At 63.3% G+C, this 57,671-nt stretch carries 47 protein-coding genes and 2 tRNA genes; 25 read left to right on the forward strand and 24 right to left on the reverse strand.

Annotated elements, in window-relative coordinates; all coding sequences use genetic code 11:
- Nucleotides 1–307 precede the first annotated feature (307 nt).
- The 3 genes from ACFE8X_RS13630 to ACFE8X_RS13640 all read right to left on the reverse strand — a co-directional run bounded on the left by ACFE8X_RS13630 (nt 308) and on the right by ACFE8X_RS13640 (nt 3,416).
- The gene (locus ACFE8X_RS13630; RefSeq protein ID WP_375452032.1) at nt 308–1,351 is read right to left on the reverse strand and encodes a cysteine synthase A; all 1,044 of its coding nucleotides are present in this window, start codon (nt 1,349–1,351) and stop codon (nt 308–310) included.
- Nucleotides 1,352–1,504: 153 nt separating this feature from the next.
- The gene (locus ACFE8X_RS13635; protein WP_375452033.1) at nt 1,505–2,914 is read right to left on the reverse strand and encodes a cryptochrome/photolyase family protein; all 1,410 of its coding nucleotides are present in this window, start codon (nt 2,912–2,914) and stop codon (nt 1,505–1,507) included.
- 49 nt (nt 2,915–2,963) lie between these two features.
- Nucleotides 2,964–3,416 (reverse strand): SRPBCC domain-containing protein, encoded by a 453-nt coding sequence (locus ACFE8X_RS13640; protein WP_375452034.1) that lies wholly within the window; start codon nt 3,414–3,416, stop codon nt 2,964–2,966.
- 186 nt (nt 3,417–3,602) lie between these two features.
- Here ACFE8X_RS13640 and ACFE8X_RS13645 point away from each other — a divergent pair, with 186 nt between their 5' ends.
- Nucleotides 3,603–5,933 carry a glucose/quinate/shikimate family membrane-bound PQQ-dependent dehydrogenase gene (locus ACFE8X_RS13645; protein WP_375452035.1) on the forward strand — a complete coding sequence of 777 codons (2,331 nt, stop codon included), beginning with the start codon at nt 3,603–3,605 and terminating at the stop codon, nt 5,931–5,933.
- A 285-nt stretch (nt 5,934–6,218) separates the two neighbouring features.
- On the opposite strand, the gene ACFE8X_RS13650 is transcribed toward ACFE8X_RS13645, so the two are convergent.
- From ACFE8X_RS13650 to ACFE8X_RS13665, 4 genes are all read right to left on the reverse strand, one after another.
- Nucleotides 6,219–6,293: transfer RNA gene (locus ACFE8X_RS13650), tRNA-Asn, on the reverse strand.
- A 67-nt stretch (nt 6,294–6,360) separates the two neighbouring features.
- Nucleotides 6,361–6,987 carry a molybdenum cofactor guanylyltransferase gene (locus ACFE8X_RS13655; RefSeq protein WP_375452036.1) on the reverse strand — a complete coding sequence of 209 codons (627 nt, stop codon included), beginning with the start codon at nt 6,985–6,987 and terminating at the stop codon, nt 6,361–6,363.
- Entirely contained in the window at nt 6,984–8,171 is a 1,188-nt protein-coding gene (locus tag ACFE8X_RS13660; RefSeq protein WP_375452037.1) for a benzoate/H(+) symporter BenE family transporter, read from the reverse strand. Before ACFE8X_RS13660 ends, ACFE8X_RS13655 begins: the two co-directional genes overlap by 4 nt.
- Nucleotides 8,172–8,311: 140 nt before the next feature.
- Entirely contained in the window at nt 8,312–10,285 is a 1,974-nt protein-coding gene (locus ACFE8X_RS13665; protein WP_375452038.1) for a PhoX family phosphatase, read from the reverse strand.
- Between the two features lie 201 nt (nt 10,286–10,486).
- Here ACFE8X_RS13665 and ACFE8X_RS13670 point away from each other — a divergent pair, with 201 nt between their 5' ends.
- Nucleotides 10,487–11,722: an NAD(P)/FAD-dependent oxidoreductase gene (locus ACFE8X_RS13670; protein ID WP_375452039.1), complete on the forward strand. Its 1,236-nt coding sequence runs from the start codon at nt 10,487–10,489 to the stop codon at nt 11,720–11,722.
- Here the strand turns inward: ACFE8X_RS13670 and ACFE8X_RS13675 are convergent.
- A complete protein-coding gene (locus ACFE8X_RS13675) occupies nt 11,719–12,660 on the reverse strand; it encodes an N-acetylglucosamine kinase (protein WP_375452040.1) in 942 nt (313 codons plus the stop codon). The genes ACFE8X_RS13670 and ACFE8X_RS13675 overlap by 4 nt on opposite strands.
- Before the next feature lie 320 nt (nt 12,661–12,980).
- On the opposite strand from ACFE8X_RS13675, the gene ACFE8X_RS13680 reads away from it, so the two are divergent.
- Entirely contained in the window at nt 12,981–13,802 is an 822-nt protein-coding gene (locus tag ACFE8X_RS13680; RefSeq protein WP_375452041.1) for a C40 family peptidase, read from the forward strand.
- A 6-nt stretch (nt 13,803–13,808) separates the two neighbouring features.
- Here the strand turns inward: ACFE8X_RS13680 and ACFE8X_RS13685 are convergent, their stop codons facing one another.
- The 7 genes from ACFE8X_RS13685 to ACFE8X_RS13715 all read right to left on the reverse strand — a co-directional run bounded on the left by ACFE8X_RS13685 (nt 13,809) and on the right by ACFE8X_RS13715 (nt 20,756).
- Nucleotides 13,809–14,708, reverse strand: coding sequence for an ABC transporter ATP-binding protein (locus tag ACFE8X_RS13685; protein WP_375452042.1), 900 nt, complete (start codon nt 14,706–14,708; stop codon nt 13,809–13,811).
- Nucleotides 14,705–15,514 (reverse strand): ABC transporter ATP-binding protein, encoded by an 810-nt coding sequence (locus tag ACFE8X_RS13690; protein WP_375452043.1) that lies wholly within the window; start codon nt 15,512–15,514, stop codon nt 14,705–14,707. Before ACFE8X_RS13690 ends, ACFE8X_RS13685 begins: the two co-directional genes overlap by 4 nt.
- On the reverse strand, nt 15,511–16,398 hold the full coding sequence (locus ACFE8X_RS13695) for an ABC transporter permease (protein ID WP_375452044.1): 888 nt from the start codon (nt 16,396–16,398) through the stop codon (nt 15,511–15,513). The genes ACFE8X_RS13690 and ACFE8X_RS13695 overlap by 4 nt, the downstream gene beginning before the upstream one ends.
- Nucleotides 16,399–16,401: 3 nt before the next feature.
- Nucleotides 16,402–17,379 (reverse strand): ABC transporter permease, encoded by a 978-nt coding sequence (locus tag ACFE8X_RS13700; protein ID WP_375452045.1) that lies wholly within the window; start codon nt 17,377–17,379, stop codon nt 16,402–16,404.
- Nucleotides 17,380–17,547: 168 nt separating this feature from the next.
- Nucleotides 17,548–19,206: an ABC transporter substrate-binding protein gene (locus ACFE8X_RS13705; RefSeq protein WP_375452140.1), complete on the reverse strand. Its 1,659-nt coding sequence runs from the start codon at nt 19,204–19,206 to the stop codon at nt 17,548–17,550.
- A 31-nt stretch (nt 19,207–19,237) separates the two neighbouring features.
- On the reverse strand, nt 19,238–20,263 hold the full coding sequence (nagZ, locus tag ACFE8X_RS13710) for a beta-N-acetylhexosaminidase (RefSeq protein WP_375452046.1): 1,026 nt from the start codon (nt 20,261–20,263) through the stop codon (nt 19,238–19,240).
- Nucleotide 20,264: 1 nt separating this feature from the next.
- A complete protein-coding gene (locus ACFE8X_RS13715) occupies nt 20,265–20,756 on the reverse strand; it encodes a GNAT family N-acetyltransferase (protein ID WP_375452047.1) in 492 nt (163 codons plus the stop codon).
- A 350-nt stretch (nt 20,757–21,106) separates the two neighbouring features.
- Between ACFE8X_RS13715 and ACFE8X_RS13720 the strand changes: the two genes are divergently transcribed.
- The 6 genes from ACFE8X_RS13720 (at nt 21,107) to ACFE8X_RS13745 (ending at nt 28,437) form a co-directional block, all read left to right on the forward strand.
- Nucleotides 21,107–21,180: transfer RNA gene (locus ACFE8X_RS13720), tRNA-Cys, on the forward strand.
- A 173-nt stretch (nt 21,181–21,353) separates the two neighbouring features.
- The gene (locus tag ACFE8X_RS13725; RefSeq protein ID WP_375452048.1) at nt 21,354–22,007 is read left to right on the forward strand and encodes a protein-L-isoaspartate O-methyltransferase; all 654 of its coding nucleotides are present in this window, start codon (nt 21,354–21,356) and stop codon (nt 22,005–22,007) included.
- Nucleotides 22,008–22,143: 136 nt separating this feature from the next.
- On the forward strand, nt 22,144–23,502 hold the full coding sequence (locus ACFE8X_RS13730; protein WP_375452049.1) for a TolC family outer membrane protein: 1,359 nt from the start codon (nt 22,144–22,146) through the stop codon (nt 23,500–23,502).
- Nucleotides 23,503–23,699: 197 nt separating this feature from the next.
- The gene (locus ACFE8X_RS13735) at nt 23,700–24,413 is read left to right on the forward strand and encodes a PopZ family protein (RefSeq protein WP_375452050.1); all 714 of its coding nucleotides are present in this window, start codon (nt 23,700–23,702) and stop codon (nt 24,411–24,413) included.
- A 133-nt stretch (nt 24,414–24,546) separates the two neighbouring features.
- The gene (locus ACFE8X_RS13740; protein WP_375452051.1) at nt 24,547–27,423 is read left to right on the forward strand and encodes a valine--tRNA ligase; all 2,877 of its coding nucleotides are present in this window, start codon (nt 24,547–24,549) and stop codon (nt 27,421–27,423) included.
- 6 nt (nt 27,424–27,429) lie between these two features.
- Nucleotides 27,430–28,437, forward strand: a complete 1,008-nt coding sequence (locus ACFE8X_RS13745; RefSeq protein ID WP_375452052.1) for a CorA family divalent cation transporter — start codon at nt 27,430–27,432, stop codon at nt 28,435–28,437.
- A gap of 22 nt (nt 28,438–28,459) precedes the next feature.
- On the opposite strand, the gene ACFE8X_RS13750 is transcribed toward ACFE8X_RS13745, so the two are convergent.
- Nucleotides 28,460–30,187 (reverse strand): ABC transporter ATP-binding protein, encoded by a 1,728-nt coding sequence (locus ACFE8X_RS13750; protein WP_375452141.1) that lies wholly within the window; start codon nt 30,185–30,187, stop codon nt 28,460–28,462.
- 761 nt (nt 30,188–30,948) lie between these two features.
- On the opposite strand from ACFE8X_RS13750, the gene ACFE8X_RS13755 reads away from it, so the two are divergent.
- On the forward strand, nt 30,949–31,737 hold the full coding sequence (locus ACFE8X_RS13755) for a tetratricopeptide repeat protein (RefSeq protein ID WP_375452053.1): 789 nt from the start codon (nt 30,949–30,951) through the stop codon (nt 31,735–31,737).
- Here the strand turns inward: ACFE8X_RS13755 and xth are convergent, their stop codons facing one another.
- Genes xth through ACFE8X_RS13770 form a run of 3 tightly spaced genes read right to left on the reverse strand, consistent with a single transcriptional unit; the run spans nt 31,738 to nt 34,080 of the window.
- Nucleotides 31,738–32,517: an exodeoxyribonuclease III gene (gene xth / locus ACFE8X_RS13760; protein WP_375452054.1), complete on the reverse strand. Its 780-nt coding sequence runs from the start codon at nt 32,515–32,517 to the stop codon at nt 31,738–31,740.
- Between the two features lies 1 nt (nt 32,518).
- The gene (locus ACFE8X_RS13765; protein ID WP_375452055.1) at nt 32,519–33,655 is read right to left on the reverse strand and encodes a serine hydrolase domain-containing protein; all 1,137 of its coding nucleotides are present in this window, start codon (nt 33,653–33,655) and stop codon (nt 32,519–32,521) included.
- A 59-nt stretch (nt 33,656–33,714) separates the two neighbouring features.
- Complete coding sequence (locus tag ACFE8X_RS13770) at nt 33,715–34,080, reverse strand: HesB/IscA family protein (RefSeq protein WP_375452056.1); 366 nt, start codon at nt 34,078–34,080, stop codon at nt 33,715–33,717.
- 86 nt (nt 34,081–34,166) lie between these two features.
- Here ACFE8X_RS13770 and ACFE8X_RS13775 point away from each other — a divergent pair, with 86 nt between their 5' ends.
- The 11 genes from ACFE8X_RS13775 to ACFE8X_RS13825 all read left to right on the forward strand — a co-directional run bounded on the left by ACFE8X_RS13775 (nt 34,167) and on the right by ACFE8X_RS13825 (nt 46,590).
- Nucleotides 34,167–35,360, forward strand: a complete 1,194-nt coding sequence (locus ACFE8X_RS13775) for a deoxyguanosinetriphosphate triphosphohydrolase (protein ID WP_375452057.1) — start codon at nt 34,167–34,169, stop codon at nt 35,358–35,360.
- Nucleotides 35,361–35,392: 32 nt separating this feature from the next.
- A complete protein-coding gene (gene argS, locus ACFE8X_RS13780) occupies nt 35,393–37,141 on the forward strand; it encodes an arginine--tRNA ligase (RefSeq protein WP_375452058.1) in 1,749 nt (582 codons plus the stop codon).
- 79 nt (nt 37,142–37,220) lie between these two features.
- Entirely contained in the window at nt 37,221–39,413 is a 2,193-nt protein-coding gene (locus tag ACFE8X_RS13785) for an SPOR domain-containing protein (RefSeq protein WP_375452059.1), read from the forward strand.
- A gap of 103 nt (nt 39,414–39,516) precedes the next feature.
- Nucleotides 39,517–40,308 carry a segregation and condensation protein A gene (locus ACFE8X_RS13790; protein ID WP_375452060.1) on the forward strand — a complete coding sequence of 264 codons (792 nt, stop codon included), beginning with the start codon at nt 39,517–39,519 and terminating at the stop codon, nt 40,306–40,308.
- Nucleotides 40,305–40,988, forward strand: a complete 684-nt coding sequence (gene scpB, locus ACFE8X_RS13795; RefSeq protein ID WP_375452061.1) for an SMC-Scp complex subunit ScpB — start codon at nt 40,305–40,307, stop codon at nt 40,986–40,988. The genes ACFE8X_RS13790 and scpB overlap by 4 nt, the downstream gene beginning before the upstream one ends.
- A gap of 101 nt (nt 40,989–41,089) precedes the next feature.
- On the forward strand, nt 41,090–41,302 hold the full coding sequence (gene tatA / locus ACFE8X_RS13800) for a twin-arginine translocase TatA/TatE family subunit (RefSeq protein WP_375452062.1): 213 nt from the start codon (nt 41,090–41,092) through the stop codon (nt 41,300–41,302).
- 35 nt (nt 41,303–41,337) lie between these two features.
- Complete coding sequence (gene tatB, locus ACFE8X_RS13805) at nt 41,338–42,006, forward strand: Sec-independent protein translocase protein TatB (protein ID WP_375452063.1); 669 nt, start codon at nt 41,338–41,340, stop codon at nt 42,004–42,006.
- Between the two features lie 3 nt (nt 42,007–42,009).
- Nucleotides 42,010–42,825, forward strand: a complete 816-nt coding sequence (tatC, locus tag ACFE8X_RS13810) for a twin-arginine translocase subunit TatC (protein ID WP_375452064.1) — start codon at nt 42,010–42,012, stop codon at nt 42,823–42,825.
- 248 nt (nt 42,826–43,073) lie between these two features.
- Nucleotides 43,074–44,408 (forward strand): serine--tRNA ligase, encoded by a 1,335-nt coding sequence (gene serS, locus ACFE8X_RS13815; RefSeq protein WP_375452065.1) that lies wholly within the window; start codon nt 43,074–43,076, stop codon nt 44,406–44,408.
- A complete protein-coding gene (surE, locus tag ACFE8X_RS13820; protein ID WP_375452066.1) occupies nt 44,405–45,172 on the forward strand; it encodes a 5'/3'-nucleotidase SurE in 768 nt (255 codons plus the stop codon). The genes serS and surE overlap by 4 nt, the downstream gene beginning before the upstream one ends.
- A gap of 146 nt (nt 45,173–45,318) precedes the next feature.
- Nucleotides 45,319–46,590: a peptidoglycan DD-metalloendopeptidase family protein gene (locus ACFE8X_RS13825; RefSeq protein ID WP_375452067.1), complete on the forward strand. Its 1,272-nt coding sequence runs from the start codon at nt 45,319–45,321 to the stop codon at nt 46,588–46,590.
- 290 nt (nt 46,591–46,880) lie between these two features.
- Here ACFE8X_RS13825 and ACFE8X_RS13830 read toward each other — a convergent pair whose 3' ends face one another.
- A complete protein-coding gene (locus ACFE8X_RS13830) occupies nt 46,881–47,753 on the reverse strand; it encodes an ATP-binding protein (RefSeq protein WP_375452068.1) in 873 nt (290 codons plus the stop codon).
- A 200-nt stretch (nt 47,754–47,953) separates the two neighbouring features.
- Here ACFE8X_RS13830 and yajC point away from each other — a divergent pair, with 200 nt between their 5' ends.
- The 4 genes from yajC (at nt 47,954) to ACFE8X_RS13850 (ending at nt 52,342) form a co-directional block, all read left to right on the forward strand.
- Nucleotides 47,954–48,310 (forward strand): preprotein translocase subunit YajC, encoded by a 357-nt coding sequence (gene yajC, locus ACFE8X_RS13835; protein WP_375452069.1) that lies wholly within the window; start codon nt 47,954–47,956, stop codon nt 48,308–48,310.
- 60 nt (nt 48,311–48,370) lie between these two features.
- Entirely contained in the window at nt 48,371–50,929 is a 2,559-nt protein-coding gene (gene secD, locus ACFE8X_RS13840; RefSeq protein WP_375452070.1) for a protein translocase subunit SecD, read from the forward strand.
- Between the two features lie 184 nt (nt 50,930–51,113).
- Nucleotides 51,114–51,497: an Mth938-like domain-containing protein gene (locus tag ACFE8X_RS13845; RefSeq protein ID WP_375452071.1), complete on the forward strand. Its 384-nt coding sequence runs from the start codon at nt 51,114–51,116 to the stop codon at nt 51,495–51,497.
- Nucleotides 51,497–52,342 carry a phytoene/squalene synthase family protein gene (locus ACFE8X_RS13850; RefSeq protein WP_375452072.1) on the forward strand — a complete coding sequence of 282 codons (846 nt, stop codon included), beginning with the start codon at nt 51,497–51,499 and terminating at the stop codon, nt 52,340–52,342. The genes ACFE8X_RS13845 and ACFE8X_RS13850 overlap by 1 nt, the downstream gene beginning before the upstream one ends.
- A 10-nt stretch (nt 52,343–52,352) precedes the next feature.
- On the opposite strand, the gene trmFO is transcribed toward ACFE8X_RS13850, so the two are convergent.
- From trmFO to uvrA, 4 genes are all read right to left on the reverse strand, one after another.
- Nucleotides 52,353–53,735, reverse strand: a complete 1,383-nt coding sequence (gene trmFO / locus ACFE8X_RS13855; RefSeq protein ID WP_375452073.1) for a methylenetetrahydrofolate--tRNA-(uracil(54)-C(5))-methyltransferase (FADH(2)-oxidizing) TrmFO — start codon at nt 53,733–53,735, stop codon at nt 52,353–52,355.
- A gap of 179 nt (nt 53,736–53,914) precedes the next feature.
- Entirely contained in the window at nt 53,915–54,064 is a 150-nt protein-coding gene (locus ACFE8X_RS13860) for a DUF1127 domain-containing protein (protein WP_375452074.1), read from the reverse strand.
- Nucleotides 54,065–54,239: 175 nt separating this feature from the next.
- Entirely contained in the window at nt 54,240–54,392 is a 153-nt protein-coding gene (locus ACFE8X_RS13865) for a hypothetical protein (RefSeq protein ID WP_375452075.1), read from the reverse strand.
- 209 nt (nt 54,393–54,601) lie between these two features.
- Nucleotides 54,602–57,508: an excinuclease ABC subunit UvrA gene (uvrA, locus tag ACFE8X_RS13870; RefSeq protein ID WP_375452076.1), complete on the reverse strand. Its 2,907-nt coding sequence runs from the start codon at nt 57,506–57,508 to the stop codon at nt 54,602–54,604.
- Nucleotides 57,509–57,671 lie beyond the last annotated feature (163 nt).

The raw sequence follows: 57,671 nt of genomic DNA on the forward strand, positions 1-57,671 counted from the left end.
TTTCAGACCGGTCCGGCGCAACCTAGCGCCGCCACAATCAGGACAATTCATCCGTTCCTCCCAAATCACCACTCCAGCGAGCCGAGAAGAATCCTTTCCAAGTCTAATGTAAACACTCCCCCTTGATGGGGGAGGTTGGGAGGGGGTGGGGAGCCACGATGTTGCGGTGTTACTACCACCTTGCGGCCGGGGTGCATCTCGGGATGGGTACCGGCCTGCGCCGGTGTGACACCGTGGGTGGGGTGGTGTTGTGCCCAAGGCGGGCAAGAGGCGAGGGATCGGGGATAAACGACGACCCCAACCAATCCTAAACCGGCTCCATCACCGACGCGATGTCGATCGGCGTGCGGCCTTCGAGCCAGGTGGGGACGGGCAGGCCCTTGTCGCGCAGGAAGGTGGGGTTGAAGAGTTTGGATTGGTAGCGATTGCCGTAGTCGCAGAGGATCGTGACGATGGTCTTGCCGGGGCCCAGGTCGTTGGCCAGGCGCACGGCGCCGGCGATGTTGATGCCGCTGGAGCCGCCCAGGCACAGTCCCTCGTGTTCGAGCAGGTCGAACACATAGGGCAGGGCCTCGCCATCGGGGATCTGGTAGGCGCGGTCAATCTTGAGGCCCTCCAAATTCGCCGTGATCCGGCCCTGGCCGATGCCTTCGGTGATGGAATTGCCCGCCGATTTCAGCTCGCCGGTCGTGTAATAGCTGTAGAGCGCGGCGCCTTCGGGATCGGCAAGGCCGATCTGCACGTCGCTATTGCGCTCGCGCAGCGCTTCGGCGACGCCGGCCAGCGTACCGCCCGAGCCGACGGCGCAGATGAAACCATCGATCCGCCCGCCGGTCTGGCGCCAGATTTCGGGGCCGGTGGTTTCCACATGGGCGCGCTTGTTGGAGACATTATCGAACTGGTTGGCCCAGATCGCACCATCGGGCAATTCGCGCGCCAGCTTTTCCGCCAGGCGCTGCGACACCTTGATGTAGTTGTTGGGGTCCTTGTAGGGCCTGGCCGGCACTTCGATCAGCTCGGCGCCATAGAGCCGCAGAGCGTCTTTTTTTTCCTGGCTCTGGGTATCGGGAATGACGATCACCGATTTGAAGCCGAGCGAATTGGCCACCAGCGTCAGCCCGATGCCGGTATTGCCCGCCGTGCCCTCCACGATGGTGCCGCCGGGCCGCAAGGCGCCGCTCTTGACCGCATCGTGGATGATGAACAGCGCCGCGCGGTCCTTGACCGACTGACCCGGATTGAGAAATTCCGCCTTGCCCCAGATTTCGCATCCCGTCAGCGTCGAGACGCGGTTGAGGCGGATCAGCGGCGTATTGCCGATGGCGGAAATCAGGTCTTGGTGCTTGGACATGGCATGTTTCGTGCTGGAGGAAGGGTAATGTTAGGCGCGCCCCTGCCCGTCCACAAGCGCCAAGTGCCCGAGCGGCATGGCTTTTCCCAACCGCGCTGGTTTCGCGCATACCCTGCCGCCATTGCCCGCCAACCCGCAACGCCATTCCCACGATCAGAGCTCGCGCGCCACCTCAAGGGCGCGGACGCGCGAAGTTTTCAGATCGACGATGGGCTGGGGATAGGTCTGGCCGAGCACGATGCCGGCCTGCCGCAACACGTCGGCTGGCGCGGCAAACGGCTGCTGCACCCATTGGTCGGGCAGCTTGGCCAATTCGGGCACCCATTGGCGCACATAGGCGCCCTCGACGTCGAACCGCTCGCCCTGCGTCACCGGGTTGAAAATGCGGAAATAGGGCGAGGCATCCAGCCCGGACCCGGCCACCCATTGCCAATTGCCGGGATTGTTGGCGTCGTCGGCATCGACGAGGCAATCCCAGAACCATTGCTCGCCCCGCCGCCAGTCGATCAGCAAATTCTTGGCCAGCAAGGACGCCGTCAGCATGCGCACGCGGTTCTGCATGAACCCGGTTGCCCACATCTCGCGCATGCCGGCATCGACAATGGGAAAGCCCGTGCGGCCCTGCTGCCAGGCCGCCAACTCGCCTGGCGCATCCCGCCAGGTCATCGTGGCGTATTTGCCCTGCATCGGCACGGTGGCGATATCCTCGCGGTGATAGAGCTGGTGGTAGTTGAAATCGCGCCAGGCCAGCTCGGACAGGAATTTGTCGACCGTCTCCGCCCGGTGCGGCTCGCGTGCGGCCAGGCCATGTCCGGCATGCCATATCTGGCGCGGACTGATCTCGCCGAACCGCAGATGCGGTGACAGTCTCGACGTGACGGCGCGAGCAGGAAAATCGCGCCCCTGGGGATAATCAGGCAGGCCGCCGTCGATAAAAACCGCCAGCGCTTCGTGGGCGCCGGCTTCCCCGATGTGCCAATACGGGGTGAGCTTGCCGGCCCATCTGGGCTGTCGGTAATCGGTATCCACCGGAATGGGCTTGATCGGCGATCGGCCCTTGGGCGCCGGCAGCGGCGTGGGGATATGCTGGCCCTTCAGCGCCTTCCAGAACGGGGTGTAGACCGAAAATGGATTGCCAGCACCGGTCTTCACCGTCCACGGCTCCGCCAGGACATTGGCGGCAAAGGTGCCGATATCGACGCCCTCGGCGCGCAGCATGTTTTCCACCACGAGGTCGGTCCTGGCCTCTGCCGGGCCGTAGCGACGGTTCCAGAAGACGCTGGTCGCGCCACTGTCCTTGAGGGCGGCGCGCACCGTATCGAGGGCGCTGCCGGTATGCACCGACAGGCGCACCCCGAGCTTGGCCAGCTCCTCGTTCAAATCCGCCAGACTGTGATGCAGCCACCATCTGGCCGCGCCGCCGGGCGCCCGCACGTCCGGATCGCTCTGGTGGACATAGAGCGCCGCGACCCTGTCAGCCGCGTCGAAGGCGGCATGCAGCGCCGGATTATCCGCCAGCCGCAGATCGTTGCGCAGCCAGACCAGCGCGGTGCGTTCGCCCATGTCGATTTCCCCTTTTGGGGAACCCATACGCGCCGGAACAGCGGCTGGATCACTCCATCAGTTCGGCCAGTTGCTCCAGCGCGCCATTCCAGGCCTCGATGGAAAAAATCCGCGATTGCGGATCGGCATGCGCCACGCCGCGCTCCACGATGGTGATGCTGGTACGACCGTCTCCCACGGCCTTGAAGGCGATATCGAGCACGAAGATCAGCTCATCCCCGCTGTCGTCGTCCTTGTGCACCCAGCTCATCACCAGCCGTTCGTTCTCAACGAACTGCAGGAACTCACCCGAAACGATGTGCTCGCCGGGATCATCGTCATCCCCTTCGGTGACGAACTTGTAGTCGCCGCCCTCGAACGGATCGACTTCGGCATAATCGGCCTGCCATTGCTCGATCAGCGCGGGGTCGGTCCAGGCGGCGAAAACGTCCTCGAGGTCGGCCTCGATGATGCGGGTGAGGGTGATCTGGCTTTCGCCGTCCGTGTCGATTCCATTGCTCATGGCAGCGATACCTTCATGGGCGCGCACCGATGCCGTGCCGCACCGGGCTTACGTTTGCGGCTGTCCTACTCCGCTCTCCCGGTACTGGCAATGCGCCTGCCGCATAACCCGTCCGCGCGCAGGAACCAATCGGGGCGCGGACGCTTGAAGGATTGCAGATGCCCGCTGCGCCACTAGGAGCGTCCTATGCTTGTGATCCTGACCGCCATCGTCCTTGCGCTCATCGGCTTGGCGCTTGCCGGAGGAGGCGCATGGCTGACCGCGCTGGGTGGCAGCTGGTATTACCTGATCGCGGGGCTGGCGTTTCTCCTCTCCGCTTATTTCCTGTTTCGCCGGCGCAGCGCAGCGCTTTGGGTTTATGCGGCGCTCGTGGTCGGCTCGATCGCGTGGGCCGTCTGGGAAGTCGGCTTCGACTGGTGGCAGCTTGGCGCGCGGGGTGGGGTCATCGTCGTCTTGGGTCTTTGGCTGTGGATGCCTTGGATCAGGGGCCGTCTGGCCGGCGGGCGCGGCTGGAGCGCCAGCACGATCGGGCTGACCCTGGCAAATCTCGTGGCCATCGTCGTTGCCGTCTATGCCATGTTCCAGGACCCCCAGGACATCGCCGGCTCGCTGAACACCGCCTCGGTGATCGCAAACCCGAACCTGGGGGCCGATTTCGATGACGGCGACTGGCAGCAATATGGCCGCACGCCCTATGGCCAGCGCTATTCCCCGCTGGCGCAGATCACCACGCAGAATGTCGCCAGCTTGCAGCCGGCCTGGACCTACCAGACCGGCGACGTGAAGCGGCCCGACGACGTCGGCGAAACCACCTATCAGGTGACCCCGATCAAGGTGCGCGACACGTTATACATCTGCACGCCGCACAACCTGGCGATCGCGCTCGACGCGGCCACGGGTGCCGAGAAATGGCGGTTCGACGCCAATTCGGGCATGAACCCGGATCGCCAGCACCAGACCTGCCGGGGCGTGACCTATTGGGCCGATCCGACCGCTGCGCCGGGAACAGCCTGTGCCGAACGCGTTTACCTGCCGACGGCCGATGCACGGCTGATCGCGCTCGATGCGGCCAATGGCGCGGTTTGTCCCGGTTTTGCCGACCAGGGCACGCTGCACTTGGAAGCGGGCATGCCCTTCGTTCCGGCTGGCTATTATTATTCCACCTCGCCGCCCGTGGCGGTCGATGGCAAGCTGGTCATCGGCGGTGCGGTCAACGACAATTATTCCACCACGGAGCAATCGGGCGTCATCCGGGCCTTCGATGCCCTGACCGGGGCACTGGTATGGAATTGGGACTCGGGCAATCCCGGCCAGACCACGCCGATCGATATTGCCGGCGGCGCCACCTACACGGCCAATTCGCCCAATAGCTGGTCGGTATTTTCCGTCGATGCGGCTTTGGGGCAAATCTATGTGCCGCTGGGCAACCAGGTGCCCGACCAGATCGGCATTGGCCGCACGGCGAGCGTCGAGAAATATTCCTCGTCCATGGTCGCGCTCGACATCGCCACGGGCCGTGACATCTGGGTCAACCAGTTCGTTCATCACGACCTATGGGACATGGATGTTCCGGCCCAACCGGCGCTGCTTGATATCACAAATGCCGATGGCACGCCGGTTCCAGCGCTGGTGGTGCCCACCAAGCAGGGCGATATTTACGTACTGGACCGGCGCACCGGCGCACCCATCCTGCCCATTACCGAAGAGCCGGCCCCGCAAGGCGCCGTTCAAGGCGACTTTTCGGCGCCAACGCAACCCACATCGGCCCTCAGCTTCAAGCCGGCGCCGCTGCGCGAGCAGGACATGTGGGGCATCACCATGTTCGACCAGATGATGTGCCGGATCGAACTGCACCAGAACCGCTATGAAGGCCGCTACACGCCGCCATCGTTGCAGGGATCGATTGTCTATCCCGGCAACTTCGGCACCTTCAACTGGGGCTCGATCGCCATCGATCCCGAACGGCAGATCATGTTTGGCATGCCCACCTATCTCGCGTTCACCTCGCGCCTGGTGCCGGCAGCGGACATTCCCAAGCGCGGGCAGGGCGAAAAGGGTAGCGAGCAGGGATTGAACCGTAACGACGGCGCGCCCTATGGCGTGGTCATGGGCCCGTTCCTCGGGCCGCTGGGCATTCCCTGCCAGGCCCCCGGCTGGGGTTTTGTGGCTGGCGCCGACCTGCGTACCGGCGAAATCGCCTACAAGCATCGCAACGGCACCGTGCGCGACATGACGCCCTTGCCGCTGCCGTTCAAGGTGGGCGTGCCCGGAATCGGCGGGCCGATCATCACCAAGGGCGGCGTTGCCTTCCTCGGGGCATCGGTGGATGATTTCCTGCGCGCCTACGATGTCACCACCGGCAATCAGCTGTGGGAAGCGCGGCTGCCGGCGGGCGGCCAATCCACGCCGATGACCTATACGGTCGGCGACAAGCAATATGTGCTGATCGTGGCCGGTGGACATGGCTCGGTCGGCACCAAGCCGGGCGACTACGTGATGGCCTATACGCTGCCGTGACGCGGCTTTGATCGCAAGCCCTAGCGGCGCTTGTGGCGTTGCAGGTCGATGCTCAGAACGAAGATGAGGCCGATGGCGAACAGGCAGGAAATGGCAAACATGATGGTCCACTGGGGTTGCCAGACCCTTAGACCACAGGCGGGTTAAGCGGCGTTAAACGCGCACATCAAAGGCAAGCTGCGATACGTCAAAGCGAGGGCGAGCGACGCCTCTGATATTCAAGCTCAAGATGTGGGGGACCGGATGGTCGGAGGTCACAACAAATCGCAATATTATGGGGACGAATGGCTCCGCGGGTAGGATTCGAACCTACGACCAATCGGTTAACAGCCGATTGCTCTACCACTGAGCTACCGCGGAATACATTCGTGCGCCGTCTTGCGAAGGCGAGGTCCATGTAGCGAACTTGGTTTGCTTTGCCAAGCCCTCATTGCGCGCTGTCCGATGCCAATTGCGCGGCTCGACGTCCCAGCCGGATCAGATCGCCAAGCGTATTGAGGTTGTCGAAGGGATTGAGCGGGCTTTGTGCCTGCCAGTCATGCGGGTTGGCACCTAACTCGACCAGCGAGGCCCGCAGACTTTTCGGTGCCGTGCCGGCGCGAATCCGCTCTGGAAGCGCTGCAATACACTCAAGCCGCCAAAGAGCGTTGGGGGGGTAAAAATCGTTGCCCCAACTCGCGTACACCGCAGCGTTCGAGCCGAGCGCGGCGATCATGACCGCGACGAAATCCGGCGGCAGGAAGGGAGTGTCGACGGCCACGGAGACCAACAAGCCGTCGGTGGCGCCATTCTCGGCCAGCCAGTCGACCGCCGCCGCCAACCCTGCCAATGGTCCGCTCGGGGTTGCGGACAAATCCGGCACGCCCGGGTAATCGCCTTGCGGGACGCGATGCCCCGGACCGCTCGCCACCAGCAGCGGAGAGACCACAGGGCCCAGCGCGGTGCTGACGCGATCGATCAGCCGTTGTCCGCCCAGCCGAAGTTCGGCCTTGCGCACGCCGCCCAGGCGGTCGCCTTGCCCGCCGGCAATGATGACCGCGTGAGGTATGCTCATGATGCGATGGGTGGCGGCGATTTGTTGGCGCCAAGCCGCAGGACCACCAGCAAGGCTATGCCGCCGATCAGGCCCCAGAACGGCGCGCCGACCCCCAGGATCAAGACTCCCGAGGCGGTGGTGACGAAGGTGACGATTGCCGGCAGGCGCGCTTCTTCGTCCGCCAGGGCCCCGCCCAGCGCCGCCGCGAGACTGGACAGCAGCGCCAGCCCGGCAACGGCCTGGATCAGGATCGGCGGCGCGGCGGCAATGAAGGCGGCCGCCAAATTCGCGCCGGGTGCGAGCAACAAATAGACCACCCCCGCAGCCACCGGGGCGGGCCAGCGCTTGGCCGGATCGGGATGCGCCTCGGGGCCGGCGCAGATTGCCGCGGTGATCGCCGCCAGGTTGATGCTGTGCCCGCCGAACAGCGCCGTCAACGCGCTGCCGATGCCGGTCATGACGAACAGCGGCGCCGGCTTCGGCGAAAAGCCATTGGCCTGCATCACCGCCAGGCCCGGCAGGTTCTGCGAGGCCATGGTGACGATGAACATCGGCAAGCCGATGCGCAAGATGGCGTCCAGCGTGAACACCGGCATGATCGGCGCGATACTGGGCCAGCTTCCATCAAGCGCGCCCGGCGCCAGCCTGGTGGACAAAGCCAGCGCGATACCTGTCGCCACCACCGCGATCGGCACGGCATAGCGCCGCGCAAAGCGAAGCCCGATGGCCCAGGCGAGCAGGATCGGCAGCGCCAGTGCCGGCATTTCCGCGACGGCGGTGATCGGCGCCAGGCACAGCGTCAGCAGCATGCCCGCCAGCATGGCATTGGCGATCGGCGCCGGAATGGCGGCTACCAGCCTGGCAAAGGGTTTGATCAGCCCTGCCAGCACGATCAGCCCAGCCGCGACGAGGAACGCGCCAGCTACCGCCGGATAACCGCCCACCGGTTCGCCCACGGTCAACAAAAAAGCCACGCCGGGCGTGCTCCAGGCAAAGCTGACGGGAATGCGGCTGCGAGAGCTGACCGCGATATTGAGGATGCCGATAGCGACGCAGACCGAAAACAGCCCGGAGCCCGCCTGCTGCGGCGATGCGCCGGCGCCGCTTAGCGCCGCCAGCACCAAGGTGAAGGTGCTGGCATAGCCAACCACCGCCGCCAATGCGCCCGCCATCAGCGGTTGCGCAAAATCGCTGCGGGCCATGTGCTGGCCTCTTGCTGTGTCGGTCACGGTCATGCCCTCGCTTTTGCGGGCAAACCTATGCAAGTGCCACTGATTGGTGAAGCGCCAATCGGTGTCCGAGCGCCCGTGCATGTCGCAAAGGCGCTCGGCCCGGATTTTGATCAGCTTCCGACGACACCGCCGTCGCGCTTGGTCAGGACCACGAGGGACGGACGCGCCGGCATGGCGTCGGCGAAGTCCGGCCAGGACGTGCCGGCGTCGGCCATGGACGAAGCGTCTTCCATGTCGTCCATCCGCAGCTCGCCCGGATGCTGTACCGACAGGAACAGGCTGGTCGCGTCCGGCGTGAAGGTCGGCGAGCAGGCTTCCGAGCCGGTCGGCGGAATGTAGAACAGCCGGGGCAGGGCGCGGCCATCGCCTTCAGTATCCATGGCATAAACCGCATCGGCCATGCCCTCGGGCGGCGGACCGTCGGTCGTGACCCAGATGCGCCCGGCCGGATCGACCCCGATATTGTCGGGATCGGTGAACCAGCCATTGGCCGTGGTGTCGGGGTGATAAAGGCACTCGTCCTCCGGCTTGCCCGGATCGCCGCACAGCGCAAAGACGTCCCAGGTGAAGCTGTCGGCGGCATGGTCGGGCGCATCGGGCGCGCCTGGCGGCACCAGTTCAAGCAGATGACCATGCGGATTTGGCCCGCGCGGATTGGCGGCGTTGACGCTTTCGCGGTCATCCTCGCCCGCCGGCAACCGGTCCTCGTTTTCGGTCATGGCCACATAGAGCTTGCCGGTGCCGGTGTGGGGAATGAAACCCTCGGGCGCATCCATCGGGGTGGCACCGACCAGGTCGGCGGCGGCACGCGTGTTGAGCACCACGTCGGCCTGGCTGGCAAAGCCGGCTTCTGCCGTCAGTGGGCCCTCGCCGGCAACCAGCGCGATCCACGTCATCTTGCCGTCGCTGGCGAACTGGGCGACCGACAGCGTGCCATTGTCGAGCAGATCCTTATTGGCCGCGCGGTTGTCCGGATCATATTTGTCGCGCGTAACGAAGCGGTAGAGATATTCGAAATCGTCGTCGTCGCCCATGAACACCACGACCCGCCCATCCGGCGCCAGGCTGACCTGAGCGCCTTCATGGGTCATGCGGCCCAGCGCCGTGCGCTTGATCGGCTTGGCTGTGGGGTCCAATGGGTCGATCTCGACCACCCAGTCGAACTTCATCCATTCATTGGGTTCGTTCTCGAACTTGAAGCGCGGCTCGACGCGCGATACCGCATAGATGTCGTTTTCGTCTTCGTCCCAGCCTTGGCGCTCCACCAGTTCCTGGTTGGCCAGCGTCGTGTAGTCGCCGGCGAACACGTCCATCGCGCCTTCTTCGCCCGACAGCATCGTGCCCCAGGGCGTCAGGCCGCCGTTGCAGTTGGAAATGGTGCCGAACACCACGGTGCCGGTCGGATCGGCCTTGGTTTTCAGGCGATCATCGCCCGCAGCGGGGCCGGAAATCGCCATTTCGGTGCCCATATGAATGCGGCGATTATACTCGCCGTCCTTGACCACCGCCCACTGCGCGCCGTTGCGCTTGATCTCGACGACGGAGACGCCGGTTGAGGCCATGACCGCGCGGATCTGGTCCTCGGTCATCTTCTCCTTATAGTCCTCGATGGTCAGGCCGGGGAACATCAGGAACGGGCTGGCATATTCGTGGCTGACCAGCAGCAGGCCGCGATCGTTGCTCTTGGAGCCAAGCGGCAGCGGCAGGAACACCGTGAAATCGTTATTGTAGCCGAACTGACGCTCGGCGGCGGCGCCATTGAGCGTCGCGAGATCGAAGTCCGGGCTATCGGGAAAAATCGCATCGCCCCAGCGCAGCAGCACTTGGCGATCATAGCCTTCCGGCCAGTGATCCTGGGCATCGCGCACCCGGGACAGTTCCGTGAAAGTCAGCGTCGAGGCACCCTCGGCAGCGGCCGCGCGGCCAACCCCAAAGCTGCCACCCATGGCTGCAACGGCGGAACTGGCCAGGAAGCCCTTGAGCAGGGTTCGGCGATTGAACCCCTCATTGAGCAACGAGCCATAGCTCTGGGCAAAGGCACGGCGCGGGTTGGGACGCTCGCGCGTCTTCTGGCGATCAGTCATCGTCGGCTCCTGGGGCTTGCTGGTCGCCACCAAGCATGCCGAGACGACGCTTCAATGACAGTGTTTGTCGCCCGTCCAGCATGGCCGTCCGAGATGCGCCAAACCCACTTTCCGGCACCAAATTCCAGCTGAGCCCGATTGCCAGCCGCCTAAAATTGGCGATGCATGAGCGGCATTGATTCGACCGCATGGAGTTTGCTGATGAAGACGGATGTCCTTGTGCTTGGCGCCGGGATCGTCGGCGTCAGCGTGGCCATCCATCTGGTCAAGCGCGGTCGCTCGGTCGTGCTGGTCGATCGGCAAGGCGCGGGCGAGGGAACGTCGTTCGGCAATGCCGGGCTGATCCAGCGCGAGGGCGTGGCGCCGCATCTGTTTCCGCAAAACCTGCCGGCGCTGCTCAACTATGCCCGCAACCAGAGCACGACCATGCGGTTCCAGTGGCGCGCGCTGCCGCAGATTTCACGGTTCCTGGCGCAGTATTGGTGGGCTTCGCGCGCTTCGTCCTACCGCGCCATCGTCGAGGATTATTCCAAGTTCATCGCCCATGCCGTGAGCGAACATGCCCCGCTAATCGAAGAGGCCGGCGCCGCCGATCTGATCGGCAAGGCCGGCTGGATGCAGGCCTATCGCAGTGACGAAAGCTATCGGGCCGCGCGCGAACAGGCGGAGTCCTTTGAGCGGTTCGGCCTCGATCACGAGGCGCTCGACGCCGATGCCCTGCGGTTGCGGGAGCCGGGCGTCACCGCAGAACTTGCCGGCGCTATCCACTGGACCCAGCCCTGGACCGTGCGCGATCCCCTCGCCCTGACGCAGGCCTATCTGCGCCTGTTCCAGAGCTTGGGCGGCCAGTTGGTGACCGGCGATGCGATGACATTGCGCAGCGTGGCCGGCCGCTGGGAGGTTGATGGTGCGCATGGAGCAATGAGCGCCAGGGAGGCCGTCATTGCCTTGGGGCCGTGGTCGGACCAGATGCTGCGCAAGCTCGGCCGCCGGCTGCCGCTGGGCGTCAAGCGCGGTTACCACATGCATTATGCCCCCCGTGGCAATGTTGGCATCACCATGCCGATCTACGACGAGGCCGGGTTTTTGCTCGCACCGATGAACCGCGGCATTCGCCTGAGCACGGGGGCAGAGTTCGCCCTGCTCGACGCGCCGCCCAATCTCGCCCAACTCGATGCCGCCGAGAGAATCGCCGCCGTGTCCTATCCATTGGGTGAGCGGCTCGACCCAAGCCCCTGGATGGGCGCGCGTCCCTGCACGCCGGACATGAAGCCGATCATTGGTCCCGAAGGCCGCGAGGGACTGTGGCTGGCGCTGGGCCATGCGCATCATGGACTAACCCTGGGACCCGCCACGGGGCGGCTGCTGGCCGACATGATGACCAACCAGGCGCCGTTCATCGATCCGACGCCCTATAGCGTCACCCGGTTCGACTAGGCTTTCGGGTCCGGCAGGGATGCGTGCACGATCCCCGTCACCGCGTCCCCATGGATGTCCCGCGCCCATTGGGCCGCATGGGCTGCGGCGTCGATCTGGGGAAAGCTCATTACGGCCTGGGGCAGGGCCGCTTTCAGGGCCGGCTTGATGCCCGGATGCAGCGTGATGATGCCGCCGATGAAAGCAACGGGCAAGGGACCGGCCCTGGCAATCAGCGCACTGGCCAGACGCGCCAATTCGATCGCCGCGCGCGCCAGGATGTCGTTTGCGACCGGATCCCCCTGGCTTGCCGCGCGCGCCACTGCCTGCGCCAGGGCGCCGATGCGGCCACGATCGCCGCCATAAACGAAGCTGCGGGTCTGCTCCCAGCCTTCGCCGCCAATGTCGGCATAGAGTTCGGCAGCGAGTAACGCCGCGTCGGCTGGACCGCCGGTTTCATCGATCCGTCGATAGAGCTGGTCGAGGGCGTTGAGTGCGATCCAGGTGCCGGAGCCGGCATCGTCGATCAACAACCCGCGGCCGCCGACGCGGATCAGTTGCCCGTCGGTGGTCAGGTGCAGCCCGATCGATCCGGTGCCCGCCGAGATCAGGTGCCCCGTGCCCGGCGCGAACGTGGCGCGAAATGCCAGCTCCATATCGTTGCCAAGCTGAATGGCCGAAGGTGCTATGCCCAAGAGGGCAGCCACCATGTCACGCACCACATCATGCACGCTGTCGCCCAATCCGGTAATACCCAGGCAGGCGGCGGTGGGTGAGAAATTGCGCGCGGCTTCGGCAATGGTGGAGAGCGTCGCCAACAGGCGCTCGCGTTCGGCCGGATTGAACACATGGCCTGTCGCGCCGGCAGCGGAACCACGGGCGATGACGGCCCCATCAGCATCTAGCAGAACCCAGCGCGATGCCGTCCCGCCGATATCAACGCCGAGGTACGCGGTCATGCTTCGGTCTTGAACTCTTCTTGACCTCACGCAAACTGAGTAAGGCCATGCTCGTTCCTCAAAACCATACCAGTTCAATACCACAAGATCGGCCACCATTGCGCTGATGTAAAGGCGTGGTCATCCCGGTTGGTTCGAAGCTGCCATTGGCAGTGTCCGACCCGCACCGGCCGCGCGGGCAAGACGACGCTGTTGCGGGGTTTCTGCGCGTGACAGGTCGCGCTCGTTGCGTTAGCCTTCCGCCATGGGCGATTTCCACTTCATGACCGGCAAGCGGCACGCGACGGCGCATTTTGTCCGCGCCATGATGAAGGCCGACCTTGCCTGATCCCCGCCTGACCCTGGCGCGCGAGGGCATCGCTGCCCGCTCGCTGAACGGCATCGTCCCGGCTTCCCGCTACATCGACACGACCGTGCGCCAAACCGTGATCCCCTCCGCCGCCCTGCGCCGCGCACCGTCGCCTGGCGCCGAACAGCTCGACCAGGTGCTGTTCGGCGAGCTATTCGAGGTACTGGACGAGGTGGACGGCTGGGCTTTTGGCCAGGCGGCGCGCGATGGTTATGTCGGTTATGTCGAGGCTATGGCACTGGGCGGGCCGCCGACGGCGCCGACCCATACCGTGCGGGCGCTGCGTACCTACGCGTTCAGTGCGCCCAGCATCAAGGCCTCACCCACCGGGATCTATTCGATGAACGCCCTCATTGCCGCCGAGGGGCAGGAGGGTCGCTTCGTCAAGACGACGGGCGGTTGGTTCGTGCAGGAGCATCTGGTTCCCATCGGCCAGGCCGAGCCAGACTACGTCGCGGTCGCCGAGCGGTTCGTCGGTACGCCATATTATTGGGGCGGGCGCGAGAGCCTGGGGCTCGACTGTTCCGGTCTGGTGCAGCAGGCGCTTTACGCCTGCGGCCGAGCGTGCCGTCGCGACAGCGACCAACAAGCGGCGATGGGCGAGCCGGTTGCGGCGCTGCGGCGCGGCGACCTGGTCTTCTGGCGCGGCCATGTGGCGATCATGACCAGCGAGACCGACATCATTCACGCCAACGGCTGGCACATGGCTGTAGCTATCGAGCCGCTGGCCGAGGCACAGGCGCGCATCAGCCGTCTTGGCGGCGGGGAGCCTACGGCATTTCGGCGCATTTGACGCCGCCTATGCCGGCATTGGGCGAATGAAGTGGTTGGCGCCGACCTCACGCACTTCGGGTTGCGCGATGGCTGATTGCCGGCGGATCACTTCGATCTGGCTGAGCTCGTCACCGAGCCTTGCGTCGGTGAAGCGGCGGTCGGGATCGGGAACGGCGGAGAGCAGCAGCCTGGTATAGGGGTGCTGGGGATTGCCCAGCACGCTTTCGGTCGCGCCCCATTCCACGATCTGGCCGGCATACATGACCATGATGTCCTCCGCGACGTAACGGGCCGTGGCAATGTCGTGGGTGATGTAAAGCACCGCCAATCCCAGCTGGCGCTTCATGTCGTTGAGCAGGTTGAGGATGCCCAGGCGCACCGAGACGTCGAGCATGGAGGTCGGCTCATCGGCGATGATCACCTCGGGATCGACCGCCAGGGCGCGCGCGATGCTGATGCGCTGCCGCTGGCCACCGGACAGCTCATGGGGGTATTTGGCCGCGATCAGTGCTGGATCGAGCTTGACCCTTGCCAGCAGCTCGGCGATGGCCGCCTGGCGTGCTGCGCCGCTCAGCGTCGGCTGATGCAGCCGTAGTGGACGCTCCAGGTGATAGCGGATGGTATGGACGGGGTTGAGCGAGGAAAACGGGTCCTGGAACACCATCTGCACCGCCCCCCGATACGCCTTGAGGCTGCCATCGACGGGTGAGCCGCGAAACAACAGGCGTCCTTCGTCCGGCCGGTATTCGCGCATGATCAAGCGGGCCGCCGTGGTCTTGCCCGATCCGGACTCGCCGACGAGCGCCACGGTGCGGCCTGGATGGAGGGCAAACGAGATCGAGCGCGCCGCATAGACGCGGGCCTCGGCGCGACCGAAGACTTTGGAGACATTGTCGAGGGCGATAATGGGCGCGGTATCGCTCATTTGTCATCCTGCGCGATCTGTTGGCCGTGCAGGCGCGGCATCGAGGCCCAGAGTTTTCGCGTGTAATCGTGGCGCGGCGCGGAATAGATCGCCTGCGCCGCATCGACCTCGATCAGCTCGCCTTCCAGCATGATGCCGATCCGATCGCTCACCTGCACCATCAGCGCCAGGTCATGGGTGATGAACAGCACCGAAAAACCCAATTGCCGACGCAGCGCATCGATGCGCTGCAGGATTTCGCGCTGCACGACCACGTCGAGCGCGGTGGTCGGCTCGTCCATGATCAGCAGTTTTGGATTGAGCGCCAGGCAGATGGCGATGACGATGCGCTGGCGCATGCCGCCCGAAAGCTGGTGCGGGTAGGCAGCCAGGCGGTCGATTGGGATGTCGACTAGGGCGAGCAGCTCAGCGGCGCGCTGACGGGCCGCCGCGCGCGACATGCCGCTATGGGTCTTGAGCACATCATAAAATTGGGCCTCGACAGTCAAGACCGGGTTGAGCGAGTTCATCGCGCTCTGGAACACCATGGCGACCTCGCGCCAGCGGAACCTGCGCAACTCGGCATCGTCGAGCGCGAGCACGTCGCGACCATCGACCAGGATTTTGCTGCCCGAGCGGATCAGCGCCGGTGGGCGATGGAGGCGACTGATGGCGAAGGCGATGGTGGACTTGCCGCAACCCGACTCCCCGGCGAGGCCGAAGAATTCGCCGGGCGCAATATCGAAGCTCACGTCCTTGACGGCGTGGAAGACGCTCTGCGTGCCGACATAGTCGATGGAGAGGTTGGCGATCGAGAGAACGTTCATAGCTTGCCCTCCCCCGCGCGGACCATTCTGGTCCAGCGCCCCAGCATTCCCCCGGTGCGCAGGCGCGGATTGGCGACTTCGTCGATGGCGAAGTTGATCAGCGCGAGGCCAAGGCCCAGCAAAGCCAGCGCGAAGCAGGGCGACAGCAGGTCCCACCACGCGCCGACCGAGAGGGCCGAGGCGTTCTGGGCGTTGTAGAGCATGATGCCCCAGGAGACGGTATTGGGATTGCCCAGGCCAAGGAATTCCAGCGTCGCCTCGGTGATGACGGCGAAGATGACGCTGCCGATGAAGTTGATGCCGACGATGGAGATCAGGTTGGGGAAGATCTCGAAAGCCATGATGCGCCAGCTCGGCTCACCCAGCATCTCGGCGGACTTGACATAGTCGCGCTGGCGGATGGACAGCGTTTCCGAGCGGGTGACGCGCACGCCCCAGGCCCAGGAGGTCAGGCCCAGGATGACCGCGATGACCGGCGGGCTCGCCTGGCCGACAAAGGCGGCGATCACCAGCAGCAAGGGCAGGTTGGGTATAACCAGCACCAGATTGGTGAAGAAGTTGATGATCTCGTCGACCACACCACCCTTGTAGCCGGCGATGATGCCCAGCACGGTGCCGATGACGGTGATCATCAGTCCGGCCCCGAAGCCGACGGCCAGCGAGACGCGCGCGCCGTAGATCAGGCGAGTGAAGACGTCATGACCCAGGCGCGTGGTGCCAAGCCAGTGCTCGAGCGATGGCGCCTGGTGCGGGCGGCCGACGCGCTGGGTGGGGCTGTATTCGGAGAGGAACGGCGCGAAAATGGCCACCAGCAGGATGACGGCCAGGATAACCACGCCCACCAAGGCCTTCTTGTTCTGCAGGAGTTGAGAAAACAGCTGCATGGGTCAGGCCTTTTTCAGGCGCGGATCGAGCAGCACATAACTCAGATCGACGACGAAGTTGGCGACCAGCATGGCTGCGGTCATGATCAGCAACTGCCCCTGGATCACCGGGTAATCGCGGGCGAGAATGGCCTGGTAAAGCGTATTGCCCAGTCCCGGATAGTTGAACACCACCTCGGTCACCAGCGAGCCACCCAGTATCGTGCCGATGGATATCGCCAGGGCCGACACCGTGGGCAGCAAGGCGTTCCGGGCGGCGTACCAGAGCATGACCCGGTTGTCGCTGAGCCCTTTGGCACGCCCCATGACGATATAGTCCTCACCCAGAAGGTTGATCATGTTGTTGCGCATGGTCACCGCGAACCCGCCGGTCAGCACGATCACCATGGTGAACATGGGCAGCGCACCGTGATGCAGCACGCTCGAGATGTAGCCCCAGCCAAAGGCCGGATCGAGCATCGGATCGGCGGCATAGCCGTTGGGAAACCAGCCCAGGCTATAGCCAAACACGAACAGCATGGTCAGCGAGATGACCACCGCCGGAACCGAGCTGGAAAAGATCGCCAGCAGCGAGACGACCGCATCGAATAGCGTGCCGCGGCGCCAGGCCGCCATCACGCCAAGCAGGGTGCCAATGGTGAAACTGACGATGGTGGCGCTGCCGACCAGGCCCAGGGTCCACACCAGCGCCCGTGCCAGAAGCTCGGTGACCGGCAGCGGGAAATACTTGATTGAACGGCCCAGATCGCCGGTGAAGACGCTTTGCAGATAGGCGAGATATTGCTGGCCGATCGGGGCGTCGATGAAGCCGAAGGTCAGCTTGAGGGCGTTGAGGTTTTCCAGCGACAGGTTGGAGCCGGCGCCGGCGAACATGATCTGCACCGGATCGCCCGGCATCAGGCGCGGCAGGAAAAAATTGATCGTTGCGGCGGCGAGGAACGCGGCCAGATAGAATGCCAGGCGCCGGAGCAGAAAGGCCATGTACGATTTTTCCTTCATCCACCGGAGGCTCCTGCCCCTGGAGGGGGAGGGCTATTGAATATGGGTAAGGGCACTCACTCGTCAGTGCCACTGATCGGCTCCTCCCCCTGGTAGGGGGAGGCGTCGACTGATGGTTCGTGGAAAGTCGTTCCGAAAATCGACCGGACGCTATGGCGCCACCGGCCTCAGCGCCAGGAGCTGGATCAGGCGGCCTGGATTGGCATTTGAGATCACCGGCGAGGTGATGGGATTGTCCGCGCTGGCCCAACCGGTAAAGCGTTTGGTGCTGTATTGGTAAAACGACGGGCTGTTGTAGACCGGGATTACCGGCATGGCTGCCGCCACCTTGAGCTGGATGGCATCCATGATCGACTTCTGCTCGGCCGGGTCCTTCACCTGGGTATATTTGTCGAGCATGGCCACGACTTCTGGATCGGTCCAGCGTTGCGCCGAGAAGCGGCTCTTGCCGAAATCGGCCGGATTGAACGAGCGGATATACGGGAAGTACGGATTGGCGGCCGACGCGATGGCATTGAGCGACATCGAATATTTGGCGTCGATCAGGTCGGAAGCCCAGACCGATTCCTCGGGCGTGCTCATCCTCACGTTAAGCCCGGCCTGTTGTAGGCTTTCGATGGAAATCTGCACGGCATCGATCCAGTCGGTCCAGCCATTGGGGATTTCGATATCGATGCTGATCGGCGTACCATCGGGATTGTCGCGGAAACCGTCGCCGTCCTTGTCGACATAGCCCGATTGGTCGAGCAGCGCCACGCCGGCATCGAGGTTGAACTTGCCGTATTGGCCGAACTGGGTGGCGACTTCGGGATTGCCGAACGTCTTGTAGAACTCACCCAGCATGGCAGGATCTTCGTTGATCAGCGGATAGCCATAGCCGGCAATGTCGACGATGGTTTGGCGATCAATCAGCATGCTGACCGCGCGCCGGAAATTGACGTCCGTAAAGGCTTTCTTGTTGTTCGCGTCGGGCGCCTCGAAGTTGAGCGTATAGGCGACGAGGCTGGAGGGCAGGAACCAGTATTTATTGTGCTCGGGATCTTTGGCGACAAAGGTATTGTCGATATCGGGAATGAAGCTGGTCGCCCAATCAAGCGTGCCGTCGGCCAGGGCCGCCAGGACCTGCGGATTGTCGGCAAGCTGGGGCAGGCGCATGCAATCGACCTTGAGGCTGGCTGCGTCCCAATAGTTGGGATTGCGGCATTGCTCATAGACCTGCGGCGTGAAGCGCGTGATTTCGGTGAGGGGCCCCGAGCCGACCGGCGTCTCGTTGGCGAAGGTCACCGGGTCGGCAACATCCTTCCAGATATGCTCGGGCACGATGGGCATGGCCACAATGGTGGTGGCAATCAGCGAATTGGGCTGCACCAGGTTGAAGCGAACCGTGTGCTCGTCGACCTTTTCCACCGAGGACATCAGAGGCGAGATCGAGTTGAAGTCGAGCGCCGGGAATTTCTTCAGATAATCGTAGGTGAACACCACGTCGTCGACGGTGAGCGGCTCGCCGTCGGACCATTTCAGCCCATCGCGCAAGGTGAAGCTGATGGATTTAAGATCATCTGCCAGCTCGAAGTTTTCCGCCAGGCGGTGTTCCCACTTGTTGCCCGCCAGGCGGTTGAAGATCGCCAGGGGCTCATAGATGAAGTCCTTGGTCGTGGCGCGGGCAGAGGTCTGGTTGAACGGGTTAAAATTGCGCACCCAGGTCGTGGTCTGCTCGGAACTGGCGGTCAATACGCTCTGGGCACTGGCCGGCGCTGCGGCCAGTGCCAGAACCATGGCGGAGGCTGCCAGGATCACGTTTTTTTTCAGCACTGTTTTCTCCTCTGCATCTGAATATCGCCTAGGCGATGCCATTGTCGGTGAAGATCTGTTCGACTTCGGCGTGCAAGGCGGCGATGTCCACCCGCTTGGCCCCCCGCATCGCCTGCGCGCGGGCAATTCGCGCCAGGCTTTGCTGGCTCAGCGGACGTGCCGCCCGGGCCGCCGCCTGGCTGGCCGCCAGATCCCCCTGGCTATGCAGCGCAATATCGTAGCCGGCATCGAGCGCCGCGGTAACACGTTCGGCCCAGGTGCCCTTGAGCGCCTCCATGGTCAGGCAATCGGTAATGATCACGCCCTCATAACCAATGTCCTGGCGGATCAGATTGCAGACAAGGGGCGAAACCGAGGCAGGACGCTCCGGGTCGATCTGGGTGAAGATGAGATGGGCCACCATGGCCCAGGGCGTGTCCCTGAGCGCCATGAAGGGGCGGAAATCGGTGGCGGCCAAGTCCTCGCGGCTGGCATCGACCACCGGGCAATCGAAATGCGGGTCGACGGTGACCCGCCCATAGCCGGGAATATGCTTGATGACCGGCAGTTCGCCCGCCTCCAGCATGGCATTGATCACTTCGCGCGCCATGGCGATGACGAGGTCCGGGTCGTCGCCGAAAGCCCGCTGGCCGATCACCTCATGAGTGCCCTTGCGGGCCAGGTCGGCCACCGGCGTCGTGCCGCTGTCGATGGTGAGTTCGGCCATCAGCGTCGCCATCGCCTGGCTCGACAGCCGCATCGCGCGCTGGCCCAGTTCGAGGTCCTTGCGCGCCAGCGCGCCGAATTCACCCAAGGCACGAAAGCTTGGCCATCTGCCATTGTTGAGACGCTGGACGCGCCCGCCTTCCTGGTCGATGAACACCGGCGCATCCTCGCGGTCCACCGCCTCGCGGAACTGCCGGCAAAGGCGCCGCACCTGCTCGGGATTGTCCAGGTTGCGCCGGAACAGAAACAGCCCGAACGGATTGGCCTCGCGGAAGAAAGCGCTTTCGTCCACCGACAATTCATGTCCAGGCATGCCCACGAAAAGCGCCAGCGGTGGTGTGGATGCCATATTAATCGGTGCTTTCCGACTTGGGCCGAACGCGCAACAGACCCTGGTAGATGTCTTGCCTGTCCGCTTCGATCGGTACGGCGCCTACAGCCTTGACGTAAAACTCCACGGGGCCGGCCGAACCGATCACGGCGTAAGCATAGCCCTGAGCCTTCATCGCAGCCAGCGTGTGATAGAACAGCGCCAGCCCGATAGCCTTGCCGCGCTGGTTTTCGGCGACCCCGGTCGGACCGAAAAACCCCCGTGCCGTGGCATCGTAGCAGGCAAAGCCAACCAACTCGCCCTCGACCACGGCGATCAGGCAACCCGGAGGCTGATGCGCCATGGCCACCGTCACCTCGCTGACCCAATACTCGCTGAAGTGCTCCCGCACCCAGCCCTGGACGAGGTGCAGTTCCGGTGGAAGCGCCACGCGGATCGTCGCCTCGACAGACCGGATTCGCTCCGCCAGGGCCGCCATCCTTCGAGAATAAAGGTTTACCAAGCAATCCATGGGCAAGCGACCGATCAAATCCCGGTAACAACCAACAAGCGCCTGGCACGCGGTCTATGCCTAAGCCGGGTGCCTGTGGGGCCAGCCATCGGCCAACGACTCAAAGACCAAGTGTCCGCTATTCGCGTTTCAGATGCCAGGACCTTCACGCCGCTCGCAAGTACAGCCGCCAGGCGATGCAACGTCTAAAACTTGCTCGGGCGGCTGGACGGGGTGTTGCAGGATGGGATGCGACGGCCTTGAAGTCTCCCCTGGCGGCTTTGGCCTGGCGTCCCAGTTTGGAAAATTCATCCTTCGAGACGCGGGGTCTTGCATAAGCCCTTGTCGTTCAATAACTACAGCCATCGTGAGGCCGCGTGGCGGAGTGGTGACGCAGCGGATTGCAAATCCGCGTACTCCGGTTCAATTCCGGACGCGGCCTCCAAATTTTTCCATATTGACAGGTGATTGCAGTCGCGGCGGGCTTCCGGCGGCGGATCGATTGCGTGCATTTTACAGGCTTTTTGTCGCGCCACGATGGTCTTGGCTTGCCAGAATGCGGCGCTGGGGATATTCACAACCGGCATATGACCGGGACGGGCAGGGGGCTGCTGCAGGATGATCGACTACGAACGCGCGCGCAAGATGATGGTCGACAACCAGTTGCGCACCCACCAGGTGACGGAGCGCCGGTTGTTGAACGCCATGGGGCGGATGCCGCGTGAACTGTTCGTGACGGATGCGCGCAAGCCCCTGGCCTATATCGACGAAGCCCAGCCGCTGGGCGTAGCGGGATCGTCGCGCTTCATGGCGCCGCCCGCCCTGTTCGCCCGGCTCGTGCAACTGGCCGAGGTGCAGGCGGGCGATGATGTGCTCGATATCGGCGCGGGCACCGGTTATTCGGTCGCCGTGCTGGCGACGCTCGGCGCGAGCGTTCTGGGCCTCGAGGACGACGCCGCGCTGGTCGCCCTTGCCAATGGCAATCTGGCGACGCTCGGCGTAAGCAATGCAACGGTGATGCAGGGCTCAATCGGCGATGTCACGGGTTTGTATGATGTTATCGTTATAGAGGGGGCGCTGCACCATGTGCCGCCCGCTCTGTTGACGCGTCTCAGGGAGGGTGGGCGCCTGGTGGCCATGATCCGCACGGGCGCGGTCGCCGTAGCCAATGTTTACGTGAAGTCCGGCACCGGGGTGACGGCGCGGGCCGAGTTCGATGCCAGCCTGCCGCCGCTGCTTGGCGCACGGCCGGTTGAGCAGTTTGTATTTTGATAGCTATTTGCCTTCAAACTGTTGCCGCTTGGGCACGGCCCGCAATTATCTGGCGTACTGGTTGTTGTTGAGCTTGCCGAGACTCGCCCTGGTGCACAAGTCCCGGCATAAGAGTGGTGGAACTGGAGAGGCTGTCATGTACCCAATGCGTGTTTTGTTGGCGGGGGCCCTGGCCATCGCCTTGGGAGCGCTGCCCGTTGCGGCGCAGGCGGAAACTCTGGCGGAGGCTCTGGCCAGCGCCTATACCAACAACCCCAATATCGAATCCGCGCGCATCAGCGTGAAATCGGCAGCCGAGGATATCGCCCTGCGGCAGGCCAACAAGCGTCCCACCATCGCCGCCAACATTACCGGAAGCTATGACTGGTCGCTGGCCGACGGCAATTACAGCTCCACGGACTCCCTGACCGGCGGGTTGAGCTACAACCAGAACCTGTTCGACAATTTCCAGACCGACGCGCAGATCGAACAGGCTCGCGCGCTGGCGGACCTAAGCGGCCAGACTTTGCGCAACGCTGAGCAGAATGTGCTGCTCTCGGTGGTCCAGGCCTATATGAACGTCATCCGCGATACCCAATTGGTGTCCTCGCGGCAGGAAAGCATCACCTTCTACGACGCCCAGTTGAAGTCGGCCAACGACCGGCTCGAAGTGGGTGAAGGCACCAAGATCGACGTCGCCCAGGCCCAGGCGCGCCAGGCTCAGGCCGTCGCCTCCCTGCGCGCGGCGCAGACCAGCTTGCAGACCAGCCAGGCCAGCTATCAGCGCTGGGTCGGTCATCGGCCATCCAATCTCAGCTCCAATGTCGGCTTTGCCGGCCTGATCCCCGGCAGCATCGATGCGGCGATCGCTAGCGCCGAGGAACGCCACCCCGCCATCCTGAGCGCCAAGGCCGCCATTCGCTCCGGCCAGGCCGGCACCGATGCAGCCCAGGCCGCCTTCGGGCCGACGCTCGACCTGATCGGCTCGCTCTGCGGCTTTGGCTGCTTTGGTGAACAGGATGTTTCGGGCGTCAGCGGCTCGGTTCGCCTGTCGTTGTCGATCCCGATCTATGCCGGCGGTGCTCTTGGCGCCAGCGTGCGCAAGGCCAATCTCGAGCAGATCAAGAGCGAAGTCGACGCCATGTCGACCTATGACGAAGTCCGCGAGTCGGTGATTACCTCCTGGGCCACATTGCAGAACTCCGCCGCCCAGATCGAGTCGGCGCAGGCCTCGGTATCCTCGGTGCAGCAGGTGCTCAACGGCGTCATCCAGGAACGCGATCTGGGCCAGCGCACCACGCTCGACGTGCTCAATTCCCAGGCTGAACTGACCACGTCCAAGGAGACCCTGATCCAGGCCAGCTCGAGCCGGGTCATCGCCATGTTCACCCTGATCGCTTCGACCGGACGCCTCTCCGCCGCCGAATTGAACCTGCCGGTGTCGCTGAAGTCGGGCGACAACTATACCCGCACCGTCGAAGACGTGTGGCAGGAACTGCGCGTCGTCGCCGATTAGGATACCGCGCTGCACGCAGCGCAACCCACCCTTGGTGGCCGGACAATGTCCGGCCACAAGTTTTAGGGGAAGACCGCGCATTCACGGCCAACATGATTCCTTAATCCCCTTGCGCGGTTTAAGGTATTGGTGACGAATCAGGTGGCCGCATTGCGGTTGGTCACCGGCGCGATGTCTGCAGTGAGTAAGAGGCACCGATGAACAAGCCAGCCCCCAAAGAGCCCTCGATGGACGAGATTCTGTCCTCGATCCGGCAGATCATTGCCGACGACGACGCTGCGGGGGCCCCGCGCCGGCCGGCAATCCAGGCGGCGCCGCCCCCGATGCAGGCAGCCCCGGCCCGGCCGGCCTTGGCCGCAAGTGTCGATCGCGACCTGAGCGACATGCTCGAGGACATCGAGCCTTTGGCGCTGTCGTCCTCCCAGATCGTCGCCGACGAGGACGACGGGGACCCGACCGCCGGCTTCAGCTTTGACTCCATCCTCGCCGATACTGAAGCCGATGAAGACGAGCCGATAGCGTTTGCGCCGCCCGAACTGGTCGAGGCCGAGGACATCGCCTTCGATATTGCCGAGCCGGAACCGGAGCCCGAGCCGGAACCCGTTTTCACCCCGCCACCTGCTGCCGTCTTCCGGCACCAGCCGTCGGTGGCGCAAGCGGCCCCGATGCCCGATCCGACTTTGAGCGCCGACATTGCCGAGCAGTTGCTGGAGCCGGCGACCAAGGCTGCCGTGCGCAGCTCGATCACCAAGCTCAATGGCCTGGGCATGGGCAATGGCGGCGCCACCATCGAATCCCTGATGCGCGACATGCTGCGCCCCATGCTCAAGGAATGGCTGGACGAAAACCTGCCCTCCGTGGTCGAGCGCATGGTGGAAAAAGAAATCACCCGCATCGCCCGCGGCGACTGACCTTCGTTCACGGAGCCGATGGCGCGTCGCTGTTGACCCCGCGGCGCGCATTTGCTTGAAGTCTGCCCAACCCTTTTGGACCGGCCCGCCGCGTCGCTCGACTTGGCGGGTTGTTGCCGTTGTGAGTGACGTGATGATCGAAAAAAATTATGAGCCGGCCGCCGTCGAGCACCGCATCTATGCCGATTGGCTCAAGGCTGGTGCTTTTGCAGCCGGGGCAGGGGCTGCCGAAGGCGCCGAAACTTTCACCATCGTCATCCCGCCGCCCAATGTCACCGGCTCGCTGCATATCGGGCATGCGCTCAACAACACCATCCAGGACATCCTGGTCCGTTTCAATCGCATGCTGAAAAAGGACGTGCTGTGGCAGCCGGGCATGGACCATGCCGGCATCGCCACCCAGATGATCGTCGAGCGGCAGTTGATGGAACGCCAGCTTCCCGGTCGGCGCGACATGGGGCGCGAAAAGTTCCTGGAACGCGTTTGGGAATGGAAGGCCGAGAGCGGCGGCACCATTTTCAACCAGCTCCGGCGCCTCGGCGCCTCCGCCGATTTTTCGCGCGAGCGTTTCACCATGGGCGACAATGGCGCGCCGGACGACCAGATGGTCCGTGCCGTCACCAAGGTCTTCGTCGAATTGCACCAGCGTGGCCTGATCTATCGCGCCAAGCGCCTGGTCAACTGGCACCCGGACCTGGAAACCGCGATTTCCGATCTCGAAGTGGAGAATATCGAGATCAAAGGCCATATGTGGCACCTGCGCTATCCGCTGGCCGACGGCGTGACCTATCAGTTTCCCATCGCCCACGATGAGGACGGCAAGCCCACCGAATGGCAGACGCGCGACTATATCGTCGTCGCGACCACGCGCCCCGAAACCATGCTGGGCGACAGCGGCATCGCCGTGCACCCCGATGACGAACGCTACGCGTCCCTTGTCGGCAAGTTCGTCGACCTGCCGCTGGTCGGTCGCCGTATTCCCATCGTGGCCGACGATTACGCCGATCCGGCGCTGGGCACTGGCGCGGTCAAGATTACGCCGGCCCACGACTTCAACGACTTCGAGGTCGGCGTTCGCAACACGCTCGAGCAGATCAACGTGTTCACCACGCGCGGCGAAATCGTCTCGGACGATTTCATTCCGGCTGCCTATCGGGGCTTGGACCGTTTCGTTGCCCGCACGGCGATCGTCGCCGACCTCACGGCATTGGCCGAGGAAAACCCCGTTCGCGGTCTCGATCACGTCGAGGACAAGAAGATCATGGTGCCCCATGACGAAAAGAGCAAACTCGTCGTCATCGAGCCGTTCCTGACCGACCAGTGGTGGGTCAAGGCCGATGTGCTGGCCCAGCCAGCCATGGCTTCGGTGCGCGAGGGCCGCACCAAGTTCGTGCCGCAGCAATACGAGAACACCTATTTCGCCTGGCTGGAGAATATCAAACCCTGGTGCATTTCGCGCCAGCTCTGGTGGGGCCACCAGATTCCGGCCTGGTATGGCTTCGGCACGGACGAGCAGATCGGCTCTTACAGTCTGGACGTGGACGCGCAATCGTTTGTGGCTCTGTCCGAACCGGATGCCCGTCAATCGGCGTCTGCGCATTACCAGACCGAGGTGGTCCTCGTGCAAAATCGGGCGGCGGCCGTTGCCCTGTGGACCGACGCCCTGGCCAAAGGCGAAATGTTATCCTCCATGCCGATCTGGCGCGACGAGGATGTGCTCGACACCTGGTTTTCCTCTGCCCTCTGGCCGTTCTCGACGCTGGGCTGGCCCGACGAGACGGCGGAACTGCGCCGCTATTATCCCACCGACGTGCTGGTCACCGGTTTCGACATCATCTTCTTCTGGGTTGCCCGCATGATGATGATGGGGCTTGAATTTCTCAAGGAGGAGCCGTTCCACACGGTCTATATGCATGCCCTGGTCCGCGACGAAAAGGGCCAGAAGATGAGCAAGACCAAAGGCAACGTCATCGATCCGCTGGAATTGATCGACCAATACGGCGCCGACGCAACACGGTTCACCTTGGCCGCCATGGCGGCGCAGGGCCGCGACATCAAGCTGGCGACCTCCAGGGTCGAGGGCTATCGCAACTTCGTCACCAAGCTATGGAATGCCGCGCGCTTCCTCGAAATGAACGAATGTTTCCGCGTCGAGGGGTTTGATCCCAGGGCAACGACCCTGCCGCTCAATCGCTGGATCATCGGCGCCACGGCGCGCGGCGCGGCAGCGGTCACCAAGGGCATCGAAGACTACAAGTTCAACGAAGCCGCCAACGCTGCCTATGATTTCGTCTGGGGCACGTTCTGCGACTGGTACGTGGAATTTGCCAAGCCCGTGTTCATGGGCAGCGATGAGGCCGCAAAGACCGAAACTCGCGCCACTGCCGCCTGGGCGCTCGACCAGATCCTGGCGATCCTGCACCCCTTCATGCCCTTCGTCACCGAAGAGCTGTGGGCGGAAACCGGCAAGACCGGGCCAGCTCGGCCCAATCTGCTGATCCTGGCCGAGTGGCCGGACCTTGAGGGTCTTGAAGACCCCAAGGCCGATGCGGAACTCTCCTGGCTGATCGACGTCATTTCCAATGTCCGGTCCGTGCGCAGCGAAATGAACGTGCCTGCAGCCGCCAAACTGCCGCTGGTCGTCGTCGGCGCGGGCGAGGCAACGCTGGGCCGGCTGGTCGCAGGCACTTCGCTGATCACCCGGCTGGCACGGCTTGAGAATATTTCCCCACAAGCCGCCATCCCTGCCAATTCGGCGCAGTTCGTTGTCGGCGAGGCGACCTGGGCGCTGCCCCTGGCCGACTTCATCGACCTGGCGGTCGAAAAAGCGCGCCTGTCCAAGGATGTCGATAAGCTCGATGGCGAGATCGCCCAGATCGACAAGAAGCTTGGCAACGAGCAATTTGTCGCCAAGGCGCCTCCCGAAGTGATCGAGGAGCAGAAAGCCCGTCGTGAAGCTGCCATCGATCGGCGCAATCGTATCGCCGAAGCCCTCAAGCGTTTGAGCTAAATCCAGATGGACGATATTCCACACCCGCCACCGGCCGAGTCTGCCGTAGCTGGCACGGTCGGCGCAGCGATGCTGTTGATTTTCGATGGCAAGGGCGGCGTCGTTCGCAAGGAGCCGACCGAGCACAAACCCGCCGTGCCCGCGCGCGGCTTCATCGTGGTCAGCGGCAAGTCCAAGGAGCCGGCTTTCAAGGTCTGGCTGAAGGGCGAGTTGGGATCGTTCAATGCCGACCTGCTGACGGTGCCCAGCACGCGCTCGCGCTGCATCGTGCTCGACGACCGTGCCATGGTGGTCATGCGCGTGGCGCGACCGGGCGCTGAGCCCGACGATATTGGCCGGCAGCTGATGACGCTGTGGATTGAAAAGGGCCGGGTAATCATTTCATCCGAGCTCAACATTCCCGAGTTCCTGGGGATCACCCATTGGGAGCAATCCCACCACGCACCGGTGTCGCCGGCCGATCTGGTCGCTCGCCTGGGCCTGCGCGCCGCCGATCGGCTGGAGCCGCTGATCGAGATGCTGGGTGACAAGCTCGACGATATCGAGGAATCCCTGATCGTCCAGCACACCACCAAGGCCCAGGCCCGGCTGTCGCATCTGCGGCGCACGCTGATCAGCTTTCGCCGCCTGGTGTGGCCGCAGCGCGACATGCTGAACACGCTTGAAATCGAGGACCTGTCTTTCTTTTCCACCCGCGACCGGCTGCGGTTGCGCGAAGCCTCCGCCCGCGCCGCCCGCATTGGGGACGAACTGCAGGCCATGTCCGAACGCGCCGTGCTGGTGCACGAGCAGATCATCGATGCCCGGGCCGAGCAGATGAACAAGACCATGCTCATCCTTGCAGCCGTGACCGTGGTATTCATGCCGCTGACGCTTCTGACCGGCGCGCTGGGCATGAACGTCGCCGGCATTCCCTTTTCCGACAATCCGCACGCGTTCTGGAGCGTGTGCGTCGGCCTGCTGATGATCTCGCTCGGCATCGTGTGGTGGATGCGCGGCAAACGCTGGCTGTAGACCGAGACATCCAGCATGCCGGTCAAATGCGGGCCTGCATGCTGTGCAACCGCGCATAAACCCCGCCTGCTGCCATCAGTTGCTCGTGGTTACCCTGTTCGCCTATGCCTTCCCGCGTCAGCACCAGGATACGGTCCGCATGGCGCACCGTTGACAGCCGATGGGCGATGACGATCGTCGTGCGTCCCCGCGCCAGTGCCAACAACGCCTGCTGCACCGCCCGTTCGCTGTCATTGTCCAGCGCGCTGGTGGCCTCGTCGAAGATCAGGATGGCCGGATTTTTGAGGAACGCCCGCGCGATGGTCAGCCGCTGCTTTTGCCCGCCCGATAGCTTGACGCCGCGCTGGCCGATATCGGTGTCATAGCCATTGGGCAGGGCTACGATGAACTCATGCGCATTGGCCGCCCTGGCCGCCGCCAAGATCTCATCGTCCGATGCCTCAGGCCGGCCATAGCGCAAATTCTCCGCCACCGTGCCGCTGAACAGATACACATCCTGCTGCACGACGCCGATATTGCGCCGCAGCGACGCCAGCGTCAGATCGCGGACATCGGTGCCATCGATGCTGATCTGTCCTGAACTGACGTCATAAAACCGCGGAATGAGCGCGCAGAGCGTGCTCTTGCCCACGCCCGACGATCCCACCAGCGCCACGAACTCGCCGGGCGCGATATCGAGCGACAGCCGGCTGAAGACGTCGGCAACGCTGTCCTCATAGCGAAAGCCCACGTCGCTGAACCGGATCGCGCCCGACACCGAACCCATCGGCACGGCACAGGGCCGGTCGGCAATGTCGGGCTTTTCCTCCAGCAATTCCATGGCGCGAACGAAGCCGGTGTAGCCTTCCTGCCAGAGGCGGATGAAGTTATCCAGCCGGCGAACCGGATCCACCAGAACGCCTACGCAGAGCAGGAACGTCAGCATTTCCGCCACGCTCAGCTCGGCGCCGAGAATGCGCACTGCACCACCAATGATCACCAGGATCGTCACCAACTGGGCAAAACCGTCCATGCCCACCCAGAGCAGCGCCTCGCTGCGATAGCCGTCGCGGCGGCTTTCGAAAAAGCGCTGGTTCTGCCCCTCGAACCGATCCAACTCGATCGCCTCGTTGGCAAACGATTGCACCACGCGGATGCCGGCCAGCGCATCCTCTACCCGTTCGTTGACTGCCGCGATCCGCGCCTTGCTGCTCGTCAGCGCAATATGCATGCGCCCGTTGAAATGGCGGGCATAAAGCACCGCAAATGGAACCAGCATAGCGATGAGCCCGGCCAGCACCGGATCGATGTAGATCAGCACCGCCATGGCCGCCGCGAATTTGAGCACGCCGATGGCCAGATCCTCGGGGCCGTGGTGAAACAACTCGCCCAGCCACAGCGAGTCATTGCCGATCCGGCTCATCAACTGCCCAACGCGCTGCCGATCGTAAAAGCCGAATGACAGCTTTTGGCAGTGCTCGAACAATTCCTTGCGCACATCCGCCTCGATGCGCGCGCCCATCACATGGCCCTGGTAATCGACGAAATAGGTGGCCAGCGACTGGATCAGGAACACCCCGAGCATGACCGCGCCGATGCTCAGGATTTGCTGCAGGCCATCTGGAGCCGCCGCCAGTTCTGGCAGGCGCGCGGTGATGACACTGGCGCAGAGGGGTAGGGCGATGGCGGTAGCGGCAACCAGCACCGCGCAGGCCAGATCTGCCACGAGCAGCCAACGGTAAGGCCGATAATAGCCTGCGAATTTTCGCAGGCGCGTCGACGCCCTGTCCGGCCGTCGGGATAGGGTGTTATCGCTGGTGTCGGAGTTTAGCTTGAATGTGCCGGTCGGTTTTGCCAGCCAGGGAAATTGAAGGGGCATGAAGCGCCGTGTCCTGTTGCGGAAGGGTTCCTTTCGTTAAGGACAAAGGTTTTCATGGCGCGCTCCCGAAGCGAGGTTCAGCGCTCCCACTATGCCGAGCCACGGACGATCACACAAGCGCACGCGGCACCTCAGCCAGCTCTGTGACGTTTCAGCAACAGCGTTTGCGATTCCATTTCACCGCCCCTTCCGTCAACCATTTGGCGATGTTTCCTGCCACAATCTGACCCTAAACCAGAGTGGCACAATGATCGTCTGACAGTGCACTTGGTTCGCCCGGTTGGGAGGCATGGGCGGCAGGATAACCAGCACGGTAGAGCTCATTAGGCAGTGAACGGTCTTGAAGTTTTCTGTCGATCTGTCGACGGATTAAACTGGAGAGTTGATCGACAGCATTATCGTCGTTTGCGGATGGGGAGACCAAGCCCGTAAACCACGTTTGTGCTTGACGGCAAACGTGAAGCGGTCGGCTCAAATCCGGTCACAAAGACGGTCTATTGACTGCTCAACGCCACCTGCTCTCGCCATCCCGGCGACGGCAGCCAGGCAAGATAATGGTCGATGACGGCCCGGCGGGGACGGTCATCGACACAAAGCAAGATTGCCGGCTTGGTGCCGGCACAAGGAGCAAGATGCGGGTCTTGAGGGACCGATTGTTGATTTCCGCCGCGGCGGCGCTGCTGATGACGGGTTCCGTCACCATGCTGCCCGCCTATGCGCAAACGGCTGCCGATGCCGCGCTCGGCATGGCCAATATGCTCGATGGGGCAGGCGGCGGCGTGTCGCGCGACGACTTGATGGGCGCGCTCCAGAATGCAGCCGATGCCGGCCAGCCCATGGCCATGTGGCAGCTTGGAACCATGTATGAAAATGGCGAGGGCGTGGAAAAGGACCAGGCCAAGGCCTTCGGCTATTTCTCCCAGATTGCCAACCAGCACGCCGACGCGGCCCCCAAGGGCATCGAGGCCGATATCGTGGCGCAGTCCTTCGTCAAGGTCGGCGAATATTATCGCGACGGCCTGCCCGATGCCGGCATTCAGGCCGACGCCAATCGTTCGCACGCGCTGCTGCTGCACGCAGCCTCGTACTTTGGCGATGCGGACGCGCAATATCGCGTTGGCGAGTTGTATTTGCAGGAAGACGGGCTCGGCATCAATCCGCTGCAGAGCGCCCGCTGGCTGTCGCTCGCGGCGCGCAAGGGCCACGCCTTGGCGCAAGCCAGGCTGGGCGACCTGCTGTTCAACGGCATAGAAGGCCTGCAGCCCCAGCCCGTCGAGGGCCTGATGTGGCTGACTGTCGCCCGAAAACGCGTCGCCGGCACCGCCGACGAGGGCTGGGTGACCGAACTGCTCAACCGCGCCATGTCCATTGCCCCGCCCGAACAGCGCACTGAGGCGGTCAAGTTGGCCGATAGCCTCGGCACCCAGTTCGGCGGGCTGTAGCTAAAAGCTGAACTGCCCTTCGACGGGGACGTGATCGCTGGGCTTGTCCCATCCGCGCACGTCCTTGTGCACGGTGACGCCATCGAGCCGGTCGGCAGCCTGGGGCGACAGCATCAGGTGATCGATGCGGATGCCGGCATTGCGCCGCCAGGCGCCCGCCTGGAAATCCCAGAACGTATAGACCGGCGCCGCTGTCGTCGCCCGCAACGCGTCGGTCAGGCCCAGATGCGAGAGTGTGCGGAACCGCTCCAGGCTCTCTGGCCGATAGAGCGCATCGCCCCACCACGCCTGGGGGTCATGGGTGTCCACCGCCGCCGGGATCAGGTTGAAGTCGCCGAGCAGCACGAATGGCTCTTCCAGCGCCAAACGCTGTTCGGTAAACGCCGTCAGCCGCTCCATCCAGGCCAATTTGTAGGGAAACTTCTCGGTATCGACCGGATTGCCATTGGGCAGGTAGATATTGCACACCCGGATCGCGCCGCTTTCGACCGAGAACACACCCTCGATCAGCCGCGCCTGCTCGTCGGTATCGTCGCCGGGCAGGCCCCTGGCGACCTCGTCGAACGGCACCAGCGACAGGATGGCGACGCCGTTCCAGCTTTTTTGCCCATGGGTTTCGATATTGTAGCCCAAAGCCTCGATCTCGCCCCGCGGAAAGCCTTCGTCCACGGTCTTGATTTCCTGCAGGCAAACAATGTCCGGCTTTTCCTCGGCCAGCCACTGCAGCAGCACTTCGAGCCGCGCCTTGATGCCGTTGATATTCCAGGTCGCGATCCGCATGTCAGTGCTCCTTGCCATAAACGGCATCGCGGATTTCATTCCGGAACGCGCCATCGCTGCCCTCAAGGCCGGTATTGGTCATCGCTACCACGCTGAGCCCCTCCACCGGGTCAACAAACCAGCTATGCCCGTAAATCCCGCCCCAGCGCGAGGTTCCCACCGATTGCGGCGTCCGCGCGACCGCGGCATCGGTCAGGACGGCGCCGAAGAAGCCGAAATGCCAGCCTTCGGACTGCGAAAACGCCAATTGCGGAACTTGGTTCGACAGCCCCGCCGTCGCCGTTGCGGGCCGCAGGATGTTGCCGCCGCCGCTGCGCAGCGTTTCCAGCAGGATCATGAAATCGAGCGCCGTGCCCGCCATGCCGCCTCCGCCCGAATGATAGGCCTTGGGATCGAGAATCCGCCCCGGCGCATAGTTCACTATCTGGCCCCATGGGCCGGGCACGCTGTGCGGATCGCCCATCCGCTCCGGCCCGTTCGGGCTATCCGCATAAGGTACTGCCAGTCGCGCGATATCAGTCACATGGAACGCGGTATCGACCATGCCCAGCGGCCCGGTCACGTATTTGGCCACGGCATCGCCCAGCGTTCCGCCCACCAGCCCGCCGGCAATAGCGCCCAATACGTCGATCGATTGCGAATAGGACCAGCCGGTGCCGGGTGCAAACAGCAGCGGCACCTGCACCAGCCGCTCCATATTGTCGTCCAGTGACAGATGCCAGCGGTTCAGGTCCGCCGCGCGGAACTTGGGATCGTCTTTTTCCGCCTCCGTCAGCGGCAACTCGCCACCCAGGCCCGCCGTATGGGTCAACAATTGCGCGATAGTGATCGGTGGCGTGCTGCCATCGGCCAATTTGGGGATGAAATAGGCGAGGTAATCCGTCGCCAGATCGTCCAGCCCGAGTTGTCCATCGTCCACCATCGCCAGGATCGTTGCCGCCACGATTGGCTTGGTCAGCGACGACAACCGGAAAATCTTGTCCACGCTCATCGGCGTGCCGGCCTCGCGATCGTTGAGGCCGCGCGCGCTCTGGTAGATCAATTCGCCCTGCCTGCGCACGATCACCACCGCGCCGACGATGCGCCGATCGGTTATGGCACCATCGATGCTTTGGTCCAGGCGCTCGGCAATGCTCATGAAAAAGTCCTCCGCGACGGGGAGGACTTTAAGCAGCACTGTGACAGGTTGGAAGGCTGTTAAACGGCAAAACTTGTGCCGCATCCACAAGATGCGACCGCGTTCGGATTCTTGATCTGAAACGACTGCCCAATCAGGTCATCGGAAAAATCGATCTCCGAACCGCCCATGAATTCCAGACTCATCGCATCGATCAGCACGGTCGCCCCGTTCTTGGCCAGAACGACATCGTCGTTGGCCGGCGTTTCGCGCACCAAGTTGTATTCGTACTGAAAGCCCGAACACCCGCCCCCGGCCACGGAAATACGCAGCACCGTGCCGTCCGGCTCCTTGGCAAGGATGCGGGCCACGCGCTTGGCGGCGCGATCGGTCAGCACCACGTTGGGCGCGTCCGTCGGAGCAGAAACAAGGGCAGCTTCGGTCATCTTGATGTCCACGCCGTTTGGTAATGACAGAACGGTCGCACTAAAATAGGAACTTTAGCGCGCGATGGAAAGGCCTTTAATCGCAAATGGACGATAGAGCCTCTTACGCCAGCAATCCCGAGCATTCGCGCGGCCGGCTGTTCGGCACTGGACCCAGCCCGACGCGCTCGGAATTTCAACGCGATCGCGACCGTATCATCCACTCGACCGCCTTTCGCCGGCTGCAGCACAAGACGCAGGTCTTCCTGCACCATGAAGGCCGCCATTTTCGCAATCGGCTAACCCATACACTAGAAGTCAGCCAGATGGCGCGCTCGATTGCCCGTGCGCTGAAGCTGGACGAGGACCTGGCCGAAGCGGTGGCGCTGTCGCACGATTTGGGCCACACCCCGTTCGGTCATGCCGGCGAGCGGGTGCTGCATGACAAGATGGCCGCGTTTGGCGGCTTCGATCACAATATGCAGGCCATCCGCGTCGTCACCCGGCTGGAAAACCGCTATGCCGAGCATGACGGGCTGAACCTGACCTGGGAAACGCTGGAAGGCATTCTCAAGCACAACGGCCCCTTGCTGACCGAAGGCGGGCGCCCCGCCCTCAGATATGCGCAGGAGGGACTGCCGTCCGGTCTGGATGATATCCCCGCCAGCGCCGATTTGATGCCGGCCACCTATGCGTCGCTCGAAGCCCAGGCCGCTGCGATTGCCGATGATATTGCCTACAACGCCCATGATATCGATGACGCTCTGCGGGCCGGCCTCCTGGCACTGGACGATCTGGCCGGGGTGCCTTTGGCCGGCCCCATCGTTGCCGAGGTATTGGCGCTATATCGCGATGTCGCGCCCAAGCGGCAGGCGCACGAAGTCCAGCGCCGCCTGATCACCCGTTCCATCGAGGATGTGATCGCAACGACACAAGCCAACATCGCGGCAGGCCGCGTCCTTTCGGCCGATGATGTGCGCCATGCCGGACGCACTTTGGTTGGCTTTTCGCCCGAGACGGCAGCGGCCGAACGCGGGCTCAAGCAGTTTTTGTTCGAGCGGGTGTATCGGCATCCTTCCGTCATGGGGCCAGTGCGCCAGGGCGAGTCGGTCGTCGCCGCGCTGTTTGATCGCTACATGTCCACGCGCGACCTGCCGGGGCGCTGGGGCATTGCTGCTGGAGTAGAGTCATCGCCCGACGTCTTGGCGCGCGGCGTTGCCGATTTCATTGCCGGCATGACCGATCCCTATGCCATCGACGAGTATGCCCGGCTGTTTGACGCTCGCCCGGAATTCCGTTAACCCCGGCGCCTCTTTCCCCAATCGAGTTCATCATGGACGTTTTCGCCCTGTTCGCATCGCGCGTCGCCAACGCGCTTCAGGTTCTTTATCCCGAAATCGGTGCTGACCTGCTGGCGCGCATCGTGGTCGAGCCCCCGCGCGATGCTGCCCATGGCGATCTGTCCACCAATGCCGCCATGGTCGTCGCCAAGCCGCTGGGCAAGAACCCGCGTGAGGTGGCCACTGCCCTGGTCGAGCATTTCAAGCATGATGCCGATGTGACCAATGTCGAGGTCGCCGGGCCCGGCTTCATCAATTTCCGTCTGGCCGACGCCATCTGGCATCAGGTGCTGCGCTCGATCGGAACCCAGGGCGCGGATTACGGCCGCTCTAATCTGGGCGGCGGCGAAGCGGTCAACATCGAGTATGTTTCCGCCAATCCAACCGGCCCCATGCATGTCGGCCATACGCGCGGTGCCGTATTCGGCGATACGCTGGCCGCGCTGATGGCCTATTGCGGCTACCAGGTGACCCGCGAATATTACCTCAACGACGCTGGCAGCCAGATCGATACGCTGGCCCGGTCCACCATGCTGCGCTATCGCGAAGCCCTGGGCGAAACCATCGAAATTCCCTCCGGGTTCTATCCCGGCGACTATTTGGTCCCGGTGGGGCAGGCGCTCAAGGCCGAATTCGGCGACAAGCTGCTGGCCATGCCGGAGCCGGAAGCGACTGCGATCGTCAAGGAGCGCGTGCTCGCGGCCATGCTGGAACTGATCAGGTCCGACTTGGCTCTGCTCAATATCCACCACGACGTATTCTTTTCCGAGCGCACTTTGCACGGGCAGGGTGGCGATATCGACCTGACCCTTGCATGGCTGCGCTCCAAGGACATGGTCTATCAAGGCCGCCTCGAACGGCCCAAGGGCGGCGATGCGGAAGGCGATTACGAAGACCGCGAGCAAACCCTGTTCCGCGCCACCAATTTCGGCGATGACGTCGACCGGGCGCTGATCAAGTCCGACGGCTCCTACACCTATTTCGCCGCCGACATCGCCTATCACCGCAACAAGTTCCTGCGCGGTTTCAAGCACATGATCAACGTGCTGGGCGCCGACCATTCCGGCTACGTCAAGCGGTTGCAGGCAGCGGTGAAAGCCGTCTCGCTCGACGCCGCCGACATGGATGTGCGCATCTGCCAACTGGTGCGGCTGATGAAGAACGGCGAGCCGTTCAAGATGTCCAAGCGCTCCGGCGATCTGGTGACCCTGGCCGACGTGGTCGAGGAAGTGGGCGCTGACGCAACCCGGTTCATGCTGATGTTCCGGCGCAACGACGCCTCGATGGATTTCGACTTCGCCCTGGTCAAGGAACAGACTCGCGACAATCCGGTGTTCTATGTTCACTACGCCCATGCGCGGACCTATTCGATCTTCCGCACGGCCGAAAAGGAGCTTCCCGCGCTCGATCTGTCGCCCGCCAGCCTGAAAGCCGCCGAGATTGGGCGCATCGTCACCCCTGCGGAGATGGACCTCATTCGGGTCCTCGCCGCCTGGCCCCGCACCGTGACCGCCGCCGCTATTGCGCATGAGCCGCATCGTATTGCATTCTATGTGCACGACCTGGCGGCCGCGTTTCACGGCTTCTGGGCCAAGGGCAAGGATGACCCGCAGTTACGCTTTGTTAACGTTGAGGACCCAAAGCTGACTCTGGCCCGACTCGCCCTCGTCGACGCTGTGCGTCAGGTCATCGTCAATGGCCTGACAATATTGGGTGTCTCCGCGCCTGAGGAGCTTTCATAATTCGGGCGTAATAGTGTGGTGACTGGCGGAAAATGCCCAGAAGGGGCGCCGTTTCAGCAACATAAAGGGCGCTGCTAACATGACGACAGGCAAACCGCAGCCGGTGGCCACCCCGTCCAACCCGTCCGATGATCTGATTGCCGAACTCTCGCGGCTGATGGCCCAGGATGCGCAAGGCAGCCGCCAGGATGCGCCCATGCCCACGGCACCCGCACCCGAAATGACCAATAGCCAGGTTTCTCCATTTGCCGTGCGCATTCCCGGTACGGCCCCGAGCATGCCGGAAGCCGTCCAGGCGCCACGTGTCGATGTCGCTCCCGAGGCCGCCGCCGTCCCGCAGCGCCAGGAACCGTCCTTTGCCGCCCCCGTGGCACCCGAGCCGGTGCCGGTCGAGACTGCCGCCGATCCCGACGAGCCGACGCCGTTCAGTTTCGATTTCGATTTCGGCAAGCCGCGCCAGCAACCCGCACCCGAACCCGTGCCGCAGCCGGCCGATGCCCTCAACACCCCTGATGACCACGACGCGATCGCCGATCTGATCGCCACGGAATTGCTTGCCGGCGGCCCGCCACCAGCCAGCGTGATGGTCAGTCCTCCGGCAGCCGCTGCCGTTGTTGAGCAGATCCGCGTTGCGCCGGTGACGCCGGAGCTGGTCAAGCCCGCATCCTGGATGCCCACGCCGGTCACCCGGAACGCTCCCGAGCAGGCGGCGACAGTCCGGTCTGCCTTGCGCCCGGTCAATCTCACGCCCATTCAGCGCACCGAAAAGCCGCAGGACGATGCCGCGCGCGTCTCACCGGCATTCGCTGCGCCAACAGCGCCAGTCGCCGTGCCGCCAACCGCTGTGCCCGCCGCACCCGAGCCCGTGGCGTTCGTCAAACCGCGCGCCGAACATGGCTATCTGTCCCCGGTTCCCAGCGAGCCGGCAATGGCCCCACCTGCCAATGATCTCGAGCTGGGCCTTGACCCAATCGAGGAGATCGAGAGCCTGATTGGCCGCGCCGTCAAGGTCGAACTGGAAAGCGCCCGCGGGGCGGCCCGCCCCATCGCCAGCCCGGCTCTGCGCAGCCTTGCCACGCCGGTCGCTCCGCCGGCCTATCGCCCGATTTCGGGGGCCGACGAAGCGATCATGGCCGCAGCTGCCGCCACGGGCGCCGAGGTCGGCTGGGTCGAGCAGCACGAAGAGCAACAGGTCATGGATACCGGCGAGCGCCGCCGCGCGCCGCGCCGTGGGGGCCTGCTGCGTGCCGTCGCCGGTCCCCTGATTGCCGTAGTCTTACTTTTGGCTGCCGGGTTTGGCCTCTACTCCGTGCTGGGTCTGGGTGGCAGCGATGGTCCGGCCCCGGTGCTGGTTGCCGACACCACGCCGATCAAGCAGGTGCCCCAAGCTACCACCACGGCCGACCCGGTGCCCCAATCCATCGTCTTCAACGAAATGGATGGCGTCGTGCCGGGCGCCGAAGAACAATTGGTGTCGCGCGACCAGGCCGACGTCAACGAGGTTACCGCCATTCCGCCCGCCGCCGATATCAGCACGGAGGGGCTCGCCAACCGTAAGGTCCGCACCGTGACCGTGCGCCCCGATGGCACCATCGTCAGCGGCGAGGACAGCGTTGCCGGCACGGCCATGTTGCCGGTCGATCGTCCCAATGTGCCCGAAGTCCCGGGCGCCGACACGCCGACCAGCGATTTGCTGGCCAGTGCGCAAGCGATGCAACCCACGCCGGCCCCCGTAGCGCCGGCACCCGAACCCCCAGCAGTGGCGCCGCTGGTGCCCGGCTCCGAGATTGCCGTCATCGATGCTACGGGTGCCCCGGTAGCCGGCAAGACCGCGCCGGTCCCTTATGCTCGCCCGGCCTCTGTCGGCGATGCGCCGGCCACCGGCCCGGTTACCGCCACGATTGAAACGCCGCCCGCACCCTTGCAAGCCGCGCCCCTGGCCCAGCCGGTCTCGGCCGAACTGGCCGCGGCGCCCCAGGCCCCTGCCGCCGTCCCGGCCGTTGGGGCGGCCGGCACGCGTGCGCCAATCGTTGCGCCGGCCTATGCGCAGCTCTCCTCGCAGCGCTCGCCTGAGGATGCCCAGCGTGTCGCCGACGATCTGTCGGCCCGCTATGCCTCGATGCTCAACGGCACCAATCTGGAAGTCAGCCGGGTCGATCTGGGCGCTCGCGGCATTTACTATCGCGTTCGCGTTCCCGCCGCGACGAGGGAAGGCGCTGCCCAATTGTGCGCCAGCATCACCGGGGCGGGTGGCGACTGCGTCGCCATGTAATTTGGCGTGGGGCAGGGCCTATTCCTTCCCCCGCCATGCTTGACGCTTGAAGGCTCAAGCGCCAAGCTTGCCGCAAGACGATCCAACTGCGGCCCCTGTTTTCATGACCACGACTGCGCCCACCGATTGGTTCGACGCCCCCGCGCCTGTGGCTGTGGAAGACGTCATGTATGTCGATGTCGGTGGCTATGAGGGTCCGCTCGATCTGCTGCTCGATCTGGCGCGCCGGCAGAAGGTCGACCTGGCTGGCATTTCCATTCTGGCTCTGGCCGAACAATATCTGGCCTTTATCTCGACCGTGCGCGATCAGCGCCTGGAAATCGCCGCCGATTACCTGGTGATGGCTGCCTGGCTGGCCTATCTCAAGTCCCGCCTCATGGTGCCCCAGGCCCCGGGGGACGATGAGCCATCGGGCGAGATGCTGGCTGCCATGCTGCAGTTCCGCCTCAAGCGGTTGGAGGCCATGCGCCGCGCCGCCGGCCAGTTGATGAACCGTCCCCGGCTGGGTTTCCAGGTTTATGCTCGCGGCGCGCCTGAGCCGGTGCAGATTGCCCGCAACGCGGTTTGGGAAGCCACCCTGTTCGATCTGCTTAAAGCCTATGCGACCCAGCGCGAGCGCGGCATCTCTACTGACTATGCCCCGACCTTGCGCAGTGTTTGGTCACTACAGGACGCGCGTGACATCTTGCAGCGCCTGATCGGCGACAGCTTCGATTGGGTGCCGATGGATTTTTACCTGACCCGGTATTTGGCGGTGCCGGGGGAGCGGGCCACCGTTCGCGCCTCCAGCTTTGCCTCCAGCCTCGAACTGGTGCGCCAGGGCCAGATCGACCTGCGCCAGACCGAAGCCTTCGGCCCTTTGTTGATGCGCCGCCGCCAGGGCGACCCCCGGTGAGCGATGACGATATGGCGCACGACCGCCCCGAAATCGTCCACCGCAATCTGCGTATCCTTGAAGCTCTGCTGTTCGCCTCCGCCGAACCGTTGGCTGCCGCCGACATGGCGCCTTATCTGGGCGAAGGCGCCAATGCCGAGGCGCTGCTTGCCGAACTGACCGGGCGATATGCCAATAGCGGGGTCAACCTGGTGCGCCGCGGCGATCGCTGGGCTTTTCGAACCGCCCAGGACCTGGGTTTCCTGCTGCGCCGCGAAACCCACGAGACAAGGCCGTTGTCACGCGCGGCGCTCGAGACCCTGTCGATCATTGCCTATCACCAGCCCGCTACCCGTGCCGAAATCACCGAGATACGAGGCGTCGATACCGGCAAGGGCACCGTCGATCTGCTGATGGAAACCGGTTGGGTGCGCATGCGTGGACGCCGCCGCACGCCGGGTCGCCCGGTGACCTATGGCACGACCGACGCATTCCTTGATCATTTTGGCCTGGAAAGCCTGGCGGACCTGCCCGGTTTGGACGAACTCAAGGGCACCGGCCTGCTCTCCGCCAGCCTGCCGTCCAATCTGCAGATACCCTTGCCGTTCGACGGCGCCCTGCGCGAGGACGAGGATCCCCTTGATCCGGACGATCGTGACGACGATGCCGTACATGAGGAGGAGGCCGGCGGCGATCTGTAGTCCATTTGGCAACACGTTCTTGTGTTGAGCCGCGATTAAACCTATTTCTCCTCATAGCTATCGATGTATCGCGTTCCAAAGCAGTTCAAGGGAGCCTAAAAATGCACGCGCCAGGAATTTGGGGCATTCTCGTCGTTGCCGTGGTCGTCATCCTGCTGTTTGGCCGTGGCAAGATTTCCGGGGTGATGGGCGAAGTCGCCACCGGCATCAAGGCCTTCCAGAAGGGCATGAAGGACGACGACAAGCCGGCCGAACGGGTCACCACGACGGCTGATATCGACGCCCGCGAAGTCGATCGCAGCAAGGACGTCTAGGCGTTTCGGGCCGGTCATCGAAGGAATAAGAACACATGCTCGGCTTGGGCTGGACAGAGATGCTGGTTATCGGCGTCGCGGCGCTGATTTTCATCGGTCCCAAGGACCTGCCCGTGGTCATGAAGCGTCTTGGCCAGCTGACCGGCCAGATCCGTCGCATGGGTAACGAGTTTCAGCGCGAGATCAACAAGACCACCGGCCTTGATGAAGTGCGCAATCTGCGCAATGCCATCACTTCGCCGCTCAAGCAGACGACCGATCAGATCCGCAAGGATTTCAACGCCATGACGCCTTCGGGGGGCGTCAAGCCCAGCGGCGTGATCAAGCCGGCCGATCCCAAGGCGGAAAGCGTCGTCGCCGAAATTCATGCTGCCGCCGGCATCACGCCGCCGGTTTCTCCAACGGAGACCGTTGCCGTGATTAAAAAGCCCGCCGTCAAAAAAGTGCCTGCCAAAGCCAAGCCTGCGCCGACCGCGCCGGTGACCACGACTGATCTCGAGGCATTCGACGCCGTGCCGTCGCCTGCTGAAACCCAGCCTGTCGACGTCAAGCCGGTTCGCGCCAAACGCACGCCGAAGGTGGCGCCTGGCAACACCGTGCCGGTCTTGCCCACCGAGCCCGCCGACTCACCCGCCACGATTACCCCGCGTGTTCGTGCCCCGCGCAAGCTGCCTACACCACCTGCGAAAGCCGGAACCGAATAAGCTATGGTTGACGCACCGCTCCTCGAGGATAAATCCAAGCAGCCCGTCGACGAACTCGCCGGCAGCGAGGCGCCGCTCCTCGAGCATTTGATCGAGTTGCGCAAGCGCCTGATCTACTCGGCCATCGCTTTGGTCGTGCTGATGATCGTGTGTTTCATTTTCGCCGGCCCGCTCTATGACCTGCTGCTGCAGCCCTATCTCAAGGCCGTGCCCGGCACCAAGCTGATCACCACGGCACCCCAGGAGCAGTTTTTCACCTACCTGAACGTGGCCATGTTCAGCGCCATTTTCCTCGGCTTTCCCATCGTTGCCAGCCAGATTTACATGTTCGTGGCGCCGGGGCTCTACAAGCACGAGCGCCACGCGTTCATCCCCTACCTCGTCGCGACGCCGGTGCTGTTTTTCCTCGGCGGATGCCTGGTCTATTTCGCTGTTCTGCCCATGGCATTGCATTTCTTTGCCGGCATGCAGACCGACCATATCGAGATGATGACCAGCGCATCCGAATATCTCGGCTTTGCCATGACGCTGATCCTGGCCTTCGGCGTCTGCTTCCAATTGCCGGTGGTCTTGACGCTGCTGGCCCAGATCGACCTGGTCAATGTCACCATGCTCCGCCACGGCCGGCGCTACGCCATCGTCGCCATCCTGGTCTTTGCCGCCTTCATCACCCCACCTGATCCGATTTCCCAACTCGGCCTCGCCGTGCCCATGTACCTGCTCTACGAGCTGTCTATTTTGTCGGTCCGCATGGTCGAAAAGCGCCGGGCGCGGGACGAGGCCGCCAGGGCCGCAGCCGACGAAGCTGCGTCGGAGTAGGCCCCCTCATCCGCCCTTCGGGCACCTTCTCCCACGAGGGGAGAAGGGGACTGAACCGAGAACTTTCAGTCGTCACCCCTCGCCCCTTGTGGGAGAGGGACAGCTTGCGCCGCGTTCAGCGGAGCAAGCAGGGTGAGGGGTGCTGAACCATCCGCCTGCACCTTAGGGATTGCAGCTTCCCCCGACCATCCTTAGACATGCACGCATCTTACAACACCGCCAGAGGCGGGGCCACACCCCGACTGAACATGTTCGATATCAAATGGATCCGCGAAAACCCACACGCCTTTGATCGGGCGATGTCTCGTAGGAAGGGTCTATATCCGACAGCGGCGGCATTACTTGAACTTGATGAGACTCGTCGCGCCGCGATTCTTCATCTCAATGAGCTTCAAGAACACCGCAACAAAGCGTCGAAAGAAATCGGCCAAGCCGTCGCCTCAGGCAACCAAGCTGAGGCGGAGAGGCTAAAAATTGCAGTTTCACTATCTAAGGCCGCCATCCAAGTAGAGGAAAGGCAGGAAAAAGAGCTTGGGGAAGATCTAACCCAGCGCTTGGCTGAACTTCCCAACATCGCCTTCGACGACGTGCCCGACGGCACCGATGAAACCGACAATGTCGAATATTTCGGCCGCAACGGTTCTCCCCAGACGGCGGCTAAGGTGCGTGCCCCCAAGCCCAGCTTTTCATTTGCCCCCAAGGAGCACTACGAGGTTGGCGTCGCCGCCAATGGCAATATGGACTTCGAAATCGCCGCCAAGCTCTCCGGCAGCCGCTTTGTCGTGCTGAAAGGCCAGGTGGCCCGTCTCGAACGCGCCCTCGGCCACTTCATGCTGGATTTGCACACGACCGAGCACGGCTACCTCGAAGTTCAACCGCCGCTGTTGGTGAAGGACGACGCGTTGTTCGGCACCGATAAGTTGCCGAAGTTCGAAGAGGATTTGTTCTTCGTCGGGCATGGCGACGGACGCCTTGGGCTCATTCCCACCGCCGAAGTTCCCCTTACCAACCTCGTCCGCGAGTCAATCCTCGCCGAAAAAGAACTCCCGCTCCGCTTCACCGCGCTCACCCCATGCTTCCGCTCCGAAGCCGGCTCGGCCGGGCGCGATACCCGCGGCATGCTGCGCCAGCATCAGTTCAACAAGGTCGAGATGGTCTCGATCACCACGCCAGAGACCTCGGTGGATGAGCATGAGCGCATGCTCACCTGCGCCGAGACCGTGCTGCAAAAGCTCGGCCTGCACTATCGCGTCATGAACCTGTGCACCGGCGATCTCGGCTTTGGCGCCAGGAAGACCTATGACCTGGAAGTTTGGCTGCCCGGCCAGGACACCTATCGCGAGATTTCTTCGGTGTCGGTCTGCGGCGATTTCCAGGCCCGCCGCATGGACGCCCGCTATCGCCCCGCCGGCGAAAAGCAGGCGCCGCGCTTCGTGCACACCCTCAACGGCTCGGGCACTGCTGTCGGCCGCTGCCTGATCGCCGTGCTGGAAAACTACCAGCAGGAAGATGGCTCGGTGCTCGTCCCCGACGCGTTGCAACCCTATATGGGTGGCCTCAAATCGATCGGTGGCCGCGGATGAGCCAGCGCATCCTCATTACCAATGACGACGGCGTGGATGCCCCCGGCATCGCCGTGCTCCAGGCTATCGCCGCGCAGATCAGCGACGATGTATGGACCGTGGCGCCCGACACCAACCAGAGCGGGGCAGGGCACCGCTTCACCCTGCGCCGGGAACTCGAAATCGAGCAGCACGCGGATCGCGTTTTCGCCATTATCGGCGGCTCGCCCGCCGATTGCGTCGTTGCCGGCATGACCCATATCCTGGGCGACAAGCCCGCCGACATCGTCCTGTCGGGCGTCAATGCCGGCCAGAACCTGGGCGATATCATCCATGCCTCGGGCACTGCCGCCGGCGCGCGGGAGGGTGCACTGCAAGGCGCCATCGCCATCGCTATGAGCCAGTCCATCGATTTCAAGGAAGGGCAGGAGATTATCTGGGACACTGCCGCCCGGCACGGTGCCGCGACCGTCCGCGCCATTCTCGCGGCCCATGCCGGCGATGACGTCTATTACAACGTCAATTTCCCCGCCTGTCCGCCCGATGCGGTCAGCGGCATCGCCGTCGTGCCGCACCAGCGCTTTTCGCGCTCGCCGTTCCGCTATTATGCCAGTCACAATGCCGGCAAGTTCTTCGTCGCCATTCCCGAAACGCCGCTGCCGCTTTCCCCTGACCACGATTTCGAAGTCATGCGCCGCGACAACGCCATCACCGTAACGCCGCTCCTGCTGCAGCAGACGGACATGGCCATGGTGGAGCGGATGCGGGGCACGCTTAAGCTCTGAGCGGAGCAAAAGCCTCTCGCCTTAACCTTACCCAATCCAGAATCACCGCCGCGTAATTTCAGGCAAATCGCATCGGCCTTAAACTCGTCTTTACCTTACCGGCCTAGATTCACACTCGTGTTGAGGTCCTGCGTACGAGTAAACTGATGAGTATCCGCGTATCCCGTCGGGCGCTGAAAAGCGCCACAGCGATTGCAGGCATCACATTGGGCGGCCTTGCCCTTACAGGATGCGCCTCGGTTGGTGGCCGTGCGTTTGGCGATGGCACCGTGACCGGTTCCACCAACCAGTCGACACCCTCCAATCTCGGCCAGCCGATGCCGTCCGCTCTTGGCGCCCCACCGATGCAGATGGCCGACAGCCAATTCCTGCCTCCGGCCAATGTCGGTGGCTTCGGCGCCCCGCAACAGGGCTACGCGCAGCCCTCTTACAATCAACCGGCCGGCGGCATCACATCGCCGATTTCAAGCGGGGGCGGCATGCAGTCCGTGTCCTCGCAAGACCTTCCAGTGCTCAATTCAACGTCTCCAATGGGAACACCGCAAGCCATGCAACCTCAGCAGAACCTTGCCCCGGTCGCAGCGATGCCCATGCCCGCTGCCCTGGGTGCACCAGCCCAAGTCGGCATGCCCGCGCCTCAGCAGGTCGCCATTCCGGCCAATGCCTATACCCACACTATCGCCGGCGGCGAATCGCTCTACACCATCGCGCGCCGTTACGACGTGACCACGCAAGCCATCGTGCAGGCCAATGGCATGTCCTCGCCGGACCGGATCGTCGTCGGCCAGCGCGTCATCATCCCCGGCCGCGCCGATCTGCTCGCGTCCAAGGGTCCGCAATCGCCGACGCAACTGGCCTCAGTCAATTCGGCCCTGGCACCCATGCCCATGCAACCCAGCCCGACGCCGCAGACCCCCCGCGTCCAACAGGCCGCCACGCTGCCGGCCGCGCCCGCGATCGTCTCGCCGATCCAGCAACCCGCTCCGGTTGCCGCTCCCGTGGTGCAGCAGGCCAGCGTCCAGCAGCCGGCCGCCGAGCCTGTGATGTCGGGTAGCGACAAGTTCCGCTGGCCCGCCAGTGGCCGTATCATCACCGATTTTGCCAGCTCCAAGGGCACCGGCATCAATATCGAAGTGGCCGAGGGCTCTACCGTCAAGGCGGCCGAAAACGGCACCGTCATCTATGTCGGCTCGGGCGTCGAAGGCTACGGCAACCTCATCCTGCTGCGCCATCCCAACGGCTTCGTATCGGCCTATGCCCACCTCAAGTCGATGTCGGTCGCCAAGGGCGACACCGTCAATCGCGGCGACGGCATCGGCACTGCCGGCATGACCGGCTCGGTCTCCAAGCCCCAGCTTCACTTCGAGCTGCGCAAGGGCGCCACCCCGGTCGACCCGGTGCCCTTGCTCGCCAGCTAACCAGTTACGAGGCCACTCGTGACGAAGATCCCCGCTTCGGCGGGGATTTTTGTTTGTCCTTCCCTTCGCCTCGAGAAAAGAGCTATCGCAATTAGCCGAGGCTCCTGACGCACCGCCTCAGTCGACGCCTCCCCCGACCAAAGGGATGAAGCTGGGGGTTTGCCATCCCCCATATCGGGGCGCTCGCACCCCCACCCAACCTCCCCCTGGCAGGGGAAGGAGCCGTCCTGTGGTATTTGGCAGGATCGTGCCAACACACATGCGATAGGCCTCGCCAAGGAAGCTGAAGATCAAACCCTCCTGCCCATCTCCCCCGCCAGTGTGCGCACCAGCTGGATCGCCACGCGCCCCGAGCGGGCGCCCCGCGTCGCCGACCATTCGATCGCGCGGGCCCGTAGCGTCTCGTCGTCGATCTCCAGCCCATAGTGGTTGGCATAGGTCCGCACCATTGTTAAAAACGTCGACTGGTCGCAATTATGAAAGCCCAGCCACAATCCGAACCGGTCGCTGAGCGAAACCTTTTCTTCCACCGCCTCGCCCGGATTGATCGCGGTCGAACGCTCGTTCTCGATCATGTCGCGCGGCATCAGGTGGCGCCGGTTGCTGGTGGCATAAAACAGCATATTGTCGGGCCGCCCCTCCAGCCCGCCATCGAGGATGGTCTTGAGCGATTTGTAACTCGTCTCGCCGGTGTCAAAGCTCAGATCGTCGCAAAACACGATGAACCGCGCATCCTCCTTGCCGATCACCCGCATCAAGGCCGGCAGCGTCTCCAGGTCCTCGCGCGCAATCTCGATCAGCACCAGCCGCTCAAAACCCTCGCGCTCCAGGATATCGGCATGGATCGCCTTGACCAGCGAGCTCTTGCCCATGCCGCGCGCGCCCCACAGCAAGGCATTGTTGGCGCCATGTCCTCGCGCGAACTGCTCGGTATTGCGCAACAGGATATCCTGGACCTGATCGATGCCCTTGAGCATGGCCAGCGGCACGCGGCTGACGCGCGGCAGCGCCATCAATTGTGCGGCACCGGCATCCCAATGATAGGCATTGGCGCTGTCCAACCCGTTGGCCGGACCCCCTGAAACCGGGCTCATTGCGGCCAGGGACCGCGAAATGTCGTCCAGCCGGGCTGCGATCTCCGCGAGATAGTCTTTGCTCTTCACTGGGCGTGTTCCTGTTCAGTCCGCGGCAATATGGAACCCCTGAATGCCTTTGCAATCGCGGGGGTGCAACTGTATAGTCCGCGCGATTTTGACCGGGGCGCAAGTGCAATTGCCCCAAATGCGTCCAGTCCCTGCGCGCAAGCGCAGTCGGGTCCTGTCGCGTCCCCTCCCAAACAAGAACAATATAAGGAGCTCGCCTCATGTTCGTCACCCAGGCTTTTGCCCAGGCCGCCACTGGTGCCCCCGTCGCCGGCGGTGGCATGACTGATATTCTGGTCCAGCTGGCGCCGATCCTGCTGCTGGTGGTAATCTTCTGGCTGCTGATCTTCCGTCCCCAGCAAAAGCGCGTGAAAGCCCAGCAGGCCATGCTCTCCGCGATCCGCCGCGGCGATACCGTGGTCACCACCGGCGGCATCGTCGGCAAGGTCACCAAGGCGGTCGATGGCGAGGATCTTGAAGTCGAGATCGCCCAGGGCGTCAAGGTCAAGCTGGTGCGCGGCATGGTTGCCGACGTTCGCTCCAAGGCCGAGCCGGTCAACGACAACAAGCCCGCTTGATAGCGGCGCCTGCGCCGGGGCCTGTTTGCTCCGGCTTTTTCTGTCTTCAGGACACCACCAATGCAGTTCTCGCCGATCCGTACCGCCATCATTGCCATTGTCGCCATTGTCGGGTTGCTGCTCGCCATACCGACATTTCTCAGCAAGGACCAACTGGCCGCCTGGCCTGGCTTCCTGCCGCATCAGGCGGCGGTGTTGGGGCTCGATCTGCAGGGCGGCTCGCACTTGCTGTTGCAGGTCAACCGGCAGGGGATCGTCACCGAGCGGGTCGGCGAGCTGCGCCGCGATGTCCGCACCGTCCTGGCCAATGACAACGGCATCGGCAATCTGATCACGCTCGACGCCGCCGGCAATGGCATCGAAGTCGAGCTGACCGACCCCACCCAGAAGGACGCCGCGGTCGCCGCGCTGGCCACGTTGCAAAACACCGTCTCCAACTCGATGTTCGCCGTTGGCGGCGTCAACGAACTGGAGTTCGGCGAAACGCCGGATGGCAAGCTGACCGCCAATTTGACCGACCAGGGCGTCGCCGAGCGCATGTCCTCGCTGGTGGCCCAGTCCATGGAAGTCATTCGCAAGCGCGTCGATGAATTGGGCACCACCGAGCCCTCGATCCAGCGCCAGGGCACCGATCGCGTCCTGGTCCAGGTGCCCGGCTTTGCCGACAGTACCCGGCTCAAGGATATCATCTCACGCACCGCCCGCCTGACCTTCCATATGGTCTATCCCGGGCTGACGGCCGACCAGGCCGACGCCCAGGGCCTCCCGGCCGGTACCTTCATCCTGCCCAGCAATGATGGCGGCCGCGAACTGCTCTATGAGGACGTGGCCATCGGCGGAGAATCGTTGGTCGATTCCCAGCCCAGCTATGACAGCCAGCGCGGCATACCCGTTGTCAGCTTCCGTTTCGATACCCGTGGCGCCGTCACGTTCGGGCAGATCACTTCTGCCAATATCGGCAAGCGCTTTGCCATCGTGCTGGACAATCAGGTCATCACCGCACCGGTCATCCAGTCTGCGATCACCCAGGGCACCGGCCAGATCAGCGGCAGCTTCACCACTCAAAGTGCCAACGATCTTGCCGTGCTGCTGCGCGCCGGTGCGCTGCCCGCCTCGCTCGATATCGTCGAGGAGCGCTCGGTCGGCCCCAGCCTGGGTGCCGACTCGATCCGCTCCGGCCTGACTGCGGGCGTGGTGGCGGCCGTCGCCGTCGTCACGTTCATGGTCGTGGCCTACGGTCTGTTTGGCCTTTTCGCCAATGTCTCGCTGGTGCTCAACATCGTTTTGATCTTCGGCGCGCTGTCGGCTCTCGGCGCCACGCTCACGCTGCCCGGCATCGCCGGGATCGTCTTGACCATCGGCATGGCCGTGGATGCCAACGTGCTGATTTACGAGCGCATCCGCGAAGAACAAAAGGCCGGACGAACGCCGCTGCAGGCGATCAATGCCGGTTTTGCCCGCGCCTGGGGCACGATCATCGATTCGCACCTGACGCAGCTGATTGCGGCTATCGTGCTGTATTTTCTGGGCTCGGGCCCGGTCCAGGGCTTTGCCGTCACGCTTGGCCTGGGCATCCTGACCTCGCTGTTTACTGCCTATACGGTGACCCTGTTCATGGTCGGCATCTGGTTCCGCGCCCGTCGCCCCAAGACCCTGCGCATCCAGCATTTCCGCTTCATTCCGGACGGCACCAACATCAACTTCATGAAGATCTCACATTACGTGATCATCTTCTCCATCGTCATGAGCGTGCTGTCGGTCGGCTCCGCTGTGGTCAAGGGCTTCAACTTCGGCATCGACTTCAAGGGCGGTTCTGCCATCGAGGTGCAACACACCGCCGATGGTCCGGCCGATCCTGCGCGCCTGCGCGAAATCATGGATAGCCTGCAATTAGGTGATGTGCAGGTTCAGGGCTTCGGCACGCCCGAGGATGCCCTGATCCGTATCGAGGCGCAGCCGGGCGGCGACATGGCCCAGCAGGAAGCCGTCAACAAGGCCCGCGACGCCCTCTCGACCGAAAACTACGAGATCCGCCGCACGGAAATCGTCGGTCCGTCCGTGTCGGGCGAGCTGGCCTTCGCCGGCATCGTGGCGCTGCTCATCTCGTTGAGCGCCATCCTGATCTATGTGTGGTTCCGCTTCGAATGGCAGTTCGCGCTGGCGGCGATCACCACCACCACGCACGACATCATCATGACTATCGGGCTTTATTCGATCACCGGATTGGAGTTCAACCTGACCTCCATCGCCGCCGTCTTGACGCTGGTCGGTCTGTCGCTCAACGAAACCGTGGTGATTTCCGACCGTATTCGCGAAAACCTGCGCAAATACAAGAAAATGCCCCTGCCTGAATTGATCAACCTCTCGATCAACCAGACCATTGTGCGCACCTCGCTGACGGCTTTCACTATCTTCCTGGCTCTGATTCCCTTGGTGCTGTTCGGCGGCGAAGTCATCCGTGGTTTCACCATCGCCATGACCTTTGGCGTGTTCGTGGGCACCTATTCGTCCATCATCGTCGGCGGCCCGATCCTGATCTTCTTCGGCCTCAAGGCCCGCGCCGACCAGCCCGCAGACGACAAGTCCAAACCCCGCACCAATGATGGCGCGGCAGTGTAGGCATGTAGCTCTGCTGCGCCATCGTCTCCTGGACCTCTCCCCGATGGAGCGAGGGGACTGTCGAGGGGATGGTCGCGGATGGTGCCACGCCGCCGATCCGTCCCCTCGCCCCCCTGGGGAGAGGGCTAGGGTGAGGGGTCGATCGCCTAGCATGTAAAGTCCGACCGATCATGACCGAGGACCTATGAACACCACTGGCCATTACCCCACGCAGGTCATGATCGACGCCTATGGCAATGATGGCTTCCGTTTTGCCGACATGTCCCATCGCGGCTCGCTGCTGTGCCTGCCAACCGGCATGTTCGCCTGGCCCGTCGCCACGGCGTCCGAAATCACCCTCGATACAATGGCGCCCGTCCTCGCTGTCGCTGACCAGATCGATGTGCTGTTTATAGGCTTGGGCAAGGACGTCGCCTCCATCGACCCTGCCATCCGCACCGCCTTCCGCGAGCGTGGCGTCATCATCGAGGCCATCGCCACCGGCGGCGCCTTGCGCACCTACAACGTGCTGATGGCAGAACACCGTGCCGTGGCGGCCGCCCTGATCGCCATCGATACGGCGCGCTGATGGCTGGCGAGAACCTCACTCACGCCTCCAATGCCCTGCGCGCCACCGACCGTGACCGCTTCCTCGCGACTTTGGTCCTGGCTGGACCGCATCGCGACGGCGTCGTGGCGCTCTATGCGTTCAATGCCGAGATAGCCGCCATCCGCGACCGCGTGTCCAGTCCGGCGCCGGGCGAGATTCGGCTACAATGGTGGAATGACGCTCTGGAAGGGCAGGGCCACGGTGCCGTTCGCCAGAACCCGGTCGCCGACGTGCTGCTCGACACCATCGTGGCTTACGCTATTCCCACCGGCACCCTGCAACGTCTTCTCGCTGCCCGCCGCTTCGACCTCTACGACGACCCCATGCCTGATCTGCCCACCTTCGCAGGCTATGCCGGCGAGACCGCCTCCACGCTCTATCAGCTTGCCGCCATGATCCTGAACAATGGCGAAATCATCGAGACCGGCGATGCGGCCGGTCATCTTGGCGTTGCCCATGCGCTGATCGGCCATCTCCGCGCCTTCGGCTATACGGCCGGACAGGGCCGCATCATGCTCCCCTGGTCGATCTTCGCCGCCAATGGCGTAGAGGAAGGCGAGATTTTTTCGCGAACGCCAAGCGAAGGTCTGCATGCGGCCCTTGGGCAGATAACCGACATGGCCCACGAGCATATCGCCAAAGCCGAAGCCGCAATTGCCGCTCTGCCGCCGGGCCTGCGCCCGGCCTTTGCCCAGTTTTCGGTATTGAAGGCACAACTCGCACTGCTGGACCGTCGCGCCGACCCGTTCGCGCCCGCGCCCGATGATACCGACTGGCGCAAACTTGCGCGTTTGGCGTGGTGGACCTTCCGCAACCGACGGTAAGCCGCCTCGCCTACGCCCAGGCGCCGATATCGACCAACGCTCGCCCCGTGATGGCGCGGCGTTTGGCAATGACCTTGTCATTGCCCTTCCACTTGACCCCTTCGGGCTTGACCACCTTGACCTCGGGGAACAGCCCAAAATTGACGTTCATCGGCTGAAAGCTGCGGGCACCCGAATAGGCCTCGCCCTCAATGTGTCCACCGGTGATGTGCCCAAGCAACGCGCCCAGAGCAGTCGTGGGCGGCGGTGTTGCCAGGACCGTACCGCGCACCTCGGCCGCCGCAAACCGCCCGGCAACCAGTCCGATGGCGGCACTCTCCACATAACCCTCCACGCCCGTGACCTGTCCGGCGAACCGGATGCGCGGATCGGCCTTGAGCTTGAGATCGGGTCCCAGAACTTTGGGAGAGTTGAGAAACGTGTTGCGATGCAATCCGCCCAGCCGCGCGAATTGTGCCTGCTGCAAGCCGGGAATCATGCGGAAAATCTCAGCCTGGATGCCGTAGCGCATCTTGGTCTGGAACCCAACCATGTTCCACAACGTGCCCAAGGCATTGTCCTGCCGCAACTGCACGATGGCATAGGCCTTGACCGTGGGGTTGCGCGGATTGGTCAGCCCCACCGGCTTCATCGGCCCATGCCGCAACGTCTCGCGCCCGCGCTCTGCCATCACCTCGATGGGCAGGCACCCGTCGAAATAAGGTACCTGCTCCCAGTCCTTGAACTCATGCAGTTCCGCCGCCAACAGCGCATCGACAAAGGCGCCATACTGCTCCTGGTCCATCGGACAGTTCAAATAATCGGCCCCATTGCCTGATGGTCCCACCTTGTCGTAGCGCGATTGCGCCCAGACGATATCCATGTCGATGCTGTCCTTGTGGACGATCGGCGCGATGGCATCGAAAAACGCCAGCGAACCTTCACCCGTCAGCGACTGGATACCCGCCGCCAATGCCGGCGACGTCAGCGGGCCAGTGGCGATGATCACATTGCCCCACTCCGCCGGCGGCAATCCATCGACCTCGTTGCGATCGATGGTAATATTGGCATGCGCCTCGATCGCCGCCGTCACTGCCGCCGAAAACCCGTCGCGATCCACCGCCAGCGCACCCCCCGCGGGCAGGGCGTGTGCGTCGGCCATCCGCATGATCAACGAACCGCAGCGCCGCATTTCCTCGTGCAGCAGGCCGACTGCGTTCTGGTCCTTGTCGTCGGATCGGAAGCTGTTGGAGCAGACCAGTTCGGCCAGCCCGTCTGTCTGATGCGCATCGGTCTTGCGGACAGGGCGCATTTCATGCAGCACGACCTTGACCCCGGCCTCCGCCGCCTGCCACGCCGCTTCCGAGCCGGCAAGACCGCCGCCGATGATATGAATGATATCTGATTTTGCCATGGCCGCAGATAGCAAGTGCCAGGAGATAGCGCAACGGGGGCGTCGATGCTAACGGGATGCTAACGGATGGACAGCGTGAAGGCGCTTCAGCAGTACAACATCGGAAAAAGAAAACACCCGCATCTCAACAAGAGGCGGGTGTTCGGTTCAGTATGACGCTCAGTCTGGCGAAGTAAGCCTTACAGCGAGGAAGCATGGTCGCGGGCGATACGATTGATATCGGTGCGCGAAATGCCCAGATCGTTGAGCTGACGATTGTCCAGAGCAGCGAGTTCACGAACGGTCTGCTGGTAAGCCGACCACTTCTTGAAAGTCTTGCGAATGTCCATTTGAAGTCTCCTTGCGTTTACGAGACTATATCTAATGGTGTTCTGCGAGGATGAGCAGAGGCTCATTTATCAAGGAAGCCATGCGATCTGTGCGGGGCTTTAACTATCGCTGTTCATTCCGCGTTAATGCTCGCGGCCACGGGAACACGGGGCGAGCAACTACAGCGGCTGTGTGCTAACGATCAAACAGGCCGCGCGTCATGCTGGCGAAGTCGGGAGCGCAAATCCCCAGAAGGCCGGCATCTCGCGTCGAGGGAACGTCCATTTCCCGGGCTTTTTGCTTGACGTCGATCAGGCGCCGGGAGCGCCATACAGCACGCACAAACATGAGTAAAACCCCAGCTTCGGGTGGCGACAACCTCAAGATGGGCCGATTTGCCAGGCCGCGCCATGCCGTAAACGTCAGGCTCGACATGCGTGGCTCGCATAGCATTTTCACAATTTTGTCTTATGGCGGCTTATATCGAGGCGTTCGCCCTAATGGCGCGGTGAGCGACATACGCTAGCATTCCGCTAACGCCGACACCCGCATTTGCCTCACTCCGCTGCCTTGCTGGCCGATTGCGGTCGCCGCGACATCACGTCCTTGAGGAACGTGCCGGTATGCGAGCGCCGGTTCTCGGCAATGGTCTCGGGCGTGCCGATCCCGACGATCTCGCCACCCCCGTCGCCGCCCTCTGGACCAAGGTCGATCACCCAATCGGCGGTCTTGATGACTTCCAGATTGTGCTCGATGACGATGACGGTATTGCCGCCATCCACCAGCTCGTGCAGGACCTCGAGCAATTTGGCGACATCGTGGAAATGCAGGCCCGTAGTCGGCTCGTCCAGCATGTAGAGCGTGCGCCCGGTCGCCCGCTTGCTGAGCTCCTTGGAGAGCTTGACCCGCTGCGCTTCGCCGCCCGACAGGGTCGTGGCCGGCTGGCCAACCTTGACATAGCCCAGCCCCACCCGCTGCAGCGTGGCGAACTTGTCGCGAATGGTCGGCACGGCCGAAAAGAACTCGACGCCCTCATCGATCGTCATGTCCAGCACGTCGGAAATCGACTTGCCCTTGAACTGCACTTCCAGCGTTTCGCGATTGTAGCGCTTGCCCTTGCAGACATCGCAGGTGACGTAAACGTCTGGAAGGAAGTGCATCTCGATCTTGAGGACGCCATCGCCCTCGCACTTCTCGCACCGCCCGCCCTTGACGTTGAAGGAAAACCGCCCCGGCCCATAGCCGCGCTGCTTGGCTTCCGGCAGACCGGCAAACCACTCGCGCAGCGGCGTGAACGCGCCGGTATAGGTGGCCGGATTGGAACGCGGCGTGCGCCCGATCGGGCTCTGGTCGATATCGATGACCTTGTCCAGGAATTCCAGCCCGGTCAGCGATTGATGCGGCGCCGGCATAACGCGGGCGCCGTTCAGCCGTCGCGCGATGGCCGTATACATGGTGTCGATCATCAGTGTCGACTTGCCGCCGCCCGAAACGCCGGTAATGGCGACGAACATGCCCAGTGGCACATCGACCGAAACATTCTTGAGATTATTGCCGGTCGCGCCCTTGAGGCTGAGTGCCTTGCCTTTTTTGGCTTCGCGTCGTTCGGCAGGTATCGGAATGCCCATGCGGCCGCTGAGATATTGCCCGGTCAGGCTCTCGGGATGCCGAAGGATATCGTCAGGCGTGCCTTCGGCAACGATATGCCCGCCATGAACGCCCGCGCCCGGGCCGATATCGACCACATAGTCGGCAGTCATGATCGCGTCTTCGTCATGCTCGACCACGATCACCGTGTTGCCGATATCGCGCAACCGCCGCAGCGTATCGAGCAGGCGGGAATTGTCGCGCTGATGAAGGCCAATCGAAGGCTCGTCCAGCACGTAGAGCACGCCGGTCAGGCCGGAGCCGATTTGGCTGGCGAGGCGAATGCGCTGCGATTCGCCGCCCGACAGCGAGCCGGAATTGCGCGCCAGCGTCAGATAATCCAGCCCCACATCGTTTAGGAAATTCAGCCGCTCGCGGATTTCCTTGAAGATACGCTCGCCAATCTGGCGTTGCGTGTCATTGAGCTTGCCGTTCAGCGTCTCGAACCATTCCGAAGTGGCCCGGATCGACTTTTCGGTGACCTGGCCGATATGCATGCCATCGATCTTGACCGCCAGGGTCTCCGGCTTCAGCCGATAACCGCCACAGGCCACGCAGGGCGCCTGCGACATGTATTTTTCGATCTCTTCGCGCATGCCGGCGCTTTCGGTCTCTTTATAGCGCCGATCCAGATTGCCGATTACGCCTTCGAACGGCTTGGTGGTCTTGTATTGGCGCAGGCCATCGTCATAAACAAAATTGATCTGCGTCTTGCCGGTGCCGTAGAGCACCGCATGCTGCACCTCGAACGGCAATTCGGTCCAGGCTGTGCCGGTCGACGCGCCGAAATGCTTGACCACGGCATTGAGCGTTTGCAGGTAATAGGGCGCCGAGGTCTTGGCCCATGGCAGGATGGCGCCGTCACGCAGCGACAGCGTGGGATCGGGTACGATCTGGTTGGGATCGATCTTCTGCTCGGTACCCAGCCCGTCGCAGACGGGGCAGGCGCCGAATGGATTGTTGAACGAGAACAGGCGCGGCTCGATTTCGGCAATGGTGAAGCCGGAAACCGGACACGCGAATTTTTCTGAAAACGTGATCTGCCGCGCCGCGCCGTCCGCGCCTTTTTCGTCGGCAAATTCCACCAGGGCAATGCCATCGGCCAGCTTCAGCGCCGTCTCGAAACTTTCGGCGAGCCGGCCGGCAATATCAGCGCCAACCACGACGCGGTCGATCACCACTTCCAGATCGTGCTTGAGCTTCTTGTCGAGGGCAGGGGCCTCCTCGATCTCGTAATATTCCCCATCGATCTTGACGCGCTGGAAGCCCTTGCGCATCAGGTCGGCCAGCTCCTTCTTGTATTCGCCTTTGCGGCCGCGCACCATCGGCGCCAGCAGGAACAGGCGCGTACCCTCGGGCAGTTCCAGCACCTTGTCGATCATCTGCGATACGGTCTGCGACTCGATCGGCAGGCCGGTGGCCGGCGAATAGGGAATGCCGACGCGCGCGAACATCAGGCGCAGGTAATCGTAGATTTCGGTAACGGTACCCACGGTCGAGCGCGGATTGCGGGAAGTGGTCTTCTGCTCGATCGAAATCGCCGGCGACAGACCCTCGATATGCTCGACGTCGGGCTTCTGCATCATTTCGAGAAACTGCCGCGCATAGGCCGACAGCGACTCGACATAACGGCGCTGGCCTTCGGCATAGATGGTGTCGAACGCCAGCGAGGACTTGCCGGAACCCGACAGTCCCGTCATCACGATCAGGCTGTCGCGCGGCAGGCGGACATCGATGCCCTTCAGATTATGCTCGCGCGCGCCCCGGACGATGATTTCGCGATTCTGGCTGGGCTTTGGCGTCATCTTGATGTCCATGGCTCGGGCACGCGCCATCGGGCGCGTGGGCAAATATAGAGTGGTCTGGCGTACGGGGTAAGCCGCAGAAGTAGGAACAATGGCCCTGTGTTGCAAGTTCCGCACCGCCAACGGCGCGGCTTAGGAGAACGAATAAAACCGCCACTTAGAACATAAAAAGAAC

Origin of the sequence: uncultured Devosia sp., assembly GCF_964244875.1 — a bacterium.
Taxonomy (GTDB): domain Bacteria; phylum Pseudomonadota; class Alphaproteobacteria; order Rhizobiales; family Devosiaceae; genus Devosia.

Excerpts from the sequence above, each read along its gene's own strand:
- ACFE8X_RS13630 (WP_375452032.1), bottom strand. The coding sequence starts at position 1,351 with ATGTCCAAGCACCAAGACCTGATTTCCGCCATCGGCAATACGCCGCTG.
- ACFE8X_RS13635 (WP_375452033.1), bottom strand. The coding sequence starts at position 2,914 with ATGGGCGAACGCACCGCGCTGGTCTGGCTGCGCAACGATCTGCGGCTG.
- ACFE8X_RS13640 (WP_375452034.1), bottom strand. The coding sequence starts at position 3,416 with ATGAGCAATGGAATCGACACGGACGGCGAAAGCCAGATCACCCTCACC.
- ACFE8X_RS13645 (WP_375452035.1), top strand. The coding sequence starts at position 3,603 with ATGCTTGTGATCCTGACCGCCATCGTCCTTGCGCTCATCGGCTTGGCG.
- ACFE8X_RS13655 (WP_375452036.1), bottom strand. The coding sequence starts at position 6,987 with ATGAGCATACCTCACGCGGTCATCATTGCCGGCGGGCAAGGCGACCGC.
- ACFE8X_RS13660 (WP_375452037.1), bottom strand. The coding sequence starts at position 8,171 with ATGGCCCGCAGCGATTTTGCGCAACCGCTGATGGCGGGCGCATTGGCG.
- ACFE8X_RS13665 (WP_375452038.1), bottom strand. The coding sequence starts at position 10,285 with ATGACTGATCGCCAGAAGACGCGCGAGCGTCCCAACCCGCGCCGTGCC.
- ACFE8X_RS13670 (WP_375452039.1), top strand. The coding sequence starts at position 10,487 with ATGAAGACGGATGTCCTTGTGCTTGGCGCCGGGATCGTCGGCGTCAGC.
- ACFE8X_RS13675 (WP_375452040.1), bottom strand. The coding sequence starts at position 12,660 with ATGACCGCGTACCTCGGCGTTGATATCGGCGGGACGGCATCGCGCTGG.
- ACFE8X_RS13685 (WP_375452042.1), bottom strand. The coding sequence starts at position 14,708 with ATGAGCGATACCGCGCCCATTATCGCCCTCGACAATGTCTCCAAAGTC.
- ACFE8X_RS13690 (WP_375452043.1), bottom strand. The coding sequence starts at position 15,514 with ATGAACGTTCTCTCGATCGCCAACCTCTCCATCGACTATGTCGGCACG.
- ACFE8X_RS13695 (WP_375452044.1), bottom strand. The coding sequence starts at position 16,398 with ATGCAGCTGTTTTCTCAACTCCTGCAGAACAAGAAGGCCTTGGTGGGC.
- ACFE8X_RS13700 (WP_375452045.1), bottom strand. The coding sequence starts at position 17,379 with ATGGCCTTTCTGCTCCGGCGCCTGGCATTCTATCTGGCCGCGTTCCTC.
- nagZ (WP_375452046.1), bottom strand. The coding sequence starts at position 20,263 with ATGGCATCCACACCACCGCTGGCGCTTTTCGTGGGCATGCCTGGACAT.
- ACFE8X_RS13715 (WP_375452047.1), bottom strand. The coding sequence starts at position 20,756 with ATGGATTGCTTGGTAAACCTTTATTCTCGAAGGATGGCGGCCCTGGCG.
- ACFE8X_RS13725 (WP_375452048.1), top strand. The coding sequence starts at position 21,354 with ATGATCGACTACGAACGCGCGCGCAAGATGATGGTCGACAACCAGTTG.
- ACFE8X_RS13730 (WP_375452049.1), top strand. The coding sequence starts at position 22,144 with ATGTACCCAATGCGTGTTTTGTTGGCGGGGGCCCTGGCCATCGCCTTG.
- ACFE8X_RS13735 (WP_375452050.1), top strand. The coding sequence starts at position 23,700 with ATGAACAAGCCAGCCCCCAAAGAGCCCTCGATGGACGAGATTCTGTCC.
- ACFE8X_RS13740 (WP_375452051.1), top strand. The coding sequence starts at position 24,547 with ATGATCGAAAAAAATTATGAGCCGGCCGCCGTCGAGCACCGCATCTAT.
- ACFE8X_RS13745 (WP_375452052.1), top strand. The coding sequence starts at position 27,430 with ATGGACGATATTCCACACCCGCCACCGGCCGAGTCTGCCGTAGCTGGC.
- xth (WP_375452054.1), bottom strand. The coding sequence starts at position 32,517 with ATGCGGATCGCGACCTGGAATATCAACGGCATCAAGGCGCGGCTCGAA.
- ACFE8X_RS13765 (WP_375452055.1), bottom strand. The coding sequence starts at position 33,655 with ATGAGCATTGCCGAGCGCCTGGACCAAAGCATCGATGGTGCCATAACC.
- ACFE8X_RS13770 (WP_375452056.1), bottom strand. The coding sequence starts at position 34,080 with ATGACCGAAGCTGCCCTTGTTTCTGCTCCGACGGACGCGCCCAACGTG.
- ACFE8X_RS13775 (WP_375452057.1), top strand. The coding sequence starts at position 34,167 with ATGGACGATAGAGCCTCTTACGCCAGCAATCCCGAGCATTCGCGCGGC.
- argS (WP_375452058.1), top strand. The coding sequence starts at position 35,393 with ATGGACGTTTTCGCCCTGTTCGCATCGCGCGTCGCCAACGCGCTTCAG.
- ACFE8X_RS13785 (WP_375452059.1), top strand. The coding sequence starts at position 37,221 with ATGACGACAGGCAAACCGCAGCCGGTGGCCACCCCGTCCAACCCGTCC.
- ACFE8X_RS13790 (WP_375452060.1), top strand. The coding sequence starts at position 39,517 with ATGACCACGACTGCGCCCACCGATTGGTTCGACGCCCCCGCGCCTGTG.
- tatA (WP_375452062.1), top strand. The coding sequence starts at position 41,090 with ATGCACGCGCCAGGAATTTGGGGCATTCTCGTCGTTGCCGTGGTCGTC.
- tatB (WP_375452063.1), top strand. The coding sequence starts at position 41,338 with ATGCTCGGCTTGGGCTGGACAGAGATGCTGGTTATCGGCGTCGCGGCG.
- tatC (WP_375452064.1), top strand. The coding sequence starts at position 42,010 with ATGGTTGACGCACCGCTCCTCGAGGATAAATCCAAGCAGCCCGTCGAC.
- serS (WP_375452065.1), top strand. The coding sequence starts at position 43,074 with ATGTTCGATATCAAATGGATCCGCGAAAACCCACACGCCTTTGATCGG.
- surE (WP_375452066.1), top strand. The coding sequence starts at position 44,405 with ATGAGCCAGCGCATCCTCATTACCAATGACGACGGCGTGGATGCCCCC.
- ACFE8X_RS13825 (WP_375452067.1), top strand. The coding sequence starts at position 45,319 with ATGAGTATCCGCGTATCCCGTCGGGCGCTGAAAAGCGCCACAGCGATT.
- yajC (WP_375452069.1), top strand. The coding sequence starts at position 47,954 with ATGTTCGTCACCCAGGCTTTTGCCCAGGCCGCCACTGGTGCCCCCGTC.
- secD (WP_375452070.1), top strand. The coding sequence starts at position 48,371 with ATGCAGTTCTCGCCGATCCGTACCGCCATCATTGCCATTGTCGCCATT.
- ACFE8X_RS13845 (WP_375452071.1), top strand. The coding sequence starts at position 51,114 with ATGAACACCACTGGCCATTACCCCACGCAGGTCATGATCGACGCCTAT.
- ACFE8X_RS13850 (WP_375452072.1), top strand. The coding sequence starts at position 51,497 with ATGGCTGGCGAGAACCTCACTCACGCCTCCAATGCCCTGCGCGCCACC.
- trmFO (WP_375452073.1), bottom strand. The coding sequence starts at position 53,735 with ATGGCAAAATCAGATATCATTCATATCATCGGCGGCGGTCTTGCCGGC.
- ACFE8X_RS13860 (WP_375452074.1), bottom strand. The coding sequence starts at position 54,064 with ATGGACATTCGCAAGACTTTCAAGAAGTGGTCGGCTTACCAGCAGACC.
- ACFE8X_RS13865 (WP_375452075.1), bottom strand. The coding sequence starts at position 54,392 with ATGTTTGTGCGTGCTGTATGGCGCTCCCGGCGCCTGATCGACGTCAAG.
- uvrA (WP_375452076.1), bottom strand. The coding sequence starts at position 57,508 with ATGGACATCAAGATGACGCCAAAGCCCAGCCAGAATCGCGAAATCATC.